Origin of the sequence: Sphingorhabdus rigui, from assembly GCF_014196595.1 — a bacterium.
Classification (GTDB): Bacteria; Pseudomonadota; Alphaproteobacteria; order Sphingomonadales; family Sphingomonadaceae; genus Sphingorhabdus_B; species Sphingorhabdus_B rigui.
In genome coordinates, this window is sequence record NZ_JACIEA010000004.1 from 57,672 (window position 1) to 103,008 (window position 45,337).

The window sequence follows — 45,337 nt, forward strand, 5'->3', positions numbered from 1 at the left end:
GACGATAGTGCGAGGCCGTCTGCGTCACGCACGATCGGGACGCCCAATATCTCCAGATTGAAATCGAGATCGCGCGCCATTTGGCGGATGACCGCGAGTTGCTGAAAATCCTTCTCGCCAAACAGTGCGACATCGGGCTGAACCTGATTGAACAATTTCGCGACAACGAGCGCGACACCGTCAAAATGCCCCGGGCGGGCGCCGCCGCAATATCCGCGGCTTGGGCCATCGACATGCAATTTGGTCGCAAAACCCTGCGGATAGACTGTCGCGGCGGTGGGTGCCCATAAGATGTCGACACCTGCGGCACGCAAAAGTTCTGTATCACGTTCAAAGGTGCGTGGATAGGCGTCGAGATCTTCATTCGGGCCGAATTGGGTCGGGTTTACAAATATAGACACCACCACCGCGTCGGCATGGCGCCGTGCATTATCGACCAATGCCATATGCCCGTCATGTAATGCCCCCATGGTCGGGACGAGCGCAATGCGTGCGCCCTCTTCTCGCAAGAGGGACACATTGTGCCGTAATGAAGCAAGTTGATTGATGGTTTGCACGTGTCGGCGGCCTTGTTTAATGGCTTTAAGTGAACCCGCCTATGCGGGACGGCGTGGCGACATTTCAAGGCAAATGTCGGGCGCAAGATATTTAGGACAAATCTGGGGGAATATGGCCAAGGCACATCACATTGTTTTCGCTAATGAAAAGGGCGGAACGGGTAAGTCGACGACGGCGGTGCATGTCGCCATTGCCCTGGCAGCGCGCGGCGCGCGGGTGGCATGTATTGACCTTGATTCACGCCAGCGGACATTGTTTCGTTACCTCGAAAACCGGCGCGACACGATTGCGCGGCGTCGCATCAGCCTGCCCATGCCCGTGTTTGAAGTGTTTGAGCATGATTCGCAGGCGACACTTGACCGGCAAGTCGAACGACTGGGTGCCGAAAATGATTTCCTGATCTTTGACACGCCCGGCCGCGATGACAAATATGCCCGCCTCGTCGCCACACGCGCAAATACGCTCGTGACCCCGATCAACGACAGCTTTGTAGACTTTGACCTCATCGGCCAAGTCGATGCCGAAAACTTCAAAGTGCGCAAATTGAGCTTCTATGCCGAGCTCATCTGGGAGGCGCGCAAGGAGCGGGCCAAGACCGACGGTGTCACGATCGACTGGATCGTCGTGCGCAACCGGCTGCACAATATGGAGGCGCGCAACCAGCAGCGCATGACCAATGCCATTGCCGAATTGTCGAAGCGTGTGGGTTTCCGGTCCGTGCCGGGCTTGAACGAACGCGTCATTTATCGTGAGCTTTTCCCGTCGGGACTGACGCTGATCGACAAGGGCCATTTGGGGCAGTTGGCGACTGCGCATATTGCGGCACGTCAGGAATTGCGCGAACTTGTGACAGGCCTCGCGCTTCCCGATCTGCAGGGTGCCACGCTCGTTTAATGGCCTTTCTTGGGCTCCTGATTATCGCCGCGCTGGCGTGGGCGGTGTGGACGAAAAAGCTGCAGTCGCAGCAGCTTCCGCCGATATTGCTGGGGATTGGCGGTGCCTTTTTGGCCGCACGCGGCAGCCTACTGCCTGGGCTCGGCGCCATCGCGATTGCTGCGGCGTGGTATCGCGGGATGACGTGGCGGCGGCTGGGCAAAGGCGGGAAAGACAATGACGCGGCAGCGCTTGATGCGGCCCGTGTTCTGCTTGGTGTTTCCCGTTTTGATCCTGCCGAACGCATTCGCGAGCGGCATCGCGCCTTGATTGCGCAAAACCATCCGGACGCAGGCGGCAGCGATGCACAGGCCGCCGCGTTGAACAAAGCCCGCGATCTTTTGTTAGATGACTTGAACAAGAAAAGACTGTAAATAATAAACTATACTGTAATTATAAGATTATCTCCCAAAATAGGCACTCCATGACACATAATTTCCACCCGACCTCGCTGCGTGAATATGACATTCGCGGGATTATTGGTGAAACGCTTGGCGCGGATGATGCCTATGCCATTGGTCGTGGCTTCGGCACCTGCCTGGTCCGCGCCGGCGGTAAAAAGGCCGCGGTGGGTTATGACGGCCGCGTCAGCTCGCCTATGCTTGAAGAAGCGCTGGTCAAGGGATTGAACGACAGCGGTGTGGACGTTGTGCGTATCGGCATGGGGCCAACGCCCATGCTATATTATGCCGAAGCCGTTCTGGACGACGTAGACGGCGGCATTGAAATAACCGGCAGCCATAATCCAGCCAATTATAATGGCTTCAAAATGGTCCTCATGGGGAAACCGTTTTTCGGTGCGGATATCCAAAAGCTGGGCAGCATGGCGGCGGCAGGGGATTGGACCGACGGTGAGGGTACTTCCGAGCATCTGGATATCCTTGACCAATATGTCGCCCGCGTTGCCGAGGCGGCGCCGCAAAAGGCATTTCGCATCGGTTGGGACGCAGGCAACGGGGCGGCGGGACCGGCAATCGAAAAGCTGGTCAAGATGTTACCCGGTGAGCACCATCTTTTGTTTGTGGATGTGGATGGCCAGTTTCCCAATCATCATCCCGACCCCACCGACCCTGTAAATCTGGTCGATTTGCAAAAGCTTGTCGCGGAAAAGCGGCTCGATTTCGGAGTGGCTTTTGACGGCGATGGCGACCGCATTGGTGCGATTGACGGCGAGGGGCGCGTTATCTGGGGCGACCAATTGCTTCAGATCTACGCCGAAGACGTGCTGGGCGATGTCCCGGGCGCTACGATTATCGCCGATGTGAAGGCATCACAGGCACTATTTGACCGCGTGGAGCAACTTGGCGGGCAGCCGCTGATGTGGAAAACCGGCCACAGCCTGATTAAGTCCAAAATGAAGGAAACCGGATCGCCTTTGGCGGGTGAGATGTCTGGTCACATCTTCTTCAAGCATGAATATTATGGCTTTGATGACGCGATTTACGCGGCGGTGCGTTTAATGGCGGCGTCGGCCAAGCTCGGCAAAAGCGTCACTGAACTGCGCGGCGATATGCCCGTGATGATCAACACCCCCGAAATGCGTTTTCAAGTCGATGAGACCCGCAAGTTCGCGGTGATCGACGAAGTTCTCGCGCGGCTTTCGGCAGACGGCGCCGACGTTAACAACACCGACGGCGCGCGCGTGAACACGCCCGATGGCTGGTGGTTGCTGCGTGCATCAAACACGCAGGACGTGTTGGTCGCGCGCGCCGAAGCATCAAGCGAGAAAGGCCTCGAACGGCTGATGGCGCAGATTGATGCGCAATTGGCGGCATCGGGACTGGAACGCGGGGAAACTGTCGGGCATTAAGCCCCTTGTGACTTTGCCCGCGACTTTACCCTCCATCATCCTTGACTGGTTCGCTGCGCGCGAATGGACGCCGCGGCGGCATCAGTTGGAGATGCTGGAGGCCGCGCGTGAGGGGCGGCATGCGCTGCTCGTGGCCGCGACGGGCGCCGGCAAGACGCTGGCGGGATTTTTACCCAGCCTGAGCGACCTGATTACCGATCCCGCCGACGGGCTACACACGCTCTACATCTCTCCGCTCAAGGCGCTTGCGGTCGATGTCCGGCGCAATCTTTTGATGCCCATCGAGGAGATGGGCCTGCCCATCCGCGTCGAGGCGCGCACGGGCGATACGCCACCGGACCGCAAGGCGCGGCAACGGGTAAAGCCGCCGCATATATTGCTAACTACGCCCGAATCATTGTCGCTGCTGCTCAGCCACGAAGACAGCGTGCATATGTTTTCCACGCTCAAGCGGGTCATCATCGATGAAGTGCATGCCTTCGCCAATGGCAAGCGCGGCGACTTGCTCAGCCTGTCGCTTGCCCGTCTGCAAACACTCGCACCCGATCTGCAGCGCGTTGCCCTCTCCGCCACCGTTGCCGACCCCGATGATTATCGCGCGTGGCTCGCGCCTTATGGTGACATTGACCAAGTGCGTTTGGTCGAAGGCGCGGCAGCGGCAGAGCCAGACCTAAACATCCTCCTTCCCGAAGGCCGCGTGCCATGGGCGGGGCACAGCGGGCATCATGCGATACCGCAGTTGATCGACGAAATTGGCCGCAACAAAATCACGCTGATATTCTGCAACACGCGCTTCCTCGCCGAGTTCATCTTCCAGAAATTATGGGACGCGAATGAGCCCAAATATGCCATCGGCATTCACCATGGCTCGCTGTCGATTGAGGCACGGCGCAAGGTCGAAGGCGCAATGGCCGACGGCAAGCTGCGCGCGTTGGTATGTACGGCCTCACTCGATCTGGGTGTCGACTGGGGCGATGTCGATTGCGTCATTCAAATGGGCGCGCCCAAGGGATCGTCACGGCTGCTGCAACGGATTGGCCGGTCGAACCACCGGATGGACGAGCCATCCAAGGCCATCCTCGTCCCCGGCAACCGCTTTGAATATCTGGAGGCACAGGCCGCCTATGACGCGGTGGCCGAAGGTGTGCGCGATGGGGAAACCTTCCGCCCCGGGAGCTATGACGTCTTGGCGCAACATGTCATGGGCATTGCCTGCGCGGGTCCGTTTGACGAGGAACGGTTGCTGGCGGAGGTGCAATCTGCCCTGCCCTATTCCGCGATGGATGCCGCGACCTTTGCCCGCGTCATCGCCTTTGTCGCGACGGGCGGCTATGCGTTGCGCGCCTATGACCGGTTCAAGAAACTGGTCAAAGATCCCGACGGCAGGTGGCGGCTGTCGCACCCGCAATTTGCCGCGCAGCACCGGTTTAATGCCGGCATCATTGTCGATGCGCCGATGCTCGAAATCCGTTTCCGCAATGGCCGCAAGTTGGGCAAGGTGGAAGAATCCTTCGCCTCGACGCTCAGCCCCGGTAACACGTTTACCTTTGCCGGCATGGCGCTTGAGGTGGAATCCATCAAGGACCTCGACCTCATTGTCCGCGCCGCGACGAAGCCTGCAACCAACATCCCAAGCTATATGGGTGCGCGCCTGCCGCTCACCACGCATCTGGCGGACAGGGTGCGGCAGATGTTGACCGATCGCGCAGGCTGGGCGCGCTTTCCCGACGAAGTGCGCGAGTGGTTGGAGATGCAGGCCTATCGCAGCCAGATGCCCAAGCCCGGCCAGCTTCTCGTCGAGACATTCCCGCACGACAAACGTCATTATATGGTGACCTATCCGTTTGAAGGTTGGAACGCGCACCAGTCGCTCGGCATGCTGATCACCCGCCGCATGGAAAGCCGTGGCCTGATGCCCATGGGCTTTGTCGCGAGCGATTATGCCTTGGGAGTCTGGAGCCTGAAGCCCATCACGGACCCACGGCCGCTTTTCTCCTCCGACATTTTGGCGGATGAATTCACCGAGTGGGTGGAATCAAGCTATTTATTGAAGCGCGCCTTTCGCGAGGTCGCGGTGATCAGTGGCCTTGTCGAACGGCAGCATCCCGGCAAGCGCAAAACGGGCAAGCAGGTGACCTTTTCCACTGACCTCATCTACGATGTGCTGCGCAAATATGAACCCGACCACCTGTTGCTTGAGGCGGCGTGGGCCGATGCGCGCACGCGGTTGACCGACGTCGGACGGCTCGGTGATTTGTTGGACCGCGCCGCCGATACGATGCTGCATGTCGACCTTGAACGCGTCAGCCCGCTCGCCGTGCCGTTGCTGGTGATGATTGGCCGCGAGAGTGTGGCGCAGGGGTCGGTTGATGACGCTTTGTTGATGGAGGCCGAAAGCCTCGCCGACATTGCGATGACGCCGTAAAAAGAAACCGTAGCCCTGAGCTGCGTCGAAGGGTGACCAGCAGACAGGCGCCCTTCGACAAAAGGCGGATTCGGTTCGACGGGCCATGCCTTGTCGCTGTGCGCAAAGAGGCGTATTGTGGCGGCATTGGAGATTTGAAATGCAACGCAGCGCGCTTGGATTCATAAGTCTATTTTTAAGCACATCGGCAATCGCGCAGGAGCTGCCTCAGGTGACGCCGGATACTGCATCGGATGTTGCCGCCATCACCGAAGAGTTCGGCATTGACCGTAGCAACCGGATGACGGTGCAGGTGCGTGTGAACGGCAGCGACGCCGTCCCCTTCATCGTCGATACCGGCGCAGAACGGACCGTCATTGCCAATGACCTCGCGCGCAAACTGGCGTTGGAGGCAGGCCCCACCCTCACGCTCGCGACGATATCGGGACGGTATCAGGTCAACAGCTTCTTCATCGACAGCATTTCCACGGCGTCCGTTAACCTGCAGGGCGTTGAGGCACCTGGTCTGGAACGCGCAAACCTTGGCGCATATGGGCTGTTGGGTATCGACAGTCTGGAGGATAATCGGGTGCATCTCGATTTCGTACAGCAGACAATGGATGTGCTGCCGTCGCGCAAAACGCGCGGCAAGACAAAGCTCGAAAATGGCATGATTGTCGTGCAGGCGCGGCGCAAAGCGGGCCGAATGATATTATCGAGCGCGCGGATTGATGGCATTAAGGTCGACATCATTCTGGATACCGGCGCGCAAAGCAGCATGGCGAATGTCGCCCTTCGCGATAAGCTGCGCCGGCGACATCGCGTCTTTGACTTCATTCCGGTGAAGATGCGCAGTGTAACAGGGACGATCCTGAACGGTGACTATACCCAAATTCGCGAAATTGAGGTCGGCGGGCTGATCATTAAAGATATGCCGATGACCTTCGCCGACAATTACGCGTTCACGGCGCTTAACCTTCAGGATCGGCCAGCGATCCTGCTCGGCATGGACGCGCTGAAACTGTTTGACCGCGTGCTGATTGATTTCAGCAACCGGCGTGTGGGTTTCGATCCGCCGAAGGGCGTTTCGCTGGAGCCACGAACGCGAGTGGCTCTCGCATTATAGGAATACAGCCCACAACGGCTTGCGCCACAGATGGACAATCCGCATAGCCGCAGACGATGTCGTATGCTTTTGAATTTGGGGGTCAGTCATTTGAGGTTGCCGGAGAGGCCGCCTTATATTGGCCTGCCCAAAATGCGCTGCTGGTATCCGATCTGCATTTGGAAAAAGCCAGCGCTTATGCCTTAAATGGCCAGATGCTGCCGCCTTATGACAGCATCGCAACGCTTGAGGACATTGCGGCGCTCTGCACCAAATATAGGCCAGCCAAAATCATATCCTTGGGCGATAATTTCCACGACGATGATGGAGAGGCGCGTCTGGCAGAATCAGCGGCGGCATTGTTGGTCGACTTGGCCTGCGATACCGAATGGCTCTGGATCACAGGGAACCACGACCGCGCGGTTTCGGGTATCTGGGGCGGCAAAACGCACGACGAAATATGCCTGTCAGGCATCACATTTCGGCACGAAGCGCAACGCGGTGATCCCAATCCCGAAATTTCAGGGCATTTCCATCCCAAATTCCGTCAGGTCTTGCGTGGCCGCATGGTGACGCGGCGGTGCTTTGTCAAAACTGCGCGCAAAATCATCATGCCCGCATTTGGCGCGCTCACCGGCGGACTGGATGTGCAGGACAGCGCGATTATGCGCGCCTGCGACGTGGCGGATGGCGAGACAGTGGAAGCCTTGGTCGCGACCAAGGCGGGCTATGCGCGCTTTGCCTTAAACGGGGCTGCTGCGCGCGCCAAATAAGGCTGTGCCAACGCGGACATAGGTCGCGCCCATCATGATCGCGGTGTCGAAATCTTCAGACATGCCCATGCTCAGTTGCGGCAAATTATGAAGCGCCGCCAATTCGGCCAGCAATGCAAAAAATGGCGCGGCCTCAATCGACGCTGGCGGTATGCACATCAGCCCCGCCAATGGAACGCCGCTGTCCTTTGCGGCCGCAATCAATGCGGGCAATTCCGAAACCGCGCAGCCACCCTTTTGCTCTTCAGCGCCGATGTTCACTTGAATGAAGCACGGGATATAACGCGCCTGCTTTTCCATCGCCTTGCCAAGCGCCATAACCAGCGAAAGCCGGTCAACCGAATGGATCATATCGAACAAGGCGACCGCTTCGTCGGCCTTGTTGGATTGAAGCTGCCCGATCAGATGCAATTGCACGCCGGGGTGGCGCTGCTTCAACGCGGGCCATTTGGTAGCCGCTTCCTGAACGCGGTTTTCACCGAAGAGCATTTGGCCTTCGTGAATGAGCGGCTCAATATCCTCTGCGGCGCGGGTTTTCGACACGGCAATCAGATGGATGTCTTCGGGCGCACGCCGCGCCATCTTGGCGGCGGCCGCCATGCGTTCACGGATTGCGGCCAAAGGGCCGGTGGATGTTTCTGGTGTCGCTTCCTGCATACCGCGACGCTATAGGCAGAACTATGCCGCGAAGCCACCCCCTGCCGAAGATCTGGCTGATGACCGACGAACGTCTGGGGGATGATCTGTTGCCCGCCATTCAACGGCTGCCCGCACGATCGGGCGTCATCTTCCGGCATTATCATTTGGACGTGCCGGCACGAAAATTTCTGTTCGGGCAGGTCATGCGCATGTGCCGGCGGCGCGGGCATGTTCTGCTGCTGGCGGGGGACGAGCGGACGGCGATGCGCTGGCGCGCCGATGGGTTTCACCAAAGAAGCCCTCGTGCGTCGCGATTGCTGCACAGCGCGCCAGTCCATGATGCGCGTGAAATTGCAGGCGTAAAGGCAGCGCACCCAGACCTGTTGTTCCTATCGCCTATTTTCGTCACCAACAGTCACCCCGGCGCACGACCGCTTGGGCCATTAGCCTTTAACCGGCTCGCAAAGCTGGTGTCATCGAGCCGCATCATCGCCCTGGGCGGCATGAACCGCCGAAACGCACAGATGCTTTCCCCGCGGTTTATCCACGGTTGGGCGGCGATTGATGCTTTTAAGAAAAGGACCGCTTAGAAGCGGATTTTGGTTCCGACATAGACAGCTTCGCTGTCCTTGCGGTTGTCAGCCAGCGGAATGACGCGGTCATTTTCGCTGGCGTAACGAACACCTGCGGTCACGTCGATTTTACGGCTGATTGAAAAGCTTCCGCCCACATCAAGCTTGTAATCGCCCGACGCCGAGCTGCCGCGTGCTGGCGGTGCCAATTCGCGGCTCTGGTCCAATTTGATATTGGTGCTGAACTTGCTCGGTTTGCGTGCGGTTTCATCCAGCGAGAAGCTGCTTTTTCCAAGTTCGCTCAAGGGTGCCTTGACTGCGCGACGTTGTGCGGCAGGCAATGCAAAACCTTGCCAGCCCTTTGATGCCGTCAAACGATAGTCCACCGCCGAAAGACGAAGGCCCTTGCCCGCACCGACTTCACTGGATGCCAGCGCATTGCGAATGGAAACGGCACCAGCGGTCAAACGCGAATTTGCGCGCGCTGCGACGGTAATGGTACGGCTGTCACCGACATTTGCGGGCGTAAATGGGAAACGCGCATTGGGTTCAATGCGGGCCGCCGAGAATTTCTGTGCCAAAACACTGTCACCACCCGCAGGCGTGAACATCGAAATCCAGCTTGGTCCAGCCGACGGCTCTTCAGACAAAGTCTTTGCAGCAAAAGCAGGAACAACAAGAGGCGACACCGCGAGCGAAACCGTTGCTAGCAATGCTGCCGCAATCGTCGCGTATTTCCGCTTATATGCCCGCTTCACGTCCATGATACTCGTTCACCGACTCTCCTGTCTCCGAACGGTATACGCCTGCTTTTGGGGATTCAAAAGGGGCCTATCCATTTTATCGTTCGAATAACGTGATTTTTGATCAAATGTTGCATGATGTCCACAATCACTTAGCTGGCACATAGCTGGCCGAAGATGAGCGCAGCATTAATTGCGCGCCGTTCAGCAGCCAGAAAGCTTGCTCCGGACAGCAAGCCGCTATAGAGGTTTCAGATATTCATAGTTCAAGGACATTTTATGCGCACCAACCGCTTGGCACTCATTATTGCGACCGGCAGCCTGTTAAGCTTGGGGCTGCTGTCCGGCTGTGGCGGAAGGGAGCGTCCAAAGGCGGATCTCGCGGCCAGCCAGGTCACCACAATCGGCGTAAACAGCTATCTGTGGCGCGCATCGCTTGATGCCTTGTCCTTCATGCCGTTGCTGCAAACCGACTCGTCGGGCGGTGTCATTGTTACGGACTGGTATGTGAACCCGCAAAGCCCTGGCGAGCGCGTTAAGCTGACCATTTCAATCCTTGATCAGGATTTGCGTGCCGACGCATTGCGCGTCGCCGGCAGCCGCGAAGTTTTGCAAAATGGCCAGTGGGTCGCAGCGCCGCTGCGTGCCGCAACCGTTCAAAAGCTTGAGGCGGTCATTCTTACCAAGGCGCGTGACCTTCGCCGGTCTTCAATCACCGGATAATTGTTATGACGAATGTTGAGCGTTTTAACCCGCACGTCGCCGACGCGCGGTGGCAAAAGATTTGGGAAGAACGCAGCAGCTTTGTTGCGGACGATAACTCGACAAAGCCACGTGCCTATGTCCTGGAAATGTTTCCCTATCCATCGGGCCGTATCCATATTGGCCATGTGCGTAACTACACCATGGGTGACGTGTTAGCGCGGTATAAGCGCATGACCGGACATGAAGTGCTGCACCCCATGGGCTGGGACGCCTTTGGCATGCCTGCGGAAAATGCGGCGATGGAGAAAAAGGTCCACCCCGGCAGTTGGACACGCGACAATATTGCGAACATGAAAGCGCAGCTGAAGCGGCTTGGCTTTGCAATTGATTGGACCCGCGAACTTGCGACCTGTGAACCTGAATATTACGGGCATGAACAGGCATTGTTCCTGAAGCTGTATGCCGCTGGCCTCGTCTACCGCAAAGAGTCCGCCGTGAACTGGGACCCTGTCGACATGACGGTGCTTGCCAATGAGCAAGTAATCGACGGCAAGGGTTGGCGATCAGGTGCACCTGTTGAGCGCCGCAAGCTGAGCCAGTGGTTTTTGAAAATTACCGACTTTGCAGAAGAATTGCTCGTTGGCCTCGGGTCGCTTGACCAATGGCCCGACAAGGTGCGGTTGATGCAGGAAAACTGGATTGGCAAATCGCAGGGCCTGAAATGCCGGTTCCGCTTTCCGGGCGGTGACGACGGCATTGATGTGTTTACCACGCGCCCCGATACCATGTTCGGCGCAAGCTTCATTGCCATTGCCGCAGACCATCCAGTTGCGCAAAAGCTGGCAGCCAACGCGCCTGATTTGCAGGATTTTATCGCGGAATGCCGCAAAGGCGGGACGACAGCGGCCGATATTGAAACCGCTGAAAAGCTTGGCTTCAATACGGGCCTGACCGTTGAGCACCCGCTGGATCCAAGCTGGCATTTGCCCGTTTATGTCGCCAATTTTGTATTGATGGATTACGGCACGGGTGCGGTCTTTGGCTGCCCAGCACATGACCAACGCGACCTTGATTTCGCGCGCAAATATCATTTGCCCGTTACCCGCGTCGTGGCCGATGGCGATTTGACCGACAGCCATTTTGAAGGAAATGTCGCCTACACCAACCCCGGCCTCATCGTGAATTCGCACTGGATGAACGGTATGACCGTCGATCAAGCGAAAGCGGATGTGATCGCAAAGGCCGAGAAAGAAGGCTGGGGCCAAGGCCAAACGCAATATCGCCTGCGCGACTGGGGCGTTTCGCGCCAGCGTTATTGGGGCACGCCAATCCCGATCATCCATTGTCCGGCATGTGGCGCAGTCCCCGTGCCGTATGACCAGTTGCCTGTAAAATTGCCCGAAGACGTCAGCTTTGACATCCCCGGCAACCCGCTGGATCGTCACCCGACTTGGAGCAAGGTCGACTGCCCCAAATGCCATCAAGAGGCGCGCCGCGAGACCGATACGCTTGATACGTTTGTCGACTCAAGCTGGTACTTCATCCGCTTTGCAAGCCAGCCGCATGACAAGCCCTTTGACCGTGCGGCTGCCGAAAAATGGCTGCCGGTTGATCAATATATTGGCGGTGTCGAACACGCGATTTTGCATTTGCTCTACGCCCGTTTCTGGACGCGTGCGCTCAGTCATATCGGCATGATCGATGTGAAAGAGCCGTTCGCGTCTTTGTTTACGCAAGGCATGGTGACGCACCAAACCTATCAGGATGCCAATGGAACATGGCTGAGCCCTGATCAGGTGCGGCGTGAAGGCGACATCTGGACCATCATCGATAGCGGTGCCCCTGCGGTCGCAGGTCGTATCGAAAAGATGTCGAAATCCAAAAAGAATGTCGTCGATCCCGATGATATTGTCGACCAATATGGTGCCGATGCCGTGCGCTGGTTCATGCTGTCCGACAGCCCGCCCGAACGCGATCTGGAATGGTCCGAAGCGGGGATTGAGGGTTGCTGGCGCTTTGTGCAGCGCCTGTGGCGTCTGACAAGTCAGGTCAGCGGCGCTGAAGGTGTCGACAAGGCGCTGGACCGCAAAACGCACCAGATCATTGCCGGCGTCGGCACAGACATCGAAGCGCTCGCGTTCAACAAGGCGGTGGCAAAAATCTACGACCTTGCCAATGCCATTGAAAAGGCTGCGCCTTCGGCAAGCCGCGATACAGCGATCCGTACGATCGTCACATTGTCCGCGCCAATGGTTCCGCATTTGGCCGAAGAAGCATGGACGCAGCTTGGCGCGGCATCTGGCGGCGGCCTTATCGCCGACGCACCTTGGCCGCAGGTCAACCCTGACCTGCTGGTGGAAGACGAAGTGACCATTGCCATTCAGGTGAAGGGCAAGCTGCGCGATACGCTGACCGTTGCCAAGGGACTGCCTCAGACCGAAGTGGAGGCGCTTGCGCTTGCCAGCCAAAAAGTTCAGCATGCCATTGACGGTGCCGATATCCGGAAAATCATCGTCGTGCCCGATAGGTTGGTCAACATCGTCCTATGAACCGTTTCATCGCCCCCATCTTGCTTGCTTTGATGCTGCCCGCATGCGGATTGCAGCCTTTATACAGCGGTGGATCAAAGGGCGCGGTGGCAACGACGCTGGGTTCGGTATCGATCGCTCCGATCGAAGGCAAAAATGGTTGGTTGATGCGTAATGCATTAACGGACCGACTGAGCGCTCAAGACAGCAACGCCGCCCAATTCCGCTTGGTCGTCACACTTGATGACCGGATTGAAGGCTTTGGCGTGCGTGCCGACGATACGGTCACGCGTGAACGGCGCACATTGCGCGCACGCTATCAACTGATCTCGGTCGCTACCGGTGAAACCGTGCTTGATGCAACCGCGGGATCTGACGCGGGTATCGATGTCGCCGGTTCGGAATATGCCACCATCGCTGGCGAAAACAGCGCGCTGGAAAATCTGACGCAGAAGGTTGCGGATCAGATTGTCACCCGGCTTTCGATCTACGCCCGCGGCGAATGAGCAACGCCAAAGAACGCAGCTTTATTAGTGCCATCGGCACACGTCCCGAGATCCGGCTGTTTTTCATTTTCGGGCAGGATGAATCGGCCGCCGCTGATATCGCGTCCCAGATGTCCGCCGCGCTGACGGGTTCGGAACGGATCGATATCGACAGCGATCGTATTCGCAATGACCCCGCGCTTCTGGCGGACGAGGCGTCGGCGCTTTCGCTATTTGGCGACAAGCGGCACATCCGCCTGAACTTCCGCCGGGAAGAAGGTGTTGCCGCCGTCGAAAATCTGCTCACCCTTGAAGGCGACGCCAATCCGGTCATCGCGACCGCAGGCAACCTGACTAAGGCCAGCAAGTTGCGCAAGCTTGTCGAAGCCCACCCGCGCGCGATGGTGCATATTTGTTACATGCCAGAGGAAGGCGATGCTGCAGCCGCCGTAATGGCGTACGCAGCCACGATGGGGTTGAAGATTGACCGGCCGCTGGCCGCGCGGATTGCGCGCTACACGGGTCAGGACCGGAAACTGGCGCAAGCTGAAATCGAAAAGCTGTCCTTATATTATGATTCATCGCCGCAACGCCCCGCGACGGTTGAGGTCCCCATATTCGAAGCCTTGTCCGCAGAAACGGGCGAGGAAAATATCAATGGCCTCATCCATCAGGTCATGGGCGGCGATTTGCGCGGGACGGGGCGCGAACTTGTCGCCGCGCGCGACATGGGGGTGGATGCCATCCGCATCATCCGTGCGATGCAGCGGCGGGTGACATTGCTCGCGGCTATGCGCGCAAAGGTCGACAATGGCTCGAACCCCGGCGCCGTTGTAAAAGCGACCCGTTCGATATTCTGGAAAGACGCAGACAGCTACGCGCAACAACTTGCGCGCTGGCCATCGGTGCGGCTTGCGGGGTTGAACAGCCATCTGCTTGAGGTGGAATCCAAGCTTATGCATGTCCGCGATGGACTGGCGGGCACGATCTTGGAAGAAGAGCTTGTCCGCATTGCGCGTGCAGCATCGCGCCGTGGCTGATTACTGATATTGCGCGGTAATGGGAATGCGCGTGCGGAATGTGCCCGACACGTTTCCCCGCACAACCAACGTGCCCCCGAACGAGAATGCCAGCCGCCCTGTCGAATCAAGCCGTGACGCGCCCATCAGGCTAGTGCGTAAGCCAATGATTTCAACAACGCCGCCTGCGGTCGATTTCATGCGCGCGCTTGTGGGCATATCGATACGAACGGCACGTCCAGGCTCGCCGGTAACGACAGCTGATCCGACCAAAGCTGCTCCGCCCAAGTCCACCATGCCGCCACCAACGCGTTTGTTGCCGCTTTGCGGATCCAGTTCGATTTGACCGCCCCCCGAATCCGGCAAGGCTGCGCGGCTAAAGTCCAATTTCGTCGTGATTTCGATGGAAATCGGCACGCTGCGTTCGGTTTCGGTCAATGCAGTTGGCGCGCCGCCGCCTGCGCACAGCAGACAGCTTCCCTCACCCGCCGCAAGCAGCAACGGCAATAGCCCCAACGCCCCCAACGCGCGTAGCTTACGACCAGGTCCTGTCATAGCCTGCATGGCATATGTCAAACATGGTAAAATATCTGTTAAACTGGGCTCTTGAACCCGATGGCAAACAGGCCCACATCCGCATCAACGAAAGGCCGTTTCATGGAAAAAATTATCAAGTCCGAAGCCGAGTGGCGCGCAGAATTGGACCCGGTCCAATATCATGTTCTGCGTGAGGCTGGAACCGAGCGCGCCTTTGCGGGCAAATTGACCGATGAAAAGCGCGAAGGCGAATTCCGCTGCGCCGGATGCGGCACGACCTTATTTGCATCTGACACCAAATTTGACAGTGGTTCGGGTTGGCCAAGCTTTACCGCGCCTGCAGACGGTGAAGCCATTGATGAGCATATCGATGTTTCGCACGGCATGGTCCGCACCGAGGTGCGTTGTGCGGCCTGTGAAGGGCATTTGGGGCATGTATTCCCCGATGGTCCGGGGCCAACAGGCTTACGTTACTGCATCAACAGCGCTGCGCTGACATTCGACCCCGAATAAGAACGCGCTTGTCGGCGAGTCCATGAGCGATTAACACCTTGCGCAATGGCACGCGCGCGCAAGATTTCGAAAGAACGTCGCCCAATGGGAACGTGGATTTTACGTATCATCAAAGCCGGCGTTATCGCGGCGCTACTCGGCGTCATGGTGTTGGGCATTTTTGTCGCCATTGCCCGCGGCGAAATCGACAGCTTTGAAGATTTAAAGGCATCGCCCAACGGCCAGATGATCCGCGTCCGTGCTGCCGATGGCACCGTTATCCAATCACTTGGCCCAAGTTTCGGCCGATGGCTGAGCATTGATCAGCTGCCGTCTGAAATGAAGGGCGCGATGGTCGCAGTGGAAGACCGGCGCTATTATATGCATCCGGGTGTCGATCCTATTGGGATCACGCGGTCATTTTACGCACGTGCCGTTGAGGGGCGCTGGACCCAAGGGGGTTCAACGATCACGCAGCAGCTGGCCCGCAACATTTACCTGAACAGCAACAAGGAATTCGGGCGCAAAATCCGCGAGGTCATCCTTGCGCTGGCGATGGAAACGAAATTCTCGAAGGACCAGATACTCGAATTATATCTGAACAAGGTCTATTTCGGCGGCGGTGCTTATGGTGTTGATGCGGCGAGCCGGAAATTCTTCGACCATGGCGCGGAAGATCTGAGCCTCGCCGAAGCCGCGATCATTGCAGGCCTTGTTAAGGCGCCATCGCATTATTCGCCAACAGCAGATGCACAGGCTGCGATTGACCGCGCCACGGTGGTGGTCGGAGTGATGCAGGATGCCGGAATGATCTCCGCTGCCGAAGCCGCAGAGGTGAAACCAGCGGACGTGAAAATGGCGAAACAGCAACCGCAAGACAGCGTGCGCTATTTCACCGATTGGGTTTTGCCACAGCTGGATGGCCTGATCGACGAGACCGAAAAACCCATTGATGTCTGGACTACGCTTGACCTGCGAATGCAGCGTGCGGCAACGGCGGCGATAGCGGCCAACGCACCGCGCGGCGCGCAAGGTGCGCTGGTGTCGATTGACCGCGATGGCGCAGTTAAAGCGATGGTTGGCGGCACCGATTATGTCACCAGCAATTATAACCGTGCGGTCACAGCGGTCCGGCAACCAGGTTCAGCTTGGAAATTGTTCGTCTACTTGGCCGCGTTGGAAGCCGGGTTCCGTCCCGAAGACATGGTAGAAGATAAACCCGTTGAAATCGAAGGCTGGCAACCCAAAAACAGCAACGGCCAGTACGCCGGTGAAATTTCACTGCGGACGGCGTTTGCCTATTCGAAAAACACTGTCGCGGCGCAATTGGGGCAAGAGGTTGGCACCAGCAGCATAGCCAACATGGCGCGCCGTTTTGGCATAACGACGCCCATCAACACCCAGCCGTCGATGGTGCTTGGGACATCGGAAACCCGCGTTATCGACATGACGCAGGCATTTGCATCCGTGGGTTCCAATGGCCGCAGCATTACCCCTTATGGCATCTCCAAAGTCACCACCATTGATGGCGAGATTTTATATACGGCAAAGCCGGCCAGATCCGTGCAATTGGTGGAGGATTGGGTCGCCGCCGCCATGACGGACCTCATGCAGACCGCGGTTGCAACGGGCACGGGCCGCGCTGCCAATATCGGCCGTCCCGTCGCAGGAAAGACAGGTACCACGAGCAGCAACAAGGACGGCTGGTTCCTTGGCTTTTCCAGTGGTTTGACAACAGGTGTCTGGATGGGCCGCGACGATGCGCGTGCGATCGGCGGATTAGAAGGCGGCCGTGCGCCAGCGCAAGCGTGGGCAGCCTATATGCGGGTTGCGGTATCTGACCGACCCGTTGAAAATTTTGCGACCGAAGTAACCTTCCCCGAACAATTAGAAGGCGAAGATTTTCTGCTTGGCGAAGGGGGCGAGGGACTGCTGCTCGACGAAAATGGCATGCCGATTGAGGGCGACCCTGCGCTTGATGATCCTGGTGCAATGCCAGCGACTGACCCAGAACCTTTGGATGACGCATTTATTGAGCGCGCTATCGGGCGCCGGGAACCCAGATCGTCACGCGACGAAGAGGGCGTTCGCGAACCGCAATAAGGTTCAAATAACCAGGTCCTCCAACATCCGGATAGAGACAATCTCCAGCCCGTGATCATGCCGTTTCACGATGCCTCTGCGTAACAGATGGGCCAGCGCACGGGACGCTGTCTCCCGCGTGGTATTCACGCCTACGGCCATCGCCGACACAACGGGCAAGGGCTTAATCCAACCATCCGAATCGGCCCGCGAGAGCAATGCCTGATAGAAACGCCCGTTCGCCGACAAGCCGATACGGGCAGCCATACGATCCAGCAGCAGGTCAAGCTGACGCGCCATGAATTCTGATATGCCCTGCGCGATACGGGCGTGCGATTGCGCCAGCCCTGAAATAAATGCCGTCTCCATCATCAATACCGACAACGAACCCTCTGCCACGATATCCGCACGATGCCGGACAGGTGTTGGATACGCGCCAAATAATTCGCCGGCGCCATACCCCACCAACCGGGCATATTGCCCGTCGGGACCGTATAAATCGGCCGAAGCAAGGCCATCCAGAACAAGGTAGAGATGCGCCGAAACGTCGCCGCGAAACGCAACAGGGGCACGGTGGGCATATTCCCGATATTGCGCGCCACCCAGAATGAGGTTTGCCTCAAAATCCGGACAGTGGAAACAGGCTGCAATTTGCGCCAGATGTTCCGTCTGTTTCACACAAGGCCCCCAGCTTGCGGCATTAGCCAAGTTAAATCATGCGTAGCTGATTAAGGCAAGCGGCTAAAGCGCGTGCCCCGTGCGGCTCTTTTTCGTTTCGAGATAATGCGCATTATGCGGGTTCGCCGCGATTTTTAGCGGCAGTCGCTCTTCGACAGATATGCCTGCGGACCTCAGGCCTTCAACCTTTTCAGGATTGTTCGTAAGCAACCGAACGTTGGATATGCCAAGCAGTTCAAGCATGCGGGCGGCGACCGAAAAATCGCGCGCATCAATGGCAAAGCCCAATCGGGTATTTGCATCGACGGTATCAAATCCCTGATCCTGAAGCGCATAGGCACGCAGTTTGTTGATCAGGCCAATACCCCGGCCTTCCTGACGCAAGTATAAAAGTATGCCCCAATTGGCGTCGGAGATTTGTTGTAACGCTTCGTGCAATTGAGGGCCGCAATCGCACTTCAGGCTGCCAAGGACATCACCCGTCAGGCACTCGCTGTGCAATCGGACCACGGGCGGCGTGCCATCGCGTTTGCCGATCAACAGCGCGACATGGTCTGACGCGTCCACATCGGTTCGAAATGCAACGATTTCAGCATCGACATTTGCAGCAACCGGCAACCGTGCGCGCGCCGCAATGTGCAACGCCCCGCTATCGTCAAACGCAGCGACATCCTGCGGGGATACGGTCGCCGACGCACTTCCCGAATCCGGCAACACCAAAAAGGCGGGAAGCAACCCAGCAAGCCGCGCAAGCTCAATAGCCGCCGCCGCAGAAGGTCCATCGGCAAGAGCCAATGCTTCAAACGGCCCCTTCATTGGGTAACGCAAATCGAGCGTTGGGTCCGCCACCGCCAGTGCAAGGTTGATATCAAGGTCCGCTGGCGCCTTTATCATAACCGGCAAAGCAGTATCGGCGGCGGCGCGCTGGTTCATGAGTTTCAATGTAGCCGCGCGACTAGCAGAGAGCAGGATCGCGTGCGCACCCAAAACGTCGCGCGCGGTTTCTATCGGCAAAAGACAAAGCTGTTGGCCGAGATGTTCGACATTGATCGCCCAGCCACGACGCAGCGCGTCAATGGCCAGCGCCGCACGGCGGGCATCGCCGTCAATTGCGGGGGCACCGTTCAAAAGGCAAATTCCGTGACGATGGGCGCATGGTCAGATGGCTTGCCCCATCCGCGCACATGCTTGTGCACCACATGCGACTTGGCCTTCTCTTTCAAATCGGGCGTCACCCACATATGGTCAAGACGGCGGCCACGGTCAGATGTCTCCCAATCCTGCGCGCGGTAGCTCCACCATGTGTAAAGCTTCTTCGACGGTTCGACAAAGTGCCGCGCGAGATCGACCCAGTCTGCGGCTTCCTTAATCGCAGCCAGATGTTCGCATTCAATCTTGGTGTGGCTGACGACATTGACGAGCTGTTTATGGCTCCAAACATCATGCTCAAGCGGCGCAACGTTGAAATCACCCGTCAATATGGTCGGGCTGGTGACCGCACGCGACCACTCGGTCATGCGCGAGAGGAACCCAAGCTTTTGTCCGAATTTCGAATTCACTTCGCTGTCGGGAACTTCGCCGCCAGCCGGAATATAGACATTGTCGATCCGGACGCCCTTTGCGGCATCGACATTCAGCTCCGCACCCACATGCCGCGCTTCGCCATTCGCTTGCCAATCTTCAACGCGGCGGTTGATTAAAGGCAGCTTGCTGACAATCGCGACACCATGATGCATGGGCTGACCGTTCAAAACCATATGGCGATAGCCGAGCTGCCGAAACAATCCCTCCGGAAAAAGACTGTCGATGACTTTGGTTTCCTGCAGGCACAGGACGTCGGGCGCTTCTTCTTTCAGATAGCGTTCGACGATGTCGATGCGGGCGCGAACCGAATTGATATTCCACGAGGCGATACGGATGGTCTGAGACATAAGAATATGGCCCTAGATGCCAGAAGCGGCCGGAGCAAGTCGGTGAAGTGAAATCCACGCCAAAAAAGCAAAGCCCTCATCCCGGGGGCATTTGGGATGAGGGCTAAGCTTGCGTTCGTCACGCGGGTATCAGCGACGATGTAACATCGTGGGCAACAGGGGGGAAAACCACACGAATTCTCAATTGCTGACCGTCGATTTATAGGATGACTTTCCTGTCGTTCACATGAACAAATTTGTTCAGATTGGCAGCTTGTCGGTCATCAGCATCGGTTCGTCGACCGATTTTAAGATTTCCGCCTGACAGGCCGTGGGTCTTTCCATGAAAATGCGCCGTCGGCGATTGCGCCATTATAGCTGACGTTGCTGAGTCGGATGCTTGTGCGATTGTTTTTGGAATCAAGCGCAACCCATCCGTTCAGCGTCAACCCACCAGGCGCGCCGGGCTTGTTGACGAATATCATTGTAATGGTGCCATATTCAGGCCGCTTCGGGTCGCGAACTTCCACGCTGATGACATCGTCTGTCGATGTGGGGACCAGTTTGCCAAAGCGCGCCAAATCCTTGCCCGGGTCAAGCAACGCGGCGAGCGGGCTATTACGGATTGGCCAGCGCTGCACTTGTTTGACTTCATAGTCGACCATGGTCAGTGCGCGCCCATCGGCGACAATCAACAACGGCACATCTTTTTGATATTCAAAGCGCACATGGCCGGGGCGCTTGAGCAAAAGCTTGCCCGTTACCGCCCCGCCGTTGCGATCCGTCTGGGTGAAGTTCGCGGTCATTGTGCCCACCGTCTTCATATGCGTGGTCACGCGCGCCATGCGTTCCGCCTGCGATTGCGCGGTCGACGGCGCGGCTGCGATCAAGGCAACGGGCGCGAGCATTAAGGCGTAATTTCGAAAGGTCATTCTGGTTTCCTTGGAAGAGGTTCAATCGCGGCTACGGCAACCGCCTTGAACCCCGTCTTAACGTCTACAGCGGCTCACCGGTCCGGTCACGAAGCACTTCGCGGCGGCCGATATGGTTCGGCGCGGTGATGAAGCCGTCTTCTTCCATGCGATCAATCAACCGGGCTGCGCTGTTATAACCAATCCGCAGCTGACGCTGAATCCAGCTCGTTGATGCCTTCTGGCTTTCAAACACGATCTGGCACGCCTTGCGATATTGCGCATCTTCCTCGCTGTCATCGCCGCCCATTCCGCCAAAGTCAAAGCCGCCATCTTCGGGTTCTTCGGTCACCGCCTGAATATATTCGGGTTGCCCTTGGCCACGCCAATGGTCTGCCACGCGGCGGACTTCATCATCGGAGACAAACGGACCATGGATACGCGTCAGCCCGCGGCCGCCCGCCATATACAACATGTCGCCCTTACCCAGAAGCTGTTCCGCACCCTGTTCGCCCAAGATGGTACGGCTATCAATTTTCGAGGTCACATGGAAAGAAATGCGCGTCGGCAAGTTCGCCTTGATAACGCCGGTGATAACATCAACCGATGGCCGCTGCGTCGCCATGATGAGGTGAATACCCGCGGCACGTGCCTTTTGCGCGAGGCGTTGAATAAGGAATTCGACTTCCTTACCCGCTGTCATCATAAGGTCGGCCAGCTCGTCCACGATGATGACGATCTGCGGCATTGGCTCATAGGCCAAGCTTTCTTCCTCATATTGCGGCTGGCCGGTCATCGGGTCATACCCAATCTGCACCTTACGGCCCAATGGCGCACCCTTTGCCTTTGCGCCGCGTACTTTTTCGTTGAAGTTTGCAAGGTTGCGCACGCCCAGCGATGACATCATCCGGTAGCGTTCTTCCATCTGCTCAACCGCCCATTTGAGCGCGCGAATGGCTTTGGCAGGCTCCGTTACAACAGGGGACAACAGATGCGGAATATCGTCATAGCTGCTCAATTCAAGCATCTTGGGATCGATCATGATCATCCGGCACTGGTCCGGCGTCAGACGATAGAGCAGCGACAATATCATGCAGTTGAGGCCAACCGATTTACCCGAGCCGGTTGTACCTGCGACCAACAAATGCGGCATCGGGGCGAGATCAGCGATGACGGGATCGCCGGAGATATTCTTACCCAAAATTATCGGCAAAGCGCCCTTTTGATCGGCAAAGGCGTCTGATCCGACCATTTCCTGAAACACCACAGCCTCGCGATGGGCGTTGGGCAGTTCAATACCCATGACGGTGCGGCCCGGTATCGTCGAAACACGCGCGGACAAAGCGGACATGTTGCGCGCAATATCTTCTGCCAGCTGGATCACCCGGCTGGATTTGATGCCCGCCGCAGGTTCCAACTCGTACATCGTGACCACGGGTCCCGGACGCACCGCAACAATCTGTCCTTTGACGTGAAAGTCATCCAGCACCGATTCCAACAAGCGCGCATTTGCTTCCAGCGCCGTCTTGTCGAGCTTTGGCACTGAAATGGCGGGCGGCGGATCCAGCAGGTCAAGCGATGGTAAAACAAAGCTGCCAAAGAAGTCACCCTGCCGCGCGCCGGTTGAGAACGCCGCTTTTTTCGGCGCCAGCGTGCGGTCTTCAATCACGGGGGGCTTGCGTAATTCGGGCTCGACAGCCTTACGCGGCGGCTTTGGCTCGATAATTTGGGCAACATCCGAATCGTCTGCGTCAAAGGCACCCAGATCGTTTTTCAGGCCTGAAAATTTAGGCATGGCCAACGAAGGAATACGGAACAGCGGGCGCTCAAGCTCAAGCGCGCGAACAACCAACGCCACGCCACCACTTAAGCTGCCCAAAATGAGCAGAACACGTAATATTGTGCCGAATACGCCGTGGATTTGACCAACAAGAGCGACGGCGGCATTTGCCAGCAGCAAATTAATCGCGCCGCCCCATCCAGCGGGCAAGCCAATGTCGCTACCGTGCTGCCAATAGGCCATGCCAAACCCGATCAGCAGCATGCCGACAATGCATAATGTAAGCTGCCGTTTCCACTGCGGCTGCGGGACGGCCCGCCACAAGCGTCGTGCAAACACCAGCATCAACGGGAACAGGAAAATGGCCGGAACGCCAAATAGAAACAGGACGATGTCGGACACATAGGCGCCGCTTTGGCCCATCCAGTTGTGCTGCACATCTGCAGCCGCGCTATTGAACGCCGCATCGCCAGCCGAATAGCTAAGCACCGCAAAGCCATAAAACACCGCAAACAGGCCAAGCACAGCCGCGCCAAACAAGGTGCTGCTACGGATCAGCGACGCGCGCATCATATTCCGCCAATTGGCCATGTTCGTTTTTGAGGTAAATTTAGAAATGCGCGAGGCCATGATTATATTGCCATATATGGGTAGCCGCCAACGGCCGAACGTCCCCTTTTCGCTGTCGCTGGACTCGCCGTCAAGTATTACAGGTTGAAGATTGCTGCCAATGCGGATGGCCTACGGTCAAAATCATCCTTTGAGTCCGCCCATCTGTTGCGGCATAGGGGCAATATGAATCACAAAGCAGACGTCATCATTATCGGCGGCGGGCTCATCGGGCTTACGCAAGCACTGGCATTGGCTGCACATGGCATCACCAGCCATGTCATCGACCGCGCCGATCAGGCGAGCATGCTGCAAGCAGGCTTTGACGGCCGCACTTTTGCCATATCGAGCTCGAGCTATAAACTGTTCGAAGCCATTGGATTGGGCGACGCATTGGCGGGAAAAGGCTGCCCGATTGAAAAGATTTGGGTGAGCGATAGCCTGAAGCCCGGATCGCTGGATTTCGCACCAGCCGAAGATGACGGCTTCTTGGGCCAAATGTTTGAAAGCCGCTTCTTGCGCGGCGTGTTGTACAATGCGGCGCTGGAAAGCGATGCGATCCAATTGCACATGCCCGCCAACATCACCCACAAATCACAGGATTCAGGGCGCGCCTCCGTGCATCTGGATGATGGCAAAGTTTTGACCGCTGATCTGATGATTGTCGCCGAAGGGCGGCAAAGCCAGACGCGCGAGGAAATGGGAATCAATATTGCGCACTGGCAATATGACCATAGCGCCATGGTCGGTGCGATCTTCCACGAACACTCCCACAACAACATCGCTTACGAGATTTTTTATCCGTCAGGCCCATTTGCCGTCTTGCCCATGTTGGATGCGGACGACGGGCGGCACCGTTCAGCGATCGTTTGGTCGGTCGATGCCGCAGATGCGCCGGGATATATGAAGTTATCGCCGCGTGGATATGCCGCGGAGCTGGAAAAGGCGATGGGCGGCATATTGGGACAAGTTGAGATCGCCGCGCCTTTGTCGTCGTACAAGCTTGGGTTCCACCATGCGGCCAACATCACGGCTGAACGGCTGGTACTGATTGGCGACAGCGCGCATGGCATTCACCCCATCGCGGGTCAGGGGTTGAACCTTGGCCTGCGCGACGTTGCGGCATTGACCGAAGTATTGGTCGACGGGATGCGGCTGGGTCTGGATTTTGGCGATGCGCAATTGCTCGATCGCTATAGCCGGTGGCGCAGCATTGATACGTTGCTGATCGCGGTATCGACCGATGGCTTGAACCGCCTTTTTTCCATTCCCGGCAAAACCGCGTCGGCGGTCCGGCGTTTCGGAATGGCAATGGTGCAACGCGCTGCCCCGGCCAAGGCATTTTTCATGGCCGAAGCGCGGGGCGAAAGTGGCGCGCTGCCCAAATTGCTTCAGGGTGTTGCCGTTTAAATCCGCATTATCCCTGGGTAACAGGTACCAGTCGGATTTCGACACGGCGGTTCGCCGCGCGACCGGCTTCGTCCAGATTGCTCGCCTTTGGCTGGCTCTCACCATAACCACGCGTTGCAAGACGCGCGGACTGAACGCCACGCGAGGTCAGATAGCTGGCAACCGCCGACGCACGGCGTTCCGATAACGACTGGTTATAGGCATCCGACCCGGTGGAATCGGTGTGGCCCATGACGTCGATATAGGTTTTTTCATATTGCGTCAGCGTGGATGCGACCTGATCCAGCGTATTGCGGAAACCCGCATCGATATTCGCGCTATCAACACCAAAGGTGACTTCTGACGGCATATCGAGAACGAGATTGTCGCCATCGCGAATAACATTAACCCCTGTGCCCGCCGTTTGCTGACGCAGCTTTCTTTCTTGTTCGTCCATATAATAGCCAACACCCGCACCGGCCAATGCGCCAATACCTGCGCCGACAATCTTTTCCGTGCGATCACGACGGCCGCCAATAAGGTCGCCAAGCAAATATCCACCCAATGCACCGCCAACACCGCCAAGTGCCGCCTTCGAAATCGTGCGCTGGCCGGTTTCCGGGTCGGTCACACATGCCGATAGCGGCAGCATAGCGGCCATAAGCGACAGCGTTATCAATTGATTCTTCTTCATCATTTTCCCTTTCAGCTAGGATGCCCCATTTGGGACGCCCATGATGAACCTGCGATTATCGTTGGCCGGGTTGCATCTTCTGACGATAACACAGTTTGCGGCATTTTGTTGCCAAAGCGCTGGCGTTGGCACTATGGGAATCTGGTCCCTATGGAACCTCTTCATCCTTTCCCGTGGTTTGATGCCGCAACGATATTGGCTCTCATTGCCCTGAACGGTGTGTTTGCCATGTCTGAACTTGCCATCGTTTCAGCGCGCACAGCGAAACTAAAGGCTATGGCAGAAGACGGAAAACGCGGTGCGGCGGCCGCCCTTCGGTTGGGACGAGACCCGGGCAAGTTTCTGTCCACCGTACAGATCGGCATCACACTCATTGGTATTATTGCCGGTGCGTATTCGGGGTCTACGCTGGGCGGGCCAGTGGCAGAGCGCATCGCTCTTTTGGGCATGGGCAAGGAATGGGCCGAAACTTTGGGGTTCGGGCTTGTCATCAGCATCACGACTTACGCATCCTTGGTGGTCGGCGAACTGGTCCCCAAGCAATTTGCGCTCATTGCGCCCGAAAGAATCGCCGTCACCATGGCGGGGCCAATGGAGATGCTGGCACGCGTGACCGCGCCGATTGTCTGGACCCTTGATAAATCCAGCGCGACCATATTCCGTGCACTTGGGCTGCGCCGCGATACCCGTGACGCACTGAGTGCCGAGGAATTGCGTATGGTGTTCGCCGAGGCGACCCATGCAGGCATCATTGAAGAGCATGAACATAAGGTCATTGCCGGCGTTGTGCGGCTGGCCGACCGTCCGGTGCGTGAGGTCATGACGCCACGGACCGACGTCGACCGTATTGCAGCGGACGCTTCTGAAGATGATGTCCGCGATTCGCTGTTAAATTCGCTGCACACGCGGCTGCCCGTCACAGGCGAAGACGGTGACGATATCATTGGCGTTGTCCAATCACGCGATATCGTTGCTGCGCAGATTCGCGGGGAAAGCCTGGATATCCGCAGCCTGATGCGTCGCGCCGAAATCATCCCTGATCAACTTGATGCCATGGACGCACTCGAAATCCTGCGTTCGTCCGATGTGCCGATGCTGCTGGTCCATGATGAATATGGCCATTTTGAAGGAATCGTAACGCCGAACGACCTTTTGGCAGCGATTGCGGGTGAATTTGCATCGGATCAGGCGCAAGGTAGCGCGCCGAACATCATCACATTGGACGACGGCTCCATGCTCGTGTCGGGCGCAATGTCCGCCGACGCAATGGCAGACGCGCTGTCGATTGATCTGCCCGAAGACCGCGATTACGCGACCGCTGCCGGCCATGTCCTACACATCTTGCGGCACTTACCCGAAGAGGGCGAATCCTTCCGCGACCAAGGCTGGCATTTTGAAGTTGTGGATATGGATGGCCGCAAAATCGACAAGCTGCGCGTCCGACTTGCAGAAAAAGCAACTCGAACGGACGCAGTTGAGGGCTTGTGATTGCACAAACGCTTGGTTAGGGCGTTTGGCAGATATGGAATTACACGTCACGACGACAGCAGGATATTGATATGGCCGATTTCTTCCTCCCAAAGAACAGCAAGGTCCAAAAGGGCACTGTTCACGCCGCGAAAACCGACGGGAAAGTCAAGAAATTCAAGGTATATCGTTACGATCCCGATAGCGGCGAAAACCCACGTTACGACACCTTTGAAGTCGACACCGAATCCTGCGGCCCAATGGTCCTCGACGCGCTGATCAAGATGAAGGGCGAACAGGATTCGTCGCTGACATTCCGCCGTTCATGCCGCGAAGGCATTTGTGGTTCATGTTCGATGAACATCGACGGCAAAAATGGCCTCGCGTGCACCACGGCAATCGAAGATTGCAAAAGCGAAGTCACACTGACTCCGCTGCCGCATATGGAAGTTATCAAGGATCTCGTTCCTGACTTCACCCATTTTTATGCGCAATATGCGTCGATCAAGCCATGGCTGCAGACAGTTACACCTGAACCATCGGGCAAGGAGCGCCTTCAGTCGCCTGAAGACCGCGCAAAGCTGGATGGTCTGTATGAGTGCATCTTGTGCGCATGTTGCTCGACAAGCTGCCCGTCTTATTGGTGGAACAGCGACAAGTTTTTGGGCCCAGCCATCTTGCTTCAGGCCTATCGCTGGTTGGCCGATAGCCGTGACGAAATGACCGGTGAGCGTTTGGATGAGCTGGAAGATCCGTTCCGTCTGTATCGCTGCCACACGATCATGAACTGCGCGAACGCATGCCCCAAGGGTCTGAACCCTGCAAAGGCCATTGCTGAAACCAAGAAGATGGTTGCCGAACGCCACCTTTAATTTACGGGACGGCAGTTGGACACACCCGCTTTTGATAGCAGTCCGGATCCGGACAATCCCGGTTGGCTAAACTGGCAGATGACCGACGCCACGCGCTATAATGGCACGGTCCTCGGCAAAATGCTGGTGCGCAGTGAAGGCCATCATAAAGCACGCCTGCGCATGTTTCCCGAACACCGGCACAGCAACTTGCGCGACGCGGTGCATGGCGGCGTCACGCTCGGTTTTATCGACGTGGCCATGTTTGGCGCATCGCGGATGTTTGGCCTGATTGAGGCGGGCGCTGCCGTTACGCTTGACCTATCGGTGCAGTTCATTGGCGCTGGCGTGATCGGCGAGCCACTTGAGGCAGAGGTCGAACTTTTAAAAGAAACGGGTCGCCTGCTGTTCATGCGCGGCATTGTCTCGCAAGGCGAGTCCCGCGTCGCAGCGTTTTCAGGGACGATCCGAAAACCCAGTCAGAAATGATGCCCGCCTCGGTCACGGATAAGCACGCAGCCCTTGTCAGTGCAAGCGAACTGAAGCCTGATGCTGATCAAGCCAAAGCCGTTTTGGCGCTGGCGAAAGTGCAAGCAGAGCTTGAGGCTGTGCCACCCCGCGGAAGCACAATGTGGCGTTTCTTGGGGCGCAAGCCAGACCCGGCGCGCGGATTATATTTATGGGGCGGCGTCGGGCGCGGGAAATCCATGCTCATGGACCTGTTTTTCGAGAGCGTGCAGATCAAGCGGAAACGTCGTGCGCATTTCCACGAGTTCATGCTGGATATCCACGCGCGGCTAAAGGTTGAGCGCGCAAAAGAAAAAGGCGATCCTATTCCGCCCGTGGTCGCGGCACTGGCGGATGAAGCGCGGTTGCTGTGCTTTGACGAAATGGTCGTCAACAACATGGCCGATGCAGCAATTATGTCGCGGCTTTTCGCGGGATTGATTGCCGCAGGCGTCACGGTGGTCACAACATCAAACCGGCACCCCGATGACCTGTATAAGGACGGCCTCAACCGCCAGCTGTTTTTGCCGTTCATCGCGTTGATCAAAGACAGCCTTGATATTTTTGCGCTCGATGGCCCGACAGACTATCGGCGCGACCGTTTGGGCAATGCCAAAACCTGGCTCGTACCCAATGGCGCCGAAGCGACGGCCGCGCTTTCGGAAACATTCTTCCGCATGACGGATTACCCGCCCGAGGACCGCGCACATGTTCCCACGTTAGAACTGGACGTGGGCGGTGGTCGGACGCTGCATGTGCCAAAGGCGCTAAAGGGCGTCGCCGTTTTCTCGTTCAAGCGTCTGTGCGCTGAGGCACGCGGTGCCTCTGACTATCTGGCGATCGCGCGGCGATTCCATACGGTGCTGATGGTGGGCATTCCCGTGCTTGGGCCGCACAACCGCAATGAAGCGGCGCGATTTGTGACGTTGATTGATGCGTTGTACGAATACCGCGTAAAGCTGCTTGCAAGCGCCGATGCTTTGCCCGATGCTCTATACACGCAGGGCGATGGACGTTTCGAATTTGAACGCACGGTGTCTCGATTGCTGGAGATGCAGTCAGAAGAATATCTAGCACTGGGTCACGGTGCCGACGAATAGGAGAGTATTTATGCGCGTGAAAACCTTGTTGATTTCGACAGCTTTGTTGGGCGCGGTGCCTGCGATGGCTGCAACACCGGCAACTGTGAAAGTATCAGCTGAGCGCCAGAAGGCGACGCATGATATGTTCGAGCACGTGGTCAATATCCCTACGGTCTTTGGTCGGGGTAAAGTTCCTGAAATGGCGAACTATCTTGCCGACCAATATAAGGCCGCCGGTTTTCCTGCTGAAGATGTTGAAGTTGTTTCCTATGACAGCACTGACCCTATTGCCAAGGTAACAGAGAAAACGGCTGCACTTATCGTTCGTTGGCGCGCGCCGGGCAAAGCCAAGGCGAAGCCGATCATGTTAATGGGCCATATGGACGTCGTCGAGGCGAAGCGCGAAGATTCAACGACCGATCCCTTCGTTCTGACGCAGAAGGATGGTTATTATTATGGTCGCGGCACCATCGATATGAAGGATGGCATCGTTGCCATTACGCAGGCGCTGATTGACCTGAAAGCATCTGGTTTCAAGCCAACCCGCGATATCGTCGTCTTCTTTACAGGGGACGAAGAAACCAATGGCATCGGCGCCGATAAAGGCGCGTCCGAATGGAAAGACAAATTGAACGTCGAATATGGCCTGAACGCAGATGGCGGCGGCGGCGGATTTTTTCCGGACGGGCGGAGTGCCGGCTTTCTGATGCAGACGGCTGAAAAAACCTTTGCCGGTTACACGCTGACTGTGCGCAATCGTGGCGGTCATTCATCCAAGCCACGCAAAGATAATGCGATCTACACTCTGGCACATGCCGTGGAGAAAATTGAAGCGCACCGGTTTGAACCAATGCTCAGCGAAACAACGCGCGCATATTTTACCGAACGACAGAAACAGGAAAAGGGTGCGTTGGGCGATGCCATGCGTGCTTGGTTGGCAAACCCCAATGATGGCGCCGCCGCAGACATCATTGAGGCTGACGAGGCCGAGGTTGGCCTGACCCGCACACGCTGCGTTCCAACACGGCTTTTTGCCGGTCACGCTGACAATGCCCTGCCGCAATTGGCGACCGCGATGATTAACTGCCGTATTTTTCCCGGCGTTGATCCAAACGACGTGCAAAAGAACCTGGCGGCGATCGTCGCGGATCCAGAGGTCATCGTGTCTCGTAACGACGATTATGTTGCGTCACTGTCTTCGCCATTACGGCCAGACGTCGTGAATGCGTTTACCAAAGCCATCCGCACGTTGCATCCCGGTGCACCGATTTCGCCCGAGATGTCGACCGGGGCGAGCGATGCACGTCCATTCCGCATCGCAGGCATCCCGATTTACGGTGTAAATGGTGGATGGGTCGTGGTTCCCGTCGATTTCAGAGCGCATGGCAAGGACGAGCGTCTTCCGGTGCAAGCCCTTCATGATAACGTGGTTCACTGGAAGTTGATGCTCACCGAACTCGCTGGAAAATAAACGCTATCGCTATTGCGAACTGTTATCATAAAAAGCCTGAACTTTGGACCTTTATTGGGTTGTTATCCACAGCGATTCGGCGTAACGACGCCGCAATTCCGCTAAAAAGCCCTAAGGGAAGGACAGTTTTGTATGGCTCGCAAAAAAATTGCGCTTATTGGCGCCGGTAATATCGGCGGCACGCTTGCTCACCTCGCAGCATTGAAAGGCCTCGGCGACATCGTCTTGTTCGACGTTGTTGAAGGCGTTCCCCAGGGCAAGGCGCTTGACCTGTCGCAATGCGGTCCGGTCGAAGGCTTTGATGCCAAGATTACGGGCACCAATGATTATGCCGACATTGCTGGCGCCGACGTGATCATCGTCACCGCCGGTGTTGCGCGGAAGCCCGGCATGAGCCGCGATGATTTGCTTGGCATCAACCTGAAGGTCATGAAGGCCGTGGGCGAAGGCATTGCCGCGAACGCGCCAAACGCATTCGTCATCTGCATCACCAACCCGCTCGACGCGATGGTATGGGCGCTGCGCGAATTCTCCGGTCTACCGCACCACATGGTTGTCGGCATGGCAGGCGTTCTCGATTCCGCACGTTTCAGCCACTTCCTTGCGGACGAATTCAATGTGTCGGTCAAAGACGTCACCAGCTTCGTGCTTGGCGGTCATGGCGACACGATGGTGCCCGTCATTCAATATTCGACCGTATCGGGCATTCCGGTTCCAGACCTTATCAAAATGGGCTTTTCGACTCAGGAGCGCATTGACGCAATCGTGCAGCGCACGCGCAGCGGCGGCGGCGAGATCGTTGGTCTGCTTAAAACCGGCTCTGCGTTCTATGCGCCGGCAACCAGCGGCATTGCGATGGCCGAAGCTTATTTGAACGACCAAAAGCGCGTTCTTCCAGCTGCTGTGCATCTGACCGGCCAATATGGCGTCGACAATCTATATGTCGGCGTACCCGTCGTCATTGGTGCTGGCGGCGTTGAAAAGGTCGTCGAAATCGCGCTTGATGACGAAGCCAAGGGTAACCTTGCGGTCAGCGTCGATGCGGTCAAAGAACTGCTTGTCGCATGTAAGGCAATTGATTCCTCGCTGAACTAAGCGAACCCCCGAATTTAGGAGACGTATGTGAGCATCCTTATCAACAAAAACACCAAGGTCATCACGCAGGGTATGACGGGTGCCACTGGCACATTCCATACCGAGCAGGCGCTTGCTTATGGCACGCAGATGGTTGGCGGTGTTACCCCCGGCAAGGGCGGAACAACGCACATCGGCCTGCCGATGTTTGACACGGTGCTTGAGGCCAAGCAAACAACCGGTGCCGATGCGTCGGTTGTGTATGTGCCGCCACCCTTTGCGGCTGACTCAATCCTTGAAGCCATTGACGCGGAAATTCCGTTGATCGTTTGCATCACCGAAGGCATTCCTGTGCTCGACATGGTGAAGGTAAAGCGCGCATTGTCGGGTTCGAAATCGCGCCTGATTGGCCCGAACTGCCCTGGCGTTCTGACACCCAATGAATGTAAAATCGGCATCATGCCCGGCAGCATTTTCTCCGCGGGCTCGGTCGGCGTCGTCTCACGGTCAGGCACGCTCACTTATGAAGCCGTGTTCCAGACCACAGCAGAAGGCCTTGGCCAGACCACTGCGGTTGGCATTGGCGGCGACCCCGTCAACGGCACCAACTTCATCGATTGCCTTGAGCTGTTCCTTGCCGATGATGCGACCAAGTCGATCATCATGATCGGTGAAATCGGCGGCAGCGCAGAAGAAGAAGCTGCGCAGTTCTTGATCGACGAAGCCAAGAAGGGCCGCAAAAAGCCGATGGCCGGCTTCATCGCCGGACGCACTGCACCTCCCGGACGCCGCATGGGCCATGCTGGCGCCATCGTATCGGGCGGCAAGGGCGACGCAGAAAGCAAGATCGCAGCAATGGAAGCAGCCGGCATCCGCGTATCGCCGTCACCATCATTGCTCGGCAAGACATTGGTCGAAGTGCTGAAGGGTTGAGGTTTGGGCGTTTCATAAACGCGTTGGAATCCAGCCTACGCTGGAACACACAGTTTTGTGTTCCCCGGCGCAGGCCGGGGTCCAGCCGTGAATGGAACGTCGATTGTCTTGGTTCTGGACCCCAGCCTTCGCTGGGGAACACATCGGTCAACTAAAAGATGGATCAGCCGGGTTATGTTTACATCATGGCCAACAAACGAAACGGCACAATCTATCTTGGAGTGACAAGTAACTTGCAGCAGCGGTGCTTTCAGCATCGCAACGGTTTGATTGACGGCTTTACCAAACAATATGGGTGCAAACTTCTCGTTTGGTATCAGCGGTTCGAAAATCTGCATGATGCGCGGCGGCGCGAAGTGCAGATGAAAAGTTGGAAGCGGCTTTGGAAGTTGCGTGAGATCGAACAGATGAACCCCCACTGGGCGGATCTGTACGAGACATTAGTTTGATGTTGGACCCCGGCGTTCGCTTGGGCACACGAGGTATTTTATGGGCTTAGAAAACCAAGATTTTGAAACTGAGCAAGGTCCAAGCTGGGCACGTTCGAACTGGCCTTTGTCCATCACCGATGACCTGACGGCTTCGCTTGATCCGACGCAGATGGCGGTCGAGGTTAAGGCCGCGGCAAAGGCTGCTGGCAAGCCCATGGCAGAAGCCGACGCCGTTGCCGCAGCGAGCGATTCTATTCGCGCAATGATGTTGGTCCGCACCTATCGTGTGCGCGGGCATCTGGCGGCGAATCTAGATCCGCTTGGGCTTTCCAAGCAGGATATTCCCGCTGACCTTACCCCCGAATATCATGGTTTTTCTGGCGCAGACCTCGACAAGCGAGTTTATGTCGGCGGCACGCTCGGTCTCGAATGGACCACCGTTCGTGAACTCGTCGATACGCTGCGCGCCAATTATTGCGGGCCAGTTGGCCTCGAATATATGCATATTTCCGACGTCGAAGAGCGCCGGTTCCTGCAAGAGCGGATGGAGGGCAAAGATGCCGCCATCCAATTTACGCCCGAAGGCAAAAAAGCCATTCTCGGTAAAGTCATCGAGGCGGAGCAGTACGAAAAATTCCTTGGCCGCAAATATGTAGGCACGAAGCGGTTCGGCCTTGATGGTGGCGAATCGATGATTCCTGCACTCGAAGCCGTCATCAAATATGGCGGCCAGCTGGGCGTGCGCGAAATCGTTTACGGCATGCCACATCGCGGCCGTCTCAACGTTTTGGCCAATGTGATGGCAAAGCCATACCGCATCATCTTCCACGAATTTTCGGGCGGAAGCGCGAACCCCGACGATGTTGGCGGTTCGGGCGATGTGAAATATCACCTCGGCACCAGCACCGACCGCGAATTTGACGGCATCAAAGTGCATATGAGCCTTGTGCCAAATCCTTCCCACCTTGAAGCAGTGAACCCAGTGGTGCTCGGCAAGGTGCGCGCGAACCAAACCGCACGCGATGACCTTGGCAAGCATGAACAAGTGCTGCCCGTTCTTCTGCATGGTGACGCGGCCTTTGCTGGCCAGGGCATCGTTTGGGAGTGCCTCGGCTTTTCCGGCATTCGTGGGTATAATACCGGTGGCTGCTTGCACTTTATCGTGAACAACCAGGTTGGTTTCACCACCAGCCCGCAATATGCGCGGTCTTCGCCTTATCCATCCGACGTTGCAAAGGGCGTTCAGGCGCCAATATTCCATGTCAATGGCGATGATCCCGAAGCAGTGACCTTCGCCTGTAAAATTGCGATCGAATTCCGCCAGACATTCCACCGCGACATCGTCATCGACATGTGGTGCTATCGCCGCTTTGGCCACAATGAAGGCGATGAACCCGGTTTCACGCAGCCATTGATGTACAAAGTGATCAAGGGCCACCCCGCCGTCAGCAGCTTGTACGCCAAGCGGCTTGAGGCCGAGGGTGTTATCGATGCGAACTGGGCGGACGAGCACGCCATGCGCTATGTGCAGACGCTCGAGCAGGAATTTGCCAGCGCAGCCGATTATAAACCCAATGCCGCCGACTGGTTTGGTGGACGTTGGTCGGGCCTTTCCAAGCCAGCGGATCCCGAAACCGCCCGCCGGAATGTGCAAACCAGCGTGTCCAAAAAACTGTTCGATAGCATGGGCCGCACGCTGACCACTGTACCCGAAGGCCACAATATTCACCCCACACTCAATCGTGTGCTCGATGCCAAAAAAGCCATGTTCAGCACAGGCGCAAACTTTGACTGGGCAACAGGCGAAGCGCTCGCTTTCGGATCGTTGCTTTCCGAAGGCTATGGCGTGCGCTTATCGGGCCAAGATTCGGGCCGCGGTACGTTCAGCCAACGCCACGGCGTCTGGGTCGACCAGACGACTGAGGAAAAATACATCCCGTTGGCAACATTGCCACATGGCCGTTTTGAAATTCTCGACAGCCCCTTGTCGGAATTCGGCGTGCTGGGTTTTGAATATGGCTATGCGGGTGCCGAACCGAAGACACTGGTGCTTTGGGAAGCGCAATTTGGCGACTTCGTGAATGGTGCGCAAACCATGATCGATCAGTTTATTGCCGCCGGTGAAGCGAAATGGTTGCGCGCCAATGGCCTCGTGATGCTGTTGCCGCATGGCTATGAAGGACAAGGTCCTGAACACAGCTCCGCGCGGCTTGAACGCTTCCTGCAATTGTGCGCCGAAGACAATATTCAGGTCGCAAACTGCACGACGCCTGCAAATTATTTCCATTTGCTGCGCAGGCAGATGGCACGTCCATTCCGCAAGCCGCTTATCGTCATGACGCCAAAATCATTGTTGCGGCACAAGCTTGCGGTTTCCAAGGCAGAGGATTTCCAAGGCGAAAGCCACTTCATGCGGATCCTGTCGGACATCAACGCCCCTGCGGACAAGGATGTCAAACGACTGGTCCTATGTTCGGGCAAGGTTGCCTATGACCTGATGGAAGCGCGCGATGCATCGGGCGACACAAACACCGCGATTGTCCGCATCGAGCAGCTATATCCCTTCCCCGCCGAACCATTGATTGTCCGGTTGAAGCGTATGACCAATTTGGAAGAGGTCGTTTGGGCCCAAGAAGAGCCGCGCAATGCGGGTAGCTGGAGCTTCGTCGACCCCTATTTGGAAGAATGCCTCGCAGAAGCCAATGTCGGCCCAGCACGCGCACGTTATGCCGGACGCAAAGCCGCAGCCGCGACAGCCACGGGTCTTGCCAAGCGCCACCAAGCCGAACAGGCCGCATTGGTTGCAGACGCATTGGGCCACAATGTCCGCGAAGAAATCCGCCGCCAACGTACCGGGGGAGCCAAGCCGGTTACCCCTCCATCCTCCTGAGGATTGAATTATGAGCACTGAAGTTAAAGTCCCCGTATTGGGCGAGTCCATCACTGAAGCGACCCTTGGCCAATGGCTGAAAAAACCCGGTGAGCCGGTTGCGGTCGATGAACCGATAGCCAGCCTTGAAACCGACAAGGTCGCGGTCGAAGTGCCGTCGCCTGTTGCCGGCATCATGGGCGCCTATGCTGTTGAGGAAGGCGCAACGGTTAATGTCGGCGCGGTCATTGCTTCAATCGATGCTGGTACCGGAGCTGCCGCAGTACCTGCCGCAGCCGCGTCCGCTGTGGCCCCCGCCGTTACGAGCACCGCTGCGCCTGCGCCGGTCGCGGCTTCGGAAAATAGCGATCTGCCTTTGTCGCCTGCGGTCCGCCGCCTGGTGCTTGAGCTCGGCATTGACCCAAGCAAGATTAAAGGCACCGGCAAAGACGGCCGCCTGACCAAGGAAGATGTTATTGCGGCGGCAAAGGGTGCGCCTGCACCTGCAGCCACTTCGGCATCAACCGCAACACCTGCTGCGTCTGCGCCAACAGGTGCACGTCAGGAAGAGCGCGTGAAGATGACGCGTCTGCGCCAGACAATTGCAAAGCGTTTGAAGTCCGCACAAGACACAGCGGCGCTGCTGACGACCTTTAACGATGTCGATATGTCCGCCGTGATCGAAGCGCGCGCGACTTACAAAGACCTGTTTGAAAAGAAGCATGGCGTGCGCCTCGGCTTCATGGGCTTCTTTACCAAGGCGGTTGCTTTGGCCGCGCGTGACGTTCCTGCCGTTAATGCGCAGATCGATGGCGACGAAATCGTCTATCACAATTATCTCGACGTCTCGGTCGCGGTTAGCGCGCCAAATGGCCTCGTTGTACCAGTCGTGCGCAACGCCGACGCCATGAGCTTTGCCCAGATTGAAAAGGCGATTGGTGATTTTGGTGCAAAGGCCAAGGCCGGTGCGCTCACCATGGAAGATATGTCGGGCGGAACCTTCACCATTTCCAACGGCGGCGTGTTCGGCAGCCTGATGTCGACCCCGATTATCAACCCGCCACAGTCCGCTGTGCTTGGCCTTCACCGTATCGAAGACCGCGCCGTCGTCCGCGACGGACAGGTTGTCGTTCGCCCAATGATGTATTTGGCGCTAAGCTATGACCACCGGCTCATCGACGGCCGTGAAGCAGTGACTTTCCTGAAAATCGTCAAAGAGGCGATTGAAGACCCGACCCGGTTGTTGATCGACCTTTAAGGAGCTGAGCAATGGCAGAACATGATTATGACCTGATCGTTATCGGTGCAGGTCCGGGCGGTTATGTTGCCGCCATCCGCGCCGCACAACTCGGCCTGAAAACAGCCTGCGTCGAAAGCCGCGAGACATTGGGCGGCACATGCCTCAACGTCGGTTGCATTCCGTCGAAAGCTTTGCTGCATGCATCCGAAATGTACCATGAGGCGCAATCGGGTTCGCTGGCGAAATTTGGTATCGATTTTAAGGGCGTCTCGCTCAACCTCGACCAAATGCACGCGGAAAAAGTGAAGGCTGTGTCTGAATTGACCGGCGGCATCGAGTTTCTGTTTAAAAAGAACAAGGTTGATTGGCTCAAGGGCCGCGCCGCGTTCACATCAGCCAACAGCATTGATGTGGCCGGCAAAAATTACACCGCGAAAAACATCATGGTCGCGACAGGATCATCGGTAACGCCATTGCCCGGCGTCGAAATAGACCAAAAGGTTATCGTCGATTCCACCGGCGCGCTGGCGTTGCCAAAGGTGCCAAAGCACATGGTCGTCATTGGCGGCGGTGTCATTGGACTTGAGCTTGGCAGCGTATGGTTACGTCTTGGCGCGCAAGTGACTGTGGTCGAATATCTTGACCAGATCCTGCCCGGCATGGACGGCGAAGTCCGCAAGGAAGCCGCCAAGATCTTCAAAAAACAGGGCTTCAACCTGCGCATGGGTACCAAGGTTACCGGCGCAACGGTAAAGGGCGGCATGGCCACGCTGACGGTTGAACCGTCGGCAGGCGGTGCAAGCGAGACAATTGAAGCCGATTGCGTACTTGTGGCGATTGGTCGCCGTCCCAACACCGATGGCCTCGGACTGGAGAAAGCGGGTCTTGCGGTCAATGCGCGCGGACAGATTGAAATTGGCCATGATTTCCAGACCAATGTTCCCGGTATCTACGCAATCGGCGACGTTTGCCCCGGCCCAATGCTGGCGCACAAGGCCGAAGACGAAGGCATTGCCGCGGCTGAATTTGTTGCGGGCCTGACGGGCATCGTCAACCATGACGTCATCCCGGGCGTCGTCTACACCTACCCTGAAATCGCCAGCGTTGGCCTGACCGAAGAAGAAGCGAAAGAACATGCTTCGGCTTCGGGTAGCGAGATCAAAGTCGGCAAATTCCCGATGATGGCCAACAGCCGTGCAAAAACAAATCGCACCACGGACGGTTTCGTCAAAGTCATTGCCGATGCAAAAACCGACCGCGTACTTGGCGTACATATCATCGCATCCATCGCCGGAAGCATGATCGCTGAAGCAGCCGTCGCTATGGAATTCGGTGCGACTTCGGAAGACATCGCATATACCTGCCATGCCCACCCAACCCATGCCGAAGCCTTGAAGGAAGCGGCCATGGCCGTGACCGGCAAACCGATCCACATGTGATGATTACCCAAGCGGCCCAAATAGCCCCAGCGATGATTTCATGGCTGGACCTATTTGGGATCGCTGTATTCGCGGCATCGGGCGCTCTCGCCGCGGCGCAACGCAAACAAACGCTGGTCACCTTCTCCTTCTTTGCGCTGGTTACCGGCGCGGGTGGCGGCACGGTTCGCGACCTGCTCATTGGTGCGCCCGTTTTCTGGGTTCAGGATTGGCGTTTTGCAGCAACCTGTCTTGTGACAGCCGGGCTTGTATGGGTAACGCCGCAGCATCTTTGGAAGCCACGTGCGCTTGACTGGTTCGATGCGGTGGGCATTGCCATTTACGCGGTGTTCGGCACTTGGAAATCACTTACGCTTGGCGTTCCGTTGCTACCGGCCATGATGATGGGCGTCATCACCGCCTGCGTCGGCGGCATCATTCGCGATGTGCTGGCCGGTGAGCCGTCAATCCTGCTGAAACCCGAAATCTATGTGACCGCTGCCGCACTGGCGTCAGGCCTCTTTGGCCTATTGCTATTTGTTGGGCTACCCGTTCTCCCCGCCGCGATTTTCAGCGCGACTGCCGGTTTTGCCTTGCGGGCGATGGCGATTTGGAAAGGCTGGGCAATCCCCGCCTATCGGGGTTAGGGTCAGGACCTAATTACCGAACGCGGTTCGGGAAAAGCTTATTCAAATTCGCAATTTTCGGTTTGTCCCATTGCACAATATATGGGTGCCTTGGGTTCTTCGCCATGAAGTCTTGATGATAGCTTTCGGCAGGAAAGAAGCTGAAGGGCTCCAGCGTCGTCACAATGGGTTTCTTCCAATATCCCGCCTTGTCCAGTTGCGCCACATAGGCACGCGCCACCTTTTGCTGCGCTGCGTTCGCGGGAAATATCGCGGATCGATATTGCTTGCCGCGGTCCGGACCCTGACGATTCAACTGCGTCGGATCATGCGCCACGGAAAAGAATATTTGGAGCAGTTCGCCATAGCGCACCACCGCAGGGTTATATTGAATCCGCACAGATTCAGCATGCCGCGTGACGCCCGAACTGACGAGATCATAGTCAGCGGTTGATCGCGTCCCGCCGGAATAACCCGACTCCACGCGCGTCACGCCTTTTACGCGTTCAAACACAGCCTCCACGCCCCAGAAGCAACCACCGGCAAAAACAGCAGTCTGCAGGCCCTTTGGTTCAACAATTTTCGCAAAAGGCGCGGCGATCCGAATGCCCTCTTCGGCATGCGCAGTGCCGACAGCGGATCCAAAGTCGGAACCACATCCTGTCACCACGCCAAACAGCAGCGCGACATGTACCGCGCGGATAACGTATTTAGGGGTTCGGGGCAGCCGTTTCATATGATGGACCTCCAACGGACACAGACCGCGTGGCTTCTGCGTTGTGATCATTCGCACTGGCAGGTTTGATGATGGCCAGCCCAGCCAAACCTAACGCAAATCCGCCGGCCAGACTGAGGAAAAGATCCGAACGCACGAAGTTATAAAGACGGTCCATATTTTATCTCTGACATATTGCACAGATGCGCGCCGAAACAGCTATGCGCGTCGGCTTTGGAAGGCTTCACCAGAAAACACATTAAACGTGCATGAACGCCGTTCATCGTGACGCACGTGTTGCGGTCATGTGAGTGCGGCGCACGCTGCTTGAATACGCGTGCACGCTTCCTTGAGGATATCCGACGATGTTGCATAAGAAATCCGGAAGCCTGGCGACAGACCGAAGGCCCCGCCATGCACCGCAGCCACGCGGTAATCATCGAGGAAATAATCGATGAGGTCGGCATCGGTTTCAATCTTCTTACCCTTGGGCGTCGTCTTGCCCATCACACCAGTTGCATCGGGGTACACATAAAATGCGCCCTCTGGCGTTGGGCAGCTAAGCCCCGGTGCGTCGTTCAGCATCGCGACGACAAGGTCGCGGCGCTCGCGGAAAGCCACATTGCGTTCCCGCAAGAAATCCTGTGGGCCGTTAAGCGCGGCAAGCACGGCATATTGTGAAATCGAACAGGGATTGCTCGTCGATTGCGACTGCAAGTCCGCCATCGCCTTAATCAACCATGCCGGGCCACCAGCATAGCCGATGCGCCAACCGGTCATGGCATAAGCTTTGGACGCGCCGTTCATGGTGAGTGTGCGATCATAGAGTTCGGGGCACACCTGAAGCATCGTCGCAAAGGGTGCCTGCGCATACCAAATATGTTCGTACATATCGTCGGAAAGCAGCATGACGTGCGGGTGGCGCAGCAGCACTGCACCCAATTCTTTCAACTCAGCCGCATCATAAGCTGCGCCGGTCGGGTTGGACGGCGAATTCAGGATCAACCAGCGCGTCTTTGGCGTAATCGCGGCTTCCAGTTGTTCGGGCGTGATTTTATAATTTTGCGCCGCGGTCGCCATAACGATCACGGGCGTTCCGCCGGCAAATTGCACGATATCGGGATAGCTGACCCAATAAGGTGCAGGGATGATGACTTCATCGCCCTTATCGATCGTTGCGACCAGGGCGTTGAACAATGTATGCTTGCCACCGGAGTTTACTGTGATCTGCTTTGGCGTATATTCAATGCCATTGTCGCGCTTGAATTTTGCAATGATCGCCTGCTTGAGCGGCGCGATACCGTCGACGGCGGTATATTTCGTCATGCCGTCACGAATGGCCTGAATGGCGGCGTCTTTGACGAATTCTGGCGTATCAAAATCGGGTTCGCCCGCCGACAGTCCAATGACATCAATGCCCTGCGATTTAAGATCAATCACACGTCCGGACATGGCAAGCGTCGCTGAAGGGGCAATCCGGCCGAGCGCGGCCGACAGACGGTCAATCATCATCAAAACTTTCGGGCAAAAATTGAACAGAAGTTGCGCTTTTGCCCCTAAAGCCTCGCTAAAAGTTACGCAACCCTATGCGCTCTTATTAATCCACGTGCGCTGTTCCCGACAAAAAAACCATCCGCCAAATCGTCGGCTGTCAAATCCGCCTCTTGGGCTTCACCAGCGTCGATCAGCGCGCGGCGAAGGACTGATGGCAATAGCCCGGTCTCAAGCCGCGGCGTCAGCAGAACGCCGTCCCGTTCAACAAACAAGGCCGTGATGCTGCCTTCGGTTAAACGGCCATCGGCACCTAAGAAGATAACTTCGTCACAATCGGTGCGGGCTTTTCGGGCGTTGTCGTAAAAAGCCCGATCACTTATCTTGTGCCGAAGCCGGAAATCTTCGGCGGCGACAGGCAGCGGAACAACCGCAACGCGCCAATCGGTCACATCCTGCAGCGGGCTGATCTCAATCGCGACGGCACCATGCCGGGAAACCATCAGCCGGATTTTCGAAAGCTGATCGAGATGGAAAATGCTGGCGTGCAGCCGGTTGCGCAATGCGTGCCGGTCAAATTCAAATCCGAACAACTGCGCGCTGGTCTGCATGCGCTCCAGATGCAGCTCCAGCCGAACGATTCCGGCCATCGGTTCAAAACGCATGGTTTCGATCAGATCAAATCCGGTATCGTCCACCTTGGCAAAATCCCCCTTGGCCAAGCATTCTGCCCATTCACCTGCTTCGTTGGAATCGGCAACAACGCCTGAACCTAGCCCAAGTGAAAGCGTCTTTGTGGAATCGCACAAGGTAAAAGTCCGAATGGCAACGTTGAAGGCGGCATCGCCATTGGCATCAATACGCCCAATGGAGCCACAATATATTCCGCGTGGCGCGGTCTCCACGTCTTCAACGACCTGCATTGCGCGAATTTTCGGCGCGCCGGTAATCGATCCGCATGGAAATAATGCCGCTATGACGTCAACCGCGTCCACGCCCTCGTTCAGCACACCGGTAACGGTCGAGGTCATCTGATGAACCGTAGGATAGCTTTCGACGTGAAACAATTCAGGCACGGCGACCGTTCCCGCAGCGCACACACGAGACAGATCGTTGCGGAGGAGATCGACGATCATCAGATTCTCCGCCCGTTGTTTCGGGTCGGTGCGCAAGCGCTCCGCAACGTCGCTATCCCGTTGCGGGTCGGCTTGCCTTTGTGCCGTGCCCTTCATCGGCTTTGTCGTCACGCGCTGGTCCTTAAGCGCGAAAAACAGCTCGGGTGAAAAGGACAGATAATGCACGTCCCCCGTATAAATGACACCGCCATAGCCCGCCTTCGCGCGGCTGCGCAGCGCGGCATATAAGGCCAGCGGGTCGCCCGCATAATCGGCCGACAGCGGAAAGGTCAGATTGGCCTGATAAATGTCTCCGGCATGGATAAAATTCTGAACCGCCGCAAAGGCATCGGCATATTCTGCGCGCGAAATCGCCGGGCGCAATTCCGACAAATATGCACCCGCCGGATCGGGTAGATATGACGGCACGACGTCAGCAGAAATTGTGCTGTAGCCGCGAAACAAGCCGAACCATGCCAGTGGTCCGCTGCGTTCTTCCCCAAGATTTGGCAGGAAATGCTGCCCACATTCATAGCCCAAAAAACCTGCGGCATGCAGCCCGCCCCGCTGCGCATTACGCAGCGCATCAACCACAGCATCGACTTCATCAAAGCTGTTGGCGGTCCATATTTCAACCGGGTCGGTATATAACCGCGCTGGCGACGCACCGTGCATGCGGGCATCGTCGAGCAGCACATAAGGCCGATCTGTCGGTATCTTCATATGCACAACAGAATCGACAATGCCCAAGGCGTTAGCCGTTTAGCCGTTCCGCATGCCAAGCGAGATGTTCGGCCATGAAGGTCGAGATGAAATAATAGCTGTGATCATAGCCCGGCTGCATGCGAATTTCGGCACGCTGGCCAACCGCGGCGCATTGTTCGACGAGCAAATGCGTCTTGAGCTGCGACTCGAGGAAATTGTCAGCCAGGCCTTGGTCGACCAACAGGTCCGGCAAGCGTGCGCCATCTGCCAACAACGCAACGCTGTCATAGGCGCGCCATTGCGCACGGTCATCGCCAAGATAGCCGCCCAAAGCCTTTTCACCCCAAGGACAATTCAGCGGCGAAACGATAGGCGAAAACGCTGATGTAGACTTATACTTGCCCGGATTACGCAGACTGATCGTCAGTGCGCCGTGCCCGCCCATGGAATGCCCCATAATGGCTTGCCGCTGCATATCCGCAGGGAAATGCGCGGCGATGATATCCGGCAATTCACGCTCGATATAATCTTGCATCCGGTAATGCGTGTCAAAAGGCGATGCGGTGGCGTTGACGTAAAATCCGGCACCCAAGCCAAAATCATATGCGGCATCGGCATCATCGGGCACGCCTTCGCCACGCGGGCTGGTGTCGGGCGCCACGAAAATCAAACCAAGCTCTGCACAGGCGCGGCGGAATTCGCCTTTCTCGGTCACATTTGCATGGGTGCAGGTCAGGCCCGACAAAAACCACACCACTGGCAAAATCTGGCCTTCTGCGTGCGGCGGGACATAGACTGAAAAAGTCATGTCGGTGCCGGTGGCTGATGAATGGTGCTTATAAACACCCTGCACGCCGCCAAAGGCGGTGTTTTCAGAGACGGTTTCGAAAGTCATGCGGGCTCCAATGTCGGGACGGAAATAATCTGGGGCGGGTGCTGCCAATAGGTTTGCGCGCGAACAAGATCGCTGGTCGCAATGCTTAAAGTCGCGCTGTTTCGCAGTGGGTGGCAATTGATAATGTCAGCTTGCGCTAACGCCGCATCAAGCACGAAATGAACAGTACAATCTGTATCATTGATTGCCGCCAAAGCGGTGACGGATCCCGGCGTAATGCCGAGCAGTCGTTCCATATCTTCGGCTTTGCCAAAGCTGATGCGGCCACAACCGATGGCCGATGGCAACGCCTTTAAATCAACGCGGGCTTCAGCAGGGACGGTGACCAGGAAATATGCGCCGTTTTTGTCTTTCAAAAACAGATTTTTGGTATGCGCGCCGGGAATGTCCCGATTATGCGCTTCGCTCTCCGCCACCGTGAATACAGGCGCATGTTCATGCTTTTCATAAGCAATGCCGAGCGCGGCCAAATCTTTATAAAGCTGCGCTTCGGCATCGTTCATGATGGTATCACTATCAGTCAGTAACACGGTGCAGAGCGCACAGCTTGTTGCCATCTGGATCACGCAGATAGGCGAGATACATTTTCATGCCATTGCCTTCGCGGATACCGGGTGCATCTTCAATCGCTTCGCCGCCATTTTCAACGCCCGCCTTATGCCAAGCATCTGCCAACTCAGGGGTCATCGCAAAACCGATGGTGCTGCCATTGCCGTGCGTGGCTGGCTTGCCGTCAATGGGTGGCGTGACAAGGAACAGCGAACCATTGTGCATGTAAATCAAACGACCCTTAGGGTCCTGCATGCCGGGCTTTCCGCCCATGGCAACGAAGGTTGCGTCGTAGAATTTTTTCGAACGGGCAATATCATTGCTGCCCACCATCATATGACTATACATTATTACTTCTCCCTAGGTTAGAACACCACGACGCTGCGGATGCTTTCACCCGCGTGCATCAATTCAAATGCCTTGTTGATCTCTTCAAGCCCCATGACGTGCGTAATCATCGGGTCGATTTCGATCTTGCCGGTCATGTACATGTCGACGATCTTTGGAACGTCGGTGCGGCCCTTGGCCCCGCCAAATGCGGT

Annotated in this window: 42 protein-coding genes and 1 pseudogene (1 of these 43 running past the window's edge); 26 read left to right on the plus strand and 17 right to left on the minus strand. The window is 56.9% G+C overall.

The window, feature by feature from the left end; all coding sequences use genetic code 11:
• Positions 1 to 557, minus strand: the 5' portion of a protein-coding gene (gene panC / locus GGR91_RS11290; RefSeq protein ID WP_183942325.1) for a pantoate--beta-alanine ligase. Its footprint begins 283 nt before the window's first position; the window shows 557 of its 840 coding nt (coding positions 1–557); it begins with the start codon at positions 555 to 557; its stop codon lies off the left edge, out of view.
• Positions 558 to 669: 112 nt separating this feature from the next.
• Between panC and GGR91_RS11295 the strand changes: the two genes are divergently transcribed.
• The 6 genes from GGR91_RS11295 (at position 670) to pdeM (ending at position 7,583) form a co-directional block, all read left to right on the plus strand.
• Complete coding sequence (locus tag GGR91_RS11295) at positions 670 to 1,452, plus strand: division plane positioning ATPase MipZ (RefSeq protein ID WP_183942326.1); 783 nt, start codon at positions 670 to 672, stop codon at positions 1,450 to 1,452.
• Positions 1,452 to 1,865: a J domain-containing protein gene (locus GGR91_RS11300; RefSeq protein WP_183942327.1), complete on the plus strand. Its 414-nt coding sequence runs from the start codon at positions 1,452 to 1,454 to the stop codon at positions 1,863 to 1,865. The genes GGR91_RS11295 and GGR91_RS11300 overlap by 1 nt, the downstream gene beginning before the upstream one ends.
• 50 nt (positions 1,866 to 1,915) lie before the next feature.
• Entirely contained in the window at positions 1,916 to 3,301 is a 1,386-nt protein-coding gene (gene pgmG, locus GGR91_RS11305; RefSeq protein ID WP_183942328.1) for a phosphoglucomutase/phosphomannomutase PgmG, read from the plus strand.
• Positions 3,249 to 5,726 (plus strand): ligase-associated DNA damage response DEXH box helicase, encoded by a 2,478-nt coding sequence (locus tag GGR91_RS11310; protein ID WP_183942329.1) that lies wholly within the window; start codon positions 3,249 to 3,251, stop codon positions 5,724 to 5,726. The genes pgmG and GGR91_RS11310 overlap by 53 nt, the downstream gene beginning before the upstream one ends.
• A gap of 211 nt (positions 5,727 to 5,937) precedes the next feature.
• The gene (locus GGR91_RS11315; RefSeq protein ID WP_183942330.1) at positions 5,938 to 6,831 is read left to right on the plus strand and encodes a retroviral-like aspartic protease family protein; all 894 of its coding nucleotides are present in this window, start codon (positions 5,938 to 5,940) and stop codon (positions 6,829 to 6,831) included.
• 56 nt (positions 6,832 to 6,887) lie between these two features.
• Entirely contained in the window at positions 6,888 to 7,583 is a 696-nt protein-coding gene (pdeM, locus tag GGR91_RS11320; protein WP_183942331.1) for a ligase-associated DNA damage response endonuclease PdeM, read from the plus strand.
• Here the strand turns inward: pdeM and GGR91_RS11325 are convergent.
• Positions 7,554 to 8,240, minus strand: a complete 687-nt coding sequence (locus tag GGR91_RS11325; RefSeq protein WP_183942332.1) for a YggS family pyridoxal phosphate-dependent enzyme — start codon at positions 8,238 to 8,240, stop codon at positions 7,554 to 7,556. The two genes, pdeM and GGR91_RS11325, sit on opposite strands and share 30 nt — an antisense overlap.
• A 59-nt stretch (positions 8,241 to 8,299) precedes the next feature.
• Here GGR91_RS11325 and GGR91_RS11330 point away from each other — a divergent pair, with 59 nt between their 5' ends.
• On the plus strand, positions 8,300 to 8,812 hold the full coding sequence (locus GGR91_RS11330; protein ID WP_246337197.1) for a thiamine phosphate synthase: 513 nt from the start codon (positions 8,300 to 8,302) through the stop codon (positions 8,810 to 8,812).
• On the opposite strand, the gene GGR91_RS11335 is transcribed toward GGR91_RS11330, so the two are convergent.
• Positions 8,809 to 9,558: a hypothetical protein gene (locus GGR91_RS11335; protein ID WP_183942334.1), complete on the minus strand. Its 750-nt coding sequence runs from the start codon at positions 9,556 to 9,558 to the stop codon at positions 8,809 to 8,811. The genes GGR91_RS11330 and GGR91_RS11335 overlap by 4 nt on opposite strands.
• 258 nt (positions 9,559 to 9,816) lie before the next feature.
• On the opposite strand from GGR91_RS11335, the gene GGR91_RS11340 reads away from it, so the two are divergent.
• From GGR91_RS11340 to holA, 4 genes are read left to right on the plus strand one after another with little or no spacing between them, the layout of a single operon-like run.
• On the plus strand, positions 9,817 to 10,260 hold the full coding sequence (locus GGR91_RS11340) for a DUF3576 domain-containing protein (protein WP_183942335.1): 444 nt from the start codon (positions 9,817 to 9,819) through the stop codon (positions 10,258 to 10,260).
• A gap of 5 nt (positions 10,261 to 10,265) precedes the next feature.
• The gene (gene leuS, locus GGR91_RS11345; RefSeq protein WP_183942336.1) at positions 10,266 to 12,791 is read left to right on the plus strand and encodes a leucine--tRNA ligase; all 2,526 of its coding nucleotides are present in this window, start codon (positions 10,266 to 10,268) and stop codon (positions 12,789 to 12,791) included.
• Entirely contained in the window at positions 12,788 to 13,276 is a 489-nt protein-coding gene (gene lptE, locus GGR91_RS11350) for an LPS assembly lipoprotein LptE (protein ID WP_183942337.1), read from the plus strand. Before leuS ends, lptE begins: the two co-directional genes overlap by 4 nt.
• The gene (gene holA, locus GGR91_RS11355) at positions 13,273 to 14,295 is read left to right on the plus strand and encodes a DNA polymerase III subunit delta (RefSeq protein ID WP_183942338.1); all 1,023 of its coding nucleotides are present in this window, start codon (positions 13,273 to 13,275) and stop codon (positions 14,293 to 14,295) included. Before lptE ends, holA begins: the two co-directional genes overlap by 4 nt.
• Here the strand turns inward: holA and GGR91_RS11360 are convergent, their stop codons facing one another.
• Positions 14,296 to 14,829: a DUF4402 domain-containing protein gene (locus GGR91_RS11360; RefSeq protein WP_183942339.1), complete on the minus strand. Its 534-nt coding sequence runs from the start codon at positions 14,827 to 14,829 to the stop codon at positions 14,296 to 14,298.
• Positions 14,830 to 14,931: 102 nt separating this feature from the next.
• Here GGR91_RS11360 and msrB point away from each other — a divergent pair, with 102 nt between their 5' ends.
• Both msrB and GGR91_RS11370 read left to right on the plus strand, forming a co-directional pair.
• Positions 14,932 to 15,324, plus strand: coding sequence for a peptide-methionine (R)-S-oxide reductase MsrB (msrB, locus tag GGR91_RS11365; RefSeq protein WP_183942340.1), 393 nt, complete (start codon positions 14,932 to 14,934; stop codon positions 15,322 to 15,324).
• A gap of 45 nt (positions 15,325 to 15,369) precedes the next feature.
• On the plus strand, positions 15,370 to 17,406 hold the full coding sequence (locus GGR91_RS11370) for a transglycosylase domain-containing protein (protein WP_183942341.1): 2,037 nt from the start codon (positions 15,370 to 15,372) through the stop codon (positions 17,404 to 17,406).
• Positions 17,407 to 17,409: 3 nt separating this feature from the next.
• On the opposite strand, the gene GGR91_RS11375 is transcribed toward GGR91_RS11370, so the two are convergent.
• From GGR91_RS11375 to GGR91_RS11395, 5 genes are all read right to left on the minus strand, one after another.
• Positions 17,410 to 18,063: a Crp/Fnr family transcriptional regulator gene (locus tag GGR91_RS11375; protein WP_183942342.1), complete on the minus strand. Its 654-nt coding sequence runs from the start codon at positions 18,061 to 18,063 to the stop codon at positions 17,410 to 17,412.
• A 63-nt stretch (positions 18,064 to 18,126) separates the two neighbouring features.
• The gene (ribA, locus tag GGR91_RS11380; protein WP_183942343.1) at positions 18,127 to 19,191 is read right to left on the minus strand and encodes a GTP cyclohydrolase II; all 1,065 of its coding nucleotides are present in this window, start codon (positions 19,189 to 19,191) and stop codon (positions 18,127 to 18,129) included.
• Complete coding sequence (xth, locus tag GGR91_RS11385) at positions 19,188 to 19,994, minus strand: exodeoxyribonuclease III (RefSeq protein ID WP_183942344.1); 807 nt, start codon at positions 19,992 to 19,994, stop codon at positions 19,188 to 19,190. The genes ribA and xth overlap by 4 nt, the downstream gene beginning before the upstream one ends.
• A 287-nt stretch (positions 19,995 to 20,281) precedes the next feature.
• Positions 20,282 to 20,905: a LolA family protein gene (locus GGR91_RS11390; protein ID WP_183942345.1), complete on the minus strand. Its 624-nt coding sequence runs from the start codon at positions 20,903 to 20,905 to the stop codon at positions 20,282 to 20,284.
• A gap of 64 nt (positions 20,906 to 20,969) precedes the next feature.
• The gene (locus GGR91_RS11395) at positions 20,970 to 23,294 is read right to left on the minus strand and encodes an FtsK/SpoIIIE family DNA translocase (protein ID WP_183942346.1); all 2,325 of its coding nucleotides are present in this window, start codon (positions 23,292 to 23,294) and stop codon (positions 20,970 to 20,972) included.
• A gap of 165 nt (positions 23,295 to 23,459) precedes the next feature.
• Here GGR91_RS11395 and GGR91_RS11400 point away from each other — a divergent pair, with 165 nt between their 5' ends.
• Positions 23,460 to 24,683, plus strand: a complete 1,224-nt coding sequence (locus tag GGR91_RS11400; RefSeq protein WP_183942347.1) for an FAD-dependent monooxygenase — start codon at positions 23,460 to 23,462, stop codon at positions 24,681 to 24,683.
• Between the two features lie 7 nt (positions 24,684 to 24,690).
• Here the strand turns inward: GGR91_RS11400 and GGR91_RS11405 are convergent, their stop codons facing one another.
• The gene (locus GGR91_RS11405; RefSeq protein ID WP_183942348.1) at positions 24,691 to 25,359 is read right to left on the minus strand and encodes an OmpA family protein; all 669 of its coding nucleotides are present in this window, start codon (positions 25,357 to 25,359) and stop codon (positions 24,691 to 24,693) included.
• Positions 25,360 to 25,506: 147 nt separating this feature from the next.
• Between GGR91_RS11405 and GGR91_RS11410 the strand changes: the two genes are divergently transcribed.
• The 12 genes from GGR91_RS11410 (at position 25,507) to GGR91_RS11465 (ending at position 39,346) form a co-directional block, all read left to right on the plus strand.
• Complete coding sequence (locus GGR91_RS11410; RefSeq protein WP_183942349.1) at positions 25,507 to 26,844, plus strand: hemolysin family protein; 1,338 nt, start codon at positions 25,507 to 25,509, stop codon at positions 26,842 to 26,844.
• Positions 26,845 to 26,915: 71 nt separating this feature from the next.
• Entirely contained in the window at positions 26,916 to 27,695 is a 780-nt protein-coding gene (locus tag GGR91_RS11415; protein ID WP_183942350.1) for a succinate dehydrogenase iron-sulfur subunit, read from the plus strand.
• Positions 27,696 to 27,710: 15 nt separating this feature from the next.
• Positions 27,711 to 28,163 carry a PaaI family thioesterase gene (locus GGR91_RS11420; protein ID WP_246337198.1) on the plus strand — a complete coding sequence of 151 codons (453 nt, stop codon included), beginning with the start codon at positions 27,711 to 27,713 and terminating at the stop codon, positions 28,161 to 28,163.
• Entirely contained in the window at positions 28,160 to 29,281 is a 1,122-nt protein-coding gene (zapE, locus tag GGR91_RS11425; RefSeq protein ID WP_246337199.1) for a cell division protein ZapE, read from the plus strand. The genes GGR91_RS11420 and zapE overlap by 4 nt, the downstream gene beginning before the upstream one ends.
• A gap of 10 nt (positions 29,282 to 29,291) precedes the next feature.
• Positions 29,292 to 30,734, plus strand: a complete 1,443-nt coding sequence (locus GGR91_RS11430; protein WP_183942351.1) for a M20/M25/M40 family metallo-hydrolase — start codon at positions 29,292 to 29,294, stop codon at positions 30,732 to 30,734.
• Positions 30,735 to 30,866: 132 nt separating this feature from the next.
• Positions 30,867 to 31,829 (plus strand): malate dehydrogenase, encoded by a 963-nt coding sequence (mdh, locus tag GGR91_RS11435; RefSeq protein WP_183942352.1) that lies wholly within the window; start codon positions 30,867 to 30,869, stop codon positions 31,827 to 31,829.
• Positions 31,830 to 31,856: 27 nt separating this feature from the next.
• A complete protein-coding gene (sucD, locus tag GGR91_RS11440) occupies positions 31,857 to 32,741 on the plus strand; it encodes a succinate--CoA ligase subunit alpha (protein WP_183942353.1) in 885 nt (294 codons plus the stop codon).
• Between the two features lie 158 nt (positions 32,742 to 32,899).
• Positions 32,900 to 33,190, plus strand: a complete 291-nt coding sequence (locus GGR91_RS11445) for a GIY-YIG nuclease family protein (RefSeq protein WP_183942354.1) — start codon at positions 32,900 to 32,902, stop codon at positions 33,188 to 33,190.
• Between the two features lie 40 nt (positions 33,191 to 33,230).
• Positions 33,231 to 36,062, plus strand: a complete 2,832-nt coding sequence (locus tag GGR91_RS11450) for a 2-oxoglutarate dehydrogenase E1 component (protein WP_183942355.1) — start codon at positions 33,231 to 33,233, stop codon at positions 36,060 to 36,062.
• Between the two features lie 10 nt (positions 36,063 to 36,072).
• Positions 36,073 to 37,299 (plus strand): 2-oxoglutarate dehydrogenase complex dihydrolipoyllysine-residue succinyltransferase, encoded by a 1,227-nt coding sequence (odhB, locus tag GGR91_RS11455; protein WP_183942356.1) that lies wholly within the window; start codon positions 36,073 to 36,075, stop codon positions 37,297 to 37,299.
• Positions 37,300 to 37,310: 11 nt separating this feature from the next.
• The gene (lpdA, locus tag GGR91_RS11460) at positions 37,311 to 38,720 is read left to right on the plus strand and encodes a dihydrolipoyl dehydrogenase (protein ID WP_183942357.1); all 1,410 of its coding nucleotides are present in this window, start codon (positions 37,311 to 37,313) and stop codon (positions 38,718 to 38,720) included.
• Between the two features lie 32 nt (positions 38,721 to 38,752).
• Positions 38,753 to 39,346 (plus strand): trimeric intracellular cation channel family protein, encoded by a 594-nt coding sequence (locus tag GGR91_RS11465; RefSeq protein ID WP_246337200.1) that lies wholly within the window; start codon positions 38,753 to 38,755, stop codon positions 39,344 to 39,346.
• Between the two features lie 13 nt (positions 39,347 to 39,359).
• Here the strand turns inward: GGR91_RS11465 and msrA are convergent, their stop codons facing one another.
• The 7 genes and pseudogenes from msrA to GGR91_RS11500 form a co-directional block, all read right to left on the minus strand.
• Positions 39,360 to 40,061 (minus strand): peptide-methionine (S)-S-oxide reductase MsrA, encoded by a 702-nt coding sequence (gene msrA / locus GGR91_RS11470; RefSeq protein WP_183942358.1) that lies wholly within the window; start codon positions 40,059 to 40,061, stop codon positions 39,360 to 39,362.
• 282 nt (positions 40,062 to 40,343) lie between these two features.
• Positions 40,344 to 41,546, minus strand: coding sequence for a pyridoxal phosphate-dependent aminotransferase (locus GGR91_RS11475; protein WP_183942370.1), 1,203 nt, complete (start codon positions 41,544 to 41,546; stop codon positions 40,344 to 40,346).
• Positions 41,547 to 41,614: 68 nt separating this feature from the next.
• Complete coding sequence (pabB, locus tag GGR91_RS11480) at positions 41,615 to 43,369, minus strand: aminodeoxychorismate synthase component I (RefSeq protein WP_183942359.1); 1,755 nt, start codon at positions 43,367 to 43,369, stop codon at positions 41,615 to 41,617.
• Between the two features lie 31 nt (positions 43,370 to 43,400).
• Entirely contained in the window at positions 43,401 to 44,246 is an 846-nt protein-coding gene (fghA, locus tag GGR91_RS11485; protein ID WP_183942360.1) for an S-formylglutathione hydrolase, read from the minus strand.
• A complete protein-coding gene (locus GGR91_RS11490; protein ID WP_183942361.1) occupies positions 44,243 to 44,749 on the minus strand; it encodes a prolyl-tRNA synthetase associated domain-containing protein in 507 nt (168 codons plus the stop codon). The genes fghA and GGR91_RS11490 overlap by 4 nt, the downstream gene beginning before the upstream one ends.
• Before the next feature lie 13 nt (positions 44,750 to 44,762).
• On the minus strand, positions 44,763 to 45,143 hold the full coding sequence (locus tag GGR91_RS11495) for a VOC family protein (protein WP_183942362.1): 381 nt from the start codon (positions 45,141 to 45,143) through the stop codon (positions 44,763 to 44,765).
• A 17-nt stretch (positions 45,144 to 45,160) separates the two neighbouring features.
• Positions 45,161 to 45,337: pseudogene (locus tag GGR91_RS11500) on the minus strand (S-(hydroxymethyl)glutathione dehydrogenase); the annotation flags it as partial.

Excerpts from the sequence above, each read along its gene's own strand:
- xth (WP_183942344.1), bottom strand. The coding sequence starts at position 19,994 with ATGTCTCAGACCATCCGTATCGCCTCGTGGAATATCAATTCGGTTCGC.
- zapE (WP_246337199.1), top strand. The coding sequence starts at position 28,160 with ATGATGCCCGCCTCGGTCACGGATAAGCACGCAGCCCTTGTCAGTGCA.
- GGR91_RS11360 (WP_183942339.1), bottom strand. The coding sequence starts at position 14,829 with ATGACAGGACCTGGTCGTAAGCTACGCGCGTTGGGGGCGTTGGGGCTA.
- lpdA (WP_183942357.1), top strand. The coding sequence starts at position 37,311 with ATGGCAGAACATGATTATGACCTGATCGTTATCGGTGCAGGTCCGGGC.
- GGR91_RS11410 (WP_183942349.1), top strand. The coding sequence starts at position 25,507 with ATGGAACCTCTTCATCCTTTCCCGTGGTTTGATGCCGCAACGATATTG.
- GGR91_RS11490 (WP_183942361.1), bottom strand. The coding sequence starts at position 44,749 with ATGAACGATGCCGAAGCGCAGCTTTATAAAGATTTGGCCGCGCTCGGC.
- GGR91_RS11295 (WP_183942326.1), top strand. The coding sequence starts at position 670 with ATGGCCAAGGCACATCACATTGTTTTCGCTAATGAAAAGGGCGGAACG.
- msrA (WP_183942358.1), bottom strand. The coding sequence starts at position 40,061 with ATGAAACGGCTGCCCCGAACCCCTAAATACGTTATCCGCGCGGTACAT.
- fghA (WP_183942360.1), bottom strand. The coding sequence starts at position 44,246 with ATGACTTTCGAAACCGTCTCTGAAAACACCGCCTTTGGCGGCGTGCAG.
- GGR91_RS11340 (WP_183942335.1), top strand. The coding sequence starts at position 9,817 with ATGCGCACCAACCGCTTGGCACTCATTATTGCGACCGGCAGCCTGTTA.
- GGR91_RS11445 (WP_183942354.1), top strand. The coding sequence starts at position 32,900 with ATGGATCAGCCGGGTTATGTTTACATCATGGCCAACAAACGAAACGGC.
- GGR91_RS11400 (WP_183942347.1), top strand. The coding sequence starts at position 23,460 with ATGAATCACAAAGCAGACGTCATCATTATCGGCGGCGGGCTCATCGGG.
- GGR91_RS11325 (WP_183942332.1), bottom strand. The coding sequence starts at position 8,240 with ATGCAGGAAGCGACACCAGAAACATCCACCGGCCCTTTGGCCGCAATC.
- GGR91_RS11465 (WP_246337200.1), top strand. The coding sequence starts at position 38,753 with ATGATTTCATGGCTGGACCTATTTGGGATCGCTGTATTCGCGGCATCG.
- GGR91_RS11335 (WP_183942334.1), bottom strand. The coding sequence starts at position 9,558 with ATGGACGTGAAGCGGGCATATAAGCGGAAATACGCGACGATTGCGGCA.
- msrB (WP_183942340.1), top strand. The coding sequence starts at position 14,932 with ATGGAAAAAATTATCAAGTCCGAAGCCGAGTGGCGCGCAGAATTGGAC.
- holA (WP_183942338.1), top strand. The coding sequence starts at position 13,273 with ATGAGCAACGCCAAAGAACGCAGCTTTATTAGTGCCATCGGCACACGT.
- GGR91_RS11495 (WP_183942362.1), bottom strand. The coding sequence starts at position 45,143 with ATGTATAGTCATATGATGGTGGGCAGCAATGATATTGCCCGTTCGAAA.
- GGR91_RS11330 (WP_246337197.1), top strand. The coding sequence starts at position 8,300 with ATGACCGACGAACGTCTGGGGGATGATCTGTTGCCCGCCATTCAACGG.
- GGR91_RS11300 (WP_183942327.1), top strand. The coding sequence starts at position 1,452 with ATGGCCTTTCTTGGGCTCCTGATTATCGCCGCGCTGGCGTGGGCGGTG.
- GGR91_RS11450 (WP_183942355.1), top strand. The coding sequence starts at position 33,231 with ATGGGCTTAGAAAACCAAGATTTTGAAACTGAGCAAGGTCCAAGCTGG.
- GGR91_RS11390 (WP_183942345.1), bottom strand. The coding sequence starts at position 20,905 with ATGACCTTTCGAAATTACGCCTTAATGCTCGCGCCCGTTGCCTTGATC.
- mdh (WP_183942352.1), top strand. The coding sequence starts at position 30,867 with ATGGCTCGCAAAAAAATTGCGCTTATTGGCGCCGGTAATATCGGCGGC.
- GGR91_RS11405 (WP_183942348.1), bottom strand. The coding sequence starts at position 25,359 with ATGATGAAGAAGAATCAATTGATAACGCTGTCGCTTATGGCCGCTATG.
- GGR91_RS11395 (WP_183942346.1), bottom strand. The coding sequence starts at position 23,294 with ATGGCCTCGCGCATTTCTAAATTTACCTCAAAAACGAACATGGCCAAT.
- lptE (WP_183942337.1), top strand. The coding sequence starts at position 12,788 with ATGAACCGTTTCATCGCCCCCATCTTGCTTGCTTTGATGCTGCCCGCA.
- GGR91_RS11310 (WP_183942329.1), top strand. The coding sequence starts at position 3,249 with ATGCGCAATTGGCGGCATCGGGACTGGAACGCGGGGAAACTGTCGGGC.
- odhB (WP_183942356.1), top strand. The coding sequence starts at position 36,073 with ATGAGCACTGAAGTTAAAGTCCCCGTATTGGGCGAGTCCATCACTGAA.
- pabB (WP_183942359.1), bottom strand. The coding sequence starts at position 43,369 with ATGAAGATACCGACAGATCGGCCTTATGTGCTGCTCGACGATGCCCGC.
- GGR91_RS11370 (WP_183942341.1), top strand. The coding sequence starts at position 15,370 with ATGGCACGCGCGCGCAAGATTTCGAAAGAACGTCGCCCAATGGGAACG.
- pdeM (WP_183942331.1), top strand. The coding sequence starts at position 6,888 with ATGTCGTATGCTTTTGAATTTGGGGGTCAGTCATTTGAGGTTGCCGGA.
- leuS (WP_183942336.1), top strand. The coding sequence starts at position 10,266 with ATGACGAATGTTGAGCGTTTTAACCCGCACGTCGCCGACGCGCGGTGG.
- GGR91_RS11430 (WP_183942351.1), top strand. The coding sequence starts at position 29,292 with ATGCGCGTGAAAACCTTGTTGATTTCGACAGCTTTGTTGGGCGCGGTG.
- pgmG (WP_183942328.1), top strand. The coding sequence starts at position 1,916 with ATGACACATAATTTCCACCCGACCTCGCTGCGTGAATATGACATTCGC.
- GGR91_RS11415 (WP_183942350.1), top strand. The coding sequence starts at position 26,916 with ATGGCCGATTTCTTCCTCCCAAAGAACAGCAAGGTCCAAAAGGGCACT.